This window comes from Bradyrhizobium sp. 956_D2_N1_4, from assembly GCF_052076025.1.
GTDB lineage: Bacteria > Pseudomonadota > Alphaproteobacteria > Rhizobiales > Xanthobacteraceae > Bradyrhizobium > Bradyrhizobium barranii.
This window is the reverse complement of record NZ_CP197237.1, coordinates 6,411,216-6,465,769: the sequence shown is the minus strand read 5'-3', so window position 1 is coordinate 6,465,769 and position 54,554 is coordinate 6,411,216. Positions and strand designations below refer to the sequence as shown.

Sequence of the window (54,554 nt, the reverse complement as noted above, 5' to 3'; positions counted from 1 at the left end):
TTCGGCGGCGACGTCACCACCTCGCGCCTGCGCGCCGAGCGGGCGGTGACGAGGCTGACGCCGTTCTATCCGATGTCGCCGCCCTGGACGGCTCGCGCCGCGTTGCCCGGCGGAGACTTTGCCTGGGATCGTTTCGACACTGAAGTGGACCTCGCCCGCGACCGCTGGCGCTTTCTGTCGGAGCCGCAGGCCCAGCGTCTGGTCGCGGCCTATGGCTCGCGCTTGCCGGCCGTGCTGGGCGAAGCGAAGACCCGCGACGAGATCGGCCCCGCCTTCGGCCCCGAGCTGACCGGCGCCGAAGTGCGCTATCTGATGACCCGCGAATGGGCGCGTTTTCCCGAGGATATTCTGTGGCGGCGTTCCAAGCTCGGCCTGACGATGCCGGCCGCGGACCGCGACGCGCTGGCCGTGTTCATGGCGAATGTGATGTGAACGACGCGCCCCGAACCGGTTGAGCTGGGGACGATCGGCCGCTAGCGTGCGGCGGAATCGGGGTTGGCAGGGACCATGACGGACGAATTGCCCAAGATAGACGCCGGCGCGGATGCGCTTCCCGCGGCGGGGCAGCCGCTGCTGCGCATTGAGGGCGTCACCAAGACGTTCGGGACGTTCCGGGCCGTGGACGGCGTGTCGCTCGACATCAAGGCCGGCGAGTTCTTCGCGCTGCTCGGACCCAGCGGCTGCGGCAAGACCACGCTGCTGCGCATGCTCGCCGGGTTCGAGGCGCCGGACGAGGGGCGCATCCTGCTCGGCGGCCGGGACATCGCGCAGGCGCTGCCGCATGAGCGGCCGATCAACATGATGTTCCAGAACTACGCGCTGTTTCCGCATCTCTCCGTGCGCGACAACATCGCCTTCGGCCTGAAGCGGGCCGGCATGGCGCGTGCCGACATCGCCACGCGCGTGGCGGAAATGATTGCGCTGGTGAAGCTCGAGGGGCTGGAGAAGCGCAGGCCCGACCAGCTCTCCGGCGGTCAGCGTCAGCGCGTGGCGCTGGCGCGTGCATTGGCGCGCCGGCCGCAGCTTCTGCTGCTCGACGAGCCGCTCGCGGCGCTTGACAAGAAGCTGCGCGAGAGCACGCAGGGCGAGCTGATGGAGCTGCAGCGCCGGCTCGGCATGACCTTCATCATCGTCACTCACGACCAGGAAGAGGCGATGACGATGGCGAGCCGGATCGGCGTGATGAGGGCCGGGAAGCTCGCCCAGGTCGCGAGCCCCCGCGAGCTTTACGAGGCGCCGCGCTCGCGATGGATCGCGGAGTTCGTCGGCGACATCAATCTGTTCGACGGCGAGTCCAAATTGCGCGACGGCCATCGTCTGATCATCGGCACGCGCGATGCGGGTGCGCTGGTGGTGGCCGAGCCGCGCGAAGGCGTCGGCGCGGGAAAACTGTCGGTCGCGATCCGCCCCGAGAAGGTCAAGCTGTCGCGCCGTGGCCCGGTGAGCGAGGCCGGTCGTGAGACGGCGATCAACAGCCTGGACGGCGTGGTCGCCGACATCTGTTATCTCGGCGGCACCACCACCTACAAGGTGAAGCTCGATGCAGGCGGAATCGTGCAGGCGTCGGTCCCCAACAGCGCGCGCCTCGACGTCGACGCCTACAGCCTGAACCAGCGTGTCGTCGCCTGGTTCACGCCCGACGACTGTGTGGTGCTGCAATCATGAGCTCGCGCCGCATCTTCGCAAGGCCGGCGCGCTTTGCCGCGATCGCGCCCTATGTCTGGATGGTGCTGTTCTTCCTGGTGCCGTTCGGCTTCGTGCTCAAGATCAGCCTGTCGCAGACGGCGATCGCGCAGCCGCCCTACGAGCCGGTGTTCGACCTGATGGCGGGATGGGAGGCGCTCAAGGCAGCGTTCGCCGCGCTGTCGATCGACAATTTCAAGCTGCTCGCCTCAGACGACATCTACGTGTTCGCCTATGTGCGCAGCCTCACCGTCGCCGTCACCGCGACTGCGCTATTGCTCGTGATCGGCTATCCCATCGCCTATGGCATGGCGCGGTTGCCGAAGCGCTGGCAGGCGGTGGCGATGGTGCTGGTGATAGTGCCGTTCTGGACCTCGTTCCTGATCCGCATTTACGCCTGGATCAACATCCTCCAGCATGACGGCCTGCTGAACCAGATCCTGCTCGCGCTGCATCTGGTCAGCCAGCCGGTGGTGTGGCTCTCGACCGACACCGCGATGTATATCGGCATCGTCTATTCCTATCTGCCGTTCATGATCCTGCCGCTCTACGCCACGCTCGCGAAAATGGAGCCGGTGCTGGAGGAGGCGGCCTCTGATCTCGGCGCGCCGCCCTGGCAGGTGTTCTGGCTCGTCACCTTTCCGCTGTCGCTGCCCGGCGTCGGCGCGGGCGTGCTGCTGTGCTTCATCCCCATCGTGGGCGAGTTCGTGATCCCGGACCTTCTGGCCGGCTCCAATTCGCTGATGATCGGCCAGACCCTCTGGCTCGAATTCTTCACCAACAAGGACTGGCCGGTGGCCTCCGCTGCGGCGATCGTGCTGCTGGTGGTGCTGCTGGTGCCGCTGCTGCTGTACGAGCGGCTGCAGAAGCGGCAGCTGGAACAGGGGCGCTGAAGCGATGCGCAAGGTCTCCCGCCTGTCCCGCTTCAACATCGCCTCGCTCGCATTGGGCCTGGCATTCCTCTATCTGCCGATCCTCATCCTCGTCATCTACTCCTTCAATGCCTCGCGGCTGGTGACGGTGTGGGGCGGCTGGTCGCTGCGCTGGTACCACGAGTTCTTCAACGACCGCGCCATGATCGAGGCGGCCTGGATGAGCCTGCGGGTCGCGGTCTCCTCAGCGACCATCGCCACGCTGCTCGGCACGCTCGCAGCCGTTGCGCTGTCGCGCGGCGAGCGGTTTCGCGGTCGCACGCTGTTCTCGGGCATGCTCTACGCGCCGCTGGTGATGCCGGAGGTGATCACCGGATTGTCGCTACTGCTGCTGTTCGTCGCGCTCAACGCCGAGCGCGGCTTCTGGACGGTGACGATCGCCCACACCACGCTGACGATGTGCTTCGTCGCGGTGGTCGTGCAGTCCCGCCTCGGCTCGCTCGACCGTTCGCTGGAGGAGGCGGCGATGGATCTCGGCTGCAACCCGGTTCGCGGCTTCGTCGCCGTGACGCTGCCGCTGATCGCGCCCGCGATCGTGGCGGGCTGGATGCTGGCCTTCACGCTGTCGCTCGACGATCTCGTGATCGCGAGTTTCACCACCGGCCCCGGCTCGGCGACGCTGCCGATCCGGATCTATTCGGAGGTGCGGCTTGGCGTGAAGCCCGAGATCAACGCGATCTGCACGCTGGTGATCGCCCTGATCGCGGTGGTCATCGTCATCGCCTCGCTTGCCTCGAAACTCTCGAGCTCGCAGGGCGAGAGCGCGGCGCCGCTGTAGGCGAGGAGCAATCATGACTTTCGCCTACCAGATCCTGATCCACACGCCGGTCTGGGTCTGGATGCTGCTCGCCTATCTGGTGTGGCAGGGCGTTCAGGCGATGCAGCCGCGCACGACGCCGATCTGGCGCGCGCTGATCGTGCCGGTCGTGTTCATCGTCTGGGGGATTTCGCGGCTCGGCTTCGGCCACCAAGACAGCGTTTGGCCGCTGGTCGCATGGATCGCGGCCGCGCTCGCGCTGCTGCCGCTTGGCGTGCTGACGCCGCGCCCGTTCGACGTCGATCACCCGACCGGGCAGATCATCCGTCCGGGCAGTCCATTTGGTCTGGTCCGCAACCTGATTGTCTTCGCCTCGCAATATGCGGTCGGCGTGATCTCGGCGATCGATGCGGGCGACCGCGCGCTGGCGATCGTCGGCGGCCGTGCCATCTCGGGCGCGACCGCCGGCTACTTCATCGGCTCGACGATCGCCCTGCTGGTCGCGTATCGACGCAAGAGCGCGGAGAGATGATCAGCGTGACCGGGTTGCGCGTTTCGCGGCCTTGGTGCCCGTAGAACGCGACCGCGTCGCGGAGGCCGCGATGGGCCCCGCGTATCGCGCGCGCACCGCGCCCTGCATCGCGGCACCGAGCTGCCGCAGCGCAAGGCTGTCGAGCGGAAACTCGAGCAGGATGTGGATCAGGCTCAGCGCCAGCAGGAAGGTGAAGCCGAACGCGTAGTCGTAGAAGTACAGCGCGGTGGAGGCGGCGCTTGCGGCTGCCATCGCCGCCAGCCGCGCCTTGGGCACCTCAGTCCAGCGGATGACGTCGGCTTTGATGAACCAGTTGAGGTAGTGGTAGGTGTAGACGAAAGCGAGCAGGCTCGTCAGCCGGGTGTCGAGGACGAGGCCGGGGACTCCGAACAGCCGGCCCAGCGCCGGACCGACATTGCCGAAATAGTCCTGCCCGACCCGGGCAAAGCTCGAGATCCGGATTTCGGCCGTTGGCGGCAGCAACAGGATCGTGGCGACCGCAAGCAGATAGACGACCACCAGGGCAGCCTGCACGCGGCTGCCCGACCGGTGCGCGCCGAGCACCATGAAGATCAGCGTGAACAGCGAGACGTGGATCGGGGTCGGAATCAGGATGCCGATGACCGCAAGCGACGATCCGCTCGAATACATGATCGCGGACAGGGCGATCGCCACCATGAACAGCAGCATGCTCTCGATCGCGGAGGTGGTGGCTGCCAGCATGGCGCAGACGACCAGCGCGCCCCACATCGCAAGGCCGAACCACGAGGCGTTGTCGATCAGCGCCGCGATCACGGCGATGATCGCGAGGACCGCCGCGATCCCGCGGTGGGGCAGATAATAGCTGCGATCGTGCAGCCACGAGATCTCGGTGAAGTAGTGCGCCGGGCCGAGCACGACATAGGCCAGCAGCAGCAGTTCGAACGGCACCAGATAGGACGCCGCGAACGCCAGCAGCATCAGGCCGAGATGGATCGCGTCGTTGCCGCGCATGGTGACGTGCCCCGTGACAGGGCTGCGAGGTTAGAGCAGGCGTGGACAACCCGCAATTGTCCACGTCGTCGCTCGAACGCCCTGCTTGCGGCAACGCGGTGCGTCCGGGAGCGATTTCGAGCGAAGTGGATACCGGTTCGCGTAAAGAAAACGCGTCAAAACAAGAATCGAGAGCCCCGTTCCGATTCCATCGGAACGAGGCTCTCGATTGTCAGGATTTCACCGCGCCTGCCGTGAGCCCGCCCACCATGTAGCGGCGGAAGGCGTAATAGACCGCGGCCGGCGGCAGCGCGTAAATGAAGCCGGTGGTCATCAACAGCTCCCAGGGCGAATCGTCGGCAGCGAGGAAGTTGCCGAGCGCGACGGGGAGGGTGATCTCGCGGTCATTGGACAGAAGCAGGAACGCGTAGAGATATTCGTTCCAGGCGAGCAGCACCGCATAGGTGCCGATCGCGACCAGCGAGGGCATCATCAGCGGCAGGTAGACCAGGCGGAAGATCTGGAGCGTCGTGGCGCCGTCCATCACCGCGGCTTCATCCAGCTCGACCGGCAGCTTGTCGGAGGCCTGCTTGAGCACCCAGATCGCGTAGGGGCTGGCGATCGTCACCATGGCCAGGATCAGCGACCAGTGATTGTTGAGCAGGCCGTAATTGCCCATGGTGCGGTACATCGGCACGGCGAGGAACGCCGCGGGGATGAAATAGGTGAAGAGCGCGAGGTTCAACACGGTGCGGCCGCCCGGCACCTTCAATCGCGAGATCGCGAACGCCGCGGCGGTGGCGATGAACAGCGTCAGCACGCCGACGGAGACTGCGATCACCGTCGAGTTCCAGAACTGGATGTAGAAGTCGCGCAGGAAGTAGTGCTGCTGCTTGAACACGATCTCGAAGTTGTGCAGCGTCGGGTGATCCGGCCACAGCTTGCCCGAGAACGCGTCCTCCTTCGGGGAGATCGCGAACAGGAACATGTGGTAGATCGGAATCATCGTCCACAGGAAGACGGGAATACCAATCAGCAGCAGCCGCGCTTCGATCGCGACGTCGCGCCAGGAAAATTCGCTTACGCCGGGAAGCTTCATCGCGACAACCGTTTCATCATAAAGTACACGAGCGGCAGGACGAACGGCATCGCGCAGACGATGGAGGCCATCGCGAGCGAGAGCTGGTCGAGCCGGAGATAGCGGATACCGAGCGTCGCCAGCACGTGCGTGAGGTCAGCCGGGCCACCGCCGGTGAGCAGATAGACGCTGTTGAAATCGCCGAGCGTCCAGATCATCGAGAGCAGTGTGCAGGTGATGTAGAGCGTCTGCATCGACGGCCAGGTGATGTAGCGGAATTTCTGCCACCAGCTCGCACCATCGACCTCGGCTGCCTCGAACAGATCGTGCGCGATCGCAAGGCGTCCGGTGATCAGGATCAGCGTCCAGAACGGCAGTGATTTCCAGATGTGCACGCCGATCGCCATGCTCAGCGCCACGGCGGGGTCGTTCAGCCAGTTCGGGCCGTCATCGCCGGTGAGGGAGAAGATGAGGTGGTTGACCACGCCCCATTCGGGATTGAACATGAAGCGCACCGACAGGATGGTCGGGATCGACGGCACCGCCCAGGGCAGGATGAAGATCACCGAGAGCCATTTGATCCAGGTGCGCTGCTGCGCGAAGAAGCCGGACAGGAACAACGCGATCAGCATCTTGATGTTGATGCCGATGACCAGGAAGATCAGCGTGTTGACCGCGGCGCGCGCGAAGATCGGATCGTGAAACAGCGCGACATAATTCGACGGGGCCCGCGCCAGCCACAGCCCGTAGCAGACGGGATAGACGACGAAGGCGAGGAAAACGAGCAGATAGGGCGCGAGCAGCACGATGCCCCAGACCTGCGCCGGGGTCAGCCGCGACGACAAGGGCGGAGCGGGCATCGACTGATCGCCAGAGAGCGTAATCGCCATTCTTCAGGACTCTTTGAAAGGACTTCCGGCCGCACGAGGCGGCCGGTATTAGCGTTTCGCCTCTCCCCGCGCCAGCGGGGAGAGGAAGAAAGAGGATTTAGCCTGCAACCTGCTTGATGCGGGCGATCAGCTCGTCGACGGCCTTGTCGACCGGGACCTTTTCGCTGACGACCCGGTTCATCGCCTTGGCCCAGACGTTCTCGTTGTTGAGGATCGTGAACTTCCAGTTCTTGGTGAAGTCGAACGCGGCGGTGCCGCCGGTGAACTGGGCGTAGACCGCCTTGCGGTGCTTGTCGGCCTGCCAGAACGGGCTGGCCTGGCTTTCCTTCGTCACCGGGAACCAGCGGCCGAGCGCGCCCTCGATATAGGGACGAACATTCTCTTCCTGGAGCAGGAAGCTGATGAACTGCTTGGCCTCGGCCTTGTTCTTGGCCGCGGTGAACACCAGCCCGGTCTTGACGTCGGAGCGGTAGCGGATGGTCGAACCGTCGGGCGCCTTCGGGAAGGACGCCGTGACGATGTCCTGCTCATAGGCCTTCTTGCCGGCGTCGCGTTGCTCCTGCGTGAGCGCCTGGTTCTGCGAGTCCTCGAACCACTTCGCCGCGATCGAGATCGTGAAGTTGTGGGTCATCACGATGGTCTTGTTGTGGAAGGCGACGTTGTTGTCGGGGTCCTTCCAGGTTGTGGAGGAGGGCGGCGTGCAGCCCTTGATATAGGTGTCGGTGTAATCCTTCAGCGCGCTGATCAGATTCTCGCGCACCTTGGGATCGTCGACCAGGAGCTTGCCGTCGTCGTCGACCAGCTTGACGTGATAGGCGTCCATGAAGGTGTAGAACGACTGGAAGGCGTCGGTGGATTCAACGCCCATCGGCTGGCCGACGCCGTAGATGCGCTGGCCGGTGGCTTTACGGATACCCGGCTGCACCTTGTCGCACCAGAACGTCCAGTAGCCCGCCCAGTCGGTCGGGATGTCGGCGAGCTTGAAGCCGGCCTTCTCCAGCATGTCGTTCCAGATCTCGACATGCATGCTCTGCTGCTTCAGCGGGAAGCCGTAATAGGCCTTCTTCTTGGTGACGTCGTTATAGAGGATCGACGCGTCCAGCGTGTTCTGCACGAACCGGCCCTTGATCGGCTCCATGACGTCCGTGAGGTCCTCGAGCTTGCCCTCATAGGCCCACTTGCCCTGCGCCTGCACGTCGTAGGAATCGGAATAGGCGACATCGGGCACAGTGCCGGCATCGAGCGCGGCCACCGTCTTCGGAATCATGTCCTGGATCGCGTACTGCGACAATTCGACCTTGATGCCGGTCTTGGCTTCGAACTTCTTGATCGTCTCGATCAGTGCGTCGTCTTCGGACCGATAGAAGCCCTTGCCCCACCAGACCGTGATCGTCTTCTGCTGCGCAAAGGCGGGTGCAGTGGCCGCAAAAAGCCCAACCGCAGCGACCGCCAATGAAACTGCGCCAATAACCTTGGATCTCACGTTTTTCTCCCTCAAACGGCCGGTGTTTTTAACCGGTCGTATAAAACACTAGCGCATGGCCGTCAGCCGATCTAGCGGCATCTTGTCAGACCTAGGTCGTGGGGTGTCGGGCCAGCGGAGATGCTTAATCCGCGCATCGATCCAATCGCCGCATCAATTCGGCCGGATCAATTCGCGATGGTCCGGCAGCGCCGGACGATCGCCGTCCTCAGTTGGACTTCGCGTTTTCCTTGGCGTTCTCGGCCGTCGGCGAATCTGTCGGCGCAGGGTGCTTCTCGCCGGTGATGCGCCGCTTCAGGAGGTCCAGGAAGGGGGATGCCGCAGGCGACTGGCGGATCAGGCTTTCGGGGTCGGGGAAGATCAGGGGATCGTCCCAGGGACCCTGCACCATGAAGGGCAACTGAAAGCCGGACGTCGTATTGAGGCTCGCCACGCCCTTCATGTCGTATTCGCGCGTCGGCACCGAGGCAGTGCCCGTCAGCGTGATCTTCGCAGCCGGCCCCTCGATGCGGATGTCCTCGGCGGTGGCGATCCCATCGGAGAATTTCACCGCGATGGTGAGGGTGTCATAAGGGGTCGAGCCGTTGCGGAAATTGCCGCCACCCGACAGCGGCCGCCGCTCCAGCCGCTTCAGGAGTTGCTCGGCGTTGAAGCCCGAGATCGCACCGTCGTGCCCGGTCACGGTGGCAGTGCCGTCGAGCGACTGCACGAGGCCGAACGGGCTGGAGCCGGAGGCCAGCAGCGAGACGTTGATGTTGCCGCGGCCGGACAGCTTGTTGAGGCCGAACAATTCGGAGGCGCAGGCCTGGAGATCGACATCGGTGAACTGGAATTGCGCCTTGACGTCGGCGACGGTGTCGGAGCGCGCGATCCCGAACGAGCCCTTGGCGATGCCGCCATAGACCTGAGCTTCGCCGACCGAGAGCGCCAGCGTGCCGTTGCGCAGATTGGCGCCGATCGCGGTGCGGCCGAGTTTCGACGTCCCGACTGTCAGCCTGGCTGCCGACAGGCGCATGTCGAGGTCGGTGGTCGAAAGCCCGTTGAGATCGAACAGCTGCCTGTTCCAGTCGCGGGCGCCGCTGGCGAGCAGGCGGAAGGTCGAGATATAAGGTGTGAAGTCGAGCGCGTCGGCGGCAAGCGTCGCTTGCAGCGTCTGCCGGCCGTTATTGGCGTAGGTCATCACGCCCTCGGCAGTGTTGCCGTCGAGCTCGACATTGACGTTGGTGAGCGCGATCGAGGCGCCGACGACATTGGCGCGCGCCTTCAGCGCGAAGCGGCCGAAGCCGCCGCTGCCGGGCTGCGGCTGACCGGTCCAGCGCAGCGCGTTGCGCAAGGATGGGCTGTCGATGGTGAGCGTGCCTTCCATCATCGGGCTGGTGCGGTTGGCGACGCTGCCGTCGAAGGCGAGCTTGAGCGGGGCACTGGCGATCCGCGCCTTCAGCCCGGAGCGGTCGCCGGAGAGGGCGGCGACGAAATCGGCGAAGCTGATCGAGCCGTCGACGCGCTCGCCGCGCCAGTCGAATTGTCCGGTCGCGGCGAAGGACCGCGAGATCGAGGGCCAGGCCAGCGACAGGTCGATGTCCTCGAACTTCTCGGCGGCGTGGGTGGTGGCGTCCTCGTAATTGAGCACACCGTCCTGGATCCTGATCTCGGAGAACGACACCTGGTTCTCGGCGCCCGGCTTCATGGTGCGCGCAATGGTCTGGATGAAGGGCGTCCAGTTGCTTTCGCCATCCTGCTTCAGGCTGACATGGATGCGCGGCCGCAGCAGGGTCAGGTCGGCGATCTCGAACCGCTGCAGCAGCAGCGGCAGCAGCCGGAGATTGGCGGTGAGCACGTCGACATGGAGCGCGGGATCGCTGGTGCCGCCGCCCTTCAGGCCGACGTCATGGAAGGAAATGTAGCTCGCCGGCAGCAGCGAAATGTCGATGCTGCCTGCCACGCTGAGCTCGAGCCCGGTGACGTCGCGGATCTGCGTTTCCACCGCCTTGCGCAGCGCGTCGCGGTTGATGAGCCAGGAGGTCGCGATCAGGGCGATCAGCGCGAGGCCGAGCAGCGCCGCGATCGGCGTCCCGAGGCGCTTCATTCCTTGGGCCATGGTCAATGGCATGTCCTGATCGGGTTGGTCGCTGGAGCCAGAAGAGCGGACCGGGAAACCTGCGTGCCCACGCCCAACCCCCGCAACTTGATGGGTTTTCTTGTCGCTTTCAAGGCCGCGGGCGGTTCTGCCCACGGCGTGGGCAGCTTCTATCACCGGAGGGCGGAACGGAGAACCCCGTATCATTGACGGCTTTGGAGGATTTCGCCTAATAATCGCCGCCAATGAGGCGCGACGCCTGCCAGCCGAAGGTTCACCCGAAGGTTATTTGCATGAACAAGGTCTATCCCGACGCCAAGTCGGCTCTCGAAGGCGTTCTGAAAGACAATATGATGATCATGTCGGGCGGCTTTGGCCTCTGCGGCATCGCCGAGGAGCTGTCGGACGCGATCCGCGAGTCCGGGGTCAAGGGCCTGACGGTCGTCTCCAACAATGCCGGCGTCGACGGCATCGGCCTCAGCCGCCTGCTCGAAACCCGCCAGATCAAGAAGATGATCTCGTCCTATGTCGGCGAGAACAAGCTGTTCGCCCAGCAATTCCTGGCCGGCGAGCTGGAACTCGAATTCAATCCGCAGGGCACGCTGGCCGAGCGCATCCGCGCCGGCGGCGCCGGTATCCCGGCCTTCTACACCAAGACCGGCGTCGGCACGCTGATCGCCGAAGGCAAGGAAGTGAAGGAGTTCGACGGCGAGAAGTACCTGATGGAGCGCGGCCTGTTCGCCGACCTCGCCATCGTGCACGCCTGGAAGGGCGACACCGCCGGCAACCTCATCTACCGCAAGACCGCGCGCAACTTTAATCCGATGATGGCGACCGCCGCCAAGATCACGGTCGCCGAGGTCGAGCATCTGGTTCCGGCCGGTGAACTCAATCCCGACCACATCCACACGCCCGGCATCTTCGTGAAGCGCATCGTCGAGGTTGGCACGGCCAAGAAGCGCATCGAATTCCGTAACACCCGCCCGCGCACCGCCGCTTAAGCGTCAGGAGACTCACATGGCCTGGACCCGTGAACAGATGGCTGCGCGCGCCGCCAAGGAACTGCGTGACGGCTACTACGTCAATCTCGGCATCGGCATCCCGACGCTGGTCTCGAACTTCATCCCTGATGGCGTCGATGTCAGCCTCCAGAGCGAGAACGGCATGCTCGGCATGGGCCCGTTCCCCTATGAGGACGAGGTGGATGCCGACCTCATCAATGCCGGCAAGCAGACCGTGAGCGAGCTGCCGTCGACCTCGTATTTCTCGAGCGCGGATTCTTTCGGGATGATCCGCGGCGGCCACATGGACCTGTCGATCCTCGGCGCCATGCAGGTGGCCCAGAACGGCGATCTCGCCAACTGGATGATCCCCGGCAAGATGGTCAAGGGCATGGGCGGCGCGATGGATCTCGTCGCCGGCGTCAAGCGCGTCGTCGTCGTGATGGAGCACTCGGCCAAGGACGGCTCGAAGCTGCTGAAGAAGTGCAATCTGCCGCTGACCGGCGAGCGCGTGGTCGACATGGTCGTCACCGATCTCGCGGTCTTCACCATCGACAAGCACGGCGACGGCGGCATGGCGCTGATCGAGCTCGCCGACGGCGTCTCGCTCGACGAGGTCAAGGCCAAGACCGAAGCCGAATTCCGCGTCGCGCTGAAGAACACGTAAGGTCGTCGCAACGGGGGCGCGCATGACGATACGGTCTGCGCGTCCCGAAGACGCCGGTTTCATCGCACAAACCATCCTGTCGTCGCAGCGTGGCTACCGGCCGCGCGGCTGGTTCGACGTCGCGCTCGGCTGGCCCCAGGCACAGTGCCGCGATTTCATCGCGCGCATCACGACCGCACACGCGGTGTCGATGTGGCATGTCTCGCAATTCCTGATCGCCGAGATCGATGGCAAGCCTGCTGCCGCGTTGTGCGCACTGCCGGCGGCCGGCACGGGACCTGCGGCCTGGCGTGCCATCGAGGAGGTCGGTGCCGCGACCGGGCTTGCCGCGCCAGAGCTGGAAGCCATCCGTCGCCGCGGCGCCTACACGCGCGCCTGCTGGGTTCAGGGCGGCGAGGGCGACTGGATGATCGAGCACGTCGCGACCGACCCCGCCTATGGCGGTCGCGGCCTCGTGCAGGCGTTGCTTGCGCGCGCACTGGATAAGGGACGAGCGGCCGGATTTGCCCGCGCGACGATATCGTTCCTGATCGGCAATCAGCCGGCTGAACGCGCCTACGCCAAGGCAGGATTTGTCTTCGCCGAAGAGAAGCGCGATCCCGCGTTCGAGGCGATCATCGGCGCGCCCGGATTTCGCATGTTTGCGCGAACGATTTGATGCGCCGTAGCCCGGATGGAGCGTAGCGAAATCCGGGGTGCTCGTGGATGGTCCGATCCCGGATTGCGCTGCGCTCCATCCGGGCTACTCGGCGATACCTACGACCTCGCCGCCCACACCTTGCCCCACCGCGCCGACACGCTTGCAACCCATGACGGCTCCTCGCGCACCAGGCGGAAGCCGAGATTGGCGGGCGGCACGCCCTGTGCGCAACCGCCGGCGCGAGCGTCGCGGATGAAGTCGGTGACGTAGGCGCGGTGCGCACCCTCGGCGACGCGCACGCCGCAATTCACGGTCGGGCGGCCGGCATTGCCGGCTGCGTCGATCCGCGAGCGCACGAAGCAGGTCGCGGTCCATTCCCAGACATTGCCGGCGAGATCTTCGATACCGTGCTCGTTGGTGCCGAACTTGCCGAACGGATAGGCCGTCGTGTCGGAGAGGTCGCGCTCGGATTCACGCTCGTAACGGCTGAGCCAGCGCTTTGAAGGATCGTCTGCGTCCACAGGCGCGCCGTCGTCCCTGAACCGGGAGCCGGCCGCAAAGGCCCATTCCGCGTCGCTCGGCAGGCGATAGGTGTGGCCGGTCTTGCGCGACAGCCAGCCCGCATAGGCCTGCGCATCGTGCCAGCTCACCTGGACCGCGGGACGATCGAACGCGATCGCGACGCCGCGATCAAGCGCGCGGCACGCACCATCCTGCACGCAAAGCTGATAGTCGGATGACGAGACCTGGTGCCGCATGATCTGTAGCGGCCGGTTGAAGCGCATCGCGCGCAGCGGCACTTCGGCCTGCAGCCCCGCGCGGGTGAAATCGCCGGCCTCGCGATAGGAAAGATTACCCGGCGCGACCCTGACGATCGCAGGCTCCGTCGCCGTACCATGGACCGCCATGTCCGAGACCAGCGGCGCCACGGCGATCGGCCCTGCGAGCCCTGCGGCGCAGGCGAGCAGCAGTTTCAGCTTGAATGCGATCAGCATGGTCGTCCCCCGAAGAAGGAAGGGGCCGGCGATGACCGGCCCCCTGTCGCGTCTAGTTGGTGTTGGGAGCCGGTATCTCCGCGGGCGCCTTCACCTGGGTCATCAGATCGTCGTTCCACTTGCCTTCGACCTTGAAGTGCGCAGTGGCGCCGAGGTCGGCTGCCTCGATCAGATTATGCGTGACATAGGCGTAGATGCCGGGCTGCAGGAACTTGTAGAGCGCAGCTCCCGCCGAGCCGCCGCGGATGAACCAGGTCTCTAGTCCCGTCTCAGGCGCGTTGGAGAATTTGCCGGTCTCCCAGACATAGTCGCCATGGCCGCCGATCAGGTGCGGACGGCTGTCGCGATTGGCCTGCGAATGCACGATCAGCACGTTCTCGCCGACCTTGGCCGTCAGCGCGTTCTTGCCGGTGAGCGCGCCGACCTTGCCGTTGAACACGACGTGGGAGGGGATCAGCTTCTTCATCACCTCTTCGGTCTCGGTGAAGGCTTCGCCCGGCGAATTATAGGACTTGAACTTGCCCTTCTCGTCGCGCGGCACATACATGTCCTGCTCGCCGACATAGTAGACCTTGTCGTATTTCAGCGCGTGGCCCTTGCCGTCGTTCAGTCCGTCGCGCGGCAGCACCATCACCGCGCCGTTCATGCCGGAGACGACATGCCAGGGGATCATCGGGCCGCCCGGGGCGCAGTGATAGACGAACACGCCGATCCGCGTTGCCTTCCAGCGCAGCACGACCTGCTCGCCGGGATTGACCAGCGTGAGCTCGGCGCCGCCGAGGGCGCCGGTCGCGGAGTGGAAGTCGATGTTGTGCGGCATGGTGTTGGTCGCGGGATTGACCAGCGTCACCTCGACGTAGTCGCCTTCATGCACGACCATCAGCGGACCCGGCATCGAGCCGTTGAAGGTCATGGCCTGGAACGTGGTGCCCTTGTCGTCGATGACGACCTTCTTCTCCTCGATGTTGAGCTTGAACTCGATGATCTTGGGCCCCTGCGTCGTGGCCTGCTCGTGCGCGTGCACGAAGGGCGGTGCGACCAGCTCGACCTTCTGCCGCGGCAGCTTGAGGTCGCCGGCGGCGAACGTGGGTGTCGCGAGCATCAGGGCGGTCGCGGCGGCGCTGATCAATGCGGCTCTGCGGGTGAACATCGGAAGCATCCTTCATCTGAAAGGGTTTTGATGACGGATGCAGTCTGCGCCTGTTACGGTAAGAGTGTTTGCGCTGCGACAAGCTTTTGCCGAATTCGCCTCCGGTAAAATCCTTAGGAGGTTTGCCGAAGCGCGTATCGGCCGTGCGAAGCGCACGACGTCGCGCGGCGTCAGTTGCGCCAGCGGCAAATCGTTCGCATGTTCAACGACGCTCGACTGTGAATGTTTGGTTGTCGATCAGAGAAGCTGGATCGCAATCCAGACCGTGCCCCAGACCGCGAGCGACAGCGCGGCGAAGATGGCGGCGGTGATCGCCAGCACCCGCACGAGATAACCTGCGCGGACGGAGGGTGCGGCGGGGACGGGACGAAAATCGTCGAAGCGCGGGATATGACCGCGAACGCCGGTGAGCCAGAGAACGAGATCGAGCGCGAGCGACGCCATGGCCTATCTCCAGTGAGTCATGATTGAACGTCATCATGGTTCCGATCCGGCGCTCGGACTTTGAGCGAGCGCAAGGTAGTCCGCCCGAAAACGGGTCATCCAATGCCATCCGGGATTTGCCGCGCCACCGCGCGGCATCGATTTACGAATGGTTAAGATATGAGGACCGATCTCGCAGCGAGCTACGGCGAAGAGAGATTGCCGCGGTACACGAGCTATCCGACCGCGCCGCATTTTTCGCCGGCGGTCGGCCCGGATACTTATGCCGAATGGCTCGCCGGACTCCCGGCAGGCGCCAGTGCGTCACTTTATCTGCACGTGCCGTTCTGCCGCGAGATGTGCTGGTATTGCGGCTGCCATACCCAGATCGTCCGCCGCGACGGGCTCATCGCCGCCTATCAGCGGACGCTGCGCAGCGAGATCGCGCAGGTGTCTGAGACCATCGGCCGCCGCATCAAGGTCGAGCACATCCATTTCGGTGGCGGCACGCCGACCATCATGGCGCCGGAGGCTTTTGCCGAGTTGATGGCGGCGATGCGCCATTCGTTCTTCGTGCTGCCCTCGGCCGAGATCGCGGTCGAGATCGACCCGCGCACGCTGACATCAGAGATGGTGGAGGCCATGCGGCTCTCCGGCGTCAACCGCGCCAGCCTGGGTGTGCAGAGTTTCGATCCGGTCGTGCAGCGCGCGATCAATCGCGTGCAGAGCTATGAGCAGACGGCTTCCGTCGTCGATAGGCTGCATCGCGCGGGCATCAACGGGATCAACTTCGACCTCATCTATGGGCTGCCGCACCAGACCGTCGCGTCCTGCCTGGACACGGTTCGGCGCAGCCTCGAGCTCGGGCCCGATCGTTTCTCGGTGTTCGGCTATGCGCATGTGCCTGACTTCAAGAAGCACCAGCGCATGATCAACGAGGCCGTGCTGCCCGACGGCCTCGCGCGTCATGACCAGGCCTGCGCGATCGCCAATGCGTTGAAGGAGGCCGGCTACGTCCAGATCGGGCTCGACCATTTCGCGCGCCCCGACGACGCCATGGCCGTGGCCTTCGAGGAACGGACGCTGCGGCGCAATTTCCAGGGCTACACCACCGACAAGGGCGAAGTCCTGCTCGGTTTCGGCGCGAGCGCGATCGGGCATCTGCCGCAGGGCTATGTGCAGAACCAGGTGCAGATCGGCGCCTACGCGCAGAGCGTCGCCGCCGGCCGCCTCGCCACCGCGAAGGGCTACGGGCTCACCGACGACGACCGGCTCCGCGCCGACATCATCGAGCGCATCATGTGCGAGTTCAGCGCCGATCTCGGCGACATCTGTGCGCGCCATGGTGCGGAACCCGAAGCGATGCTGAAGTCGGCCGCGCGCCTAAAGCCGTTGATCTCGGACGGCATCGTCAGGCTCGACGGCGACCGTCTCGCGGTCGCAAGCGACTCGCGCTTCCTGGTCCGCAGCGTCGCCGCGGCGTTCGACGCGCATCTGGATCCGGGCAAGCAGTTGCACAGCAGGGCGGTGTAGTTCACCTCACGCCGCCTACTGCAGGGACTTTTGCATATGAGCTTGGCGGGGTCCGAGCGAGCGCCTCGTCCTTCGAGACGACCGCTCCGCGGTCTCCTCAGGATGAGGCTGAGCAGCAGCTTTGCCTGTCGAAATAGTGACCACGTACTCCGTCCTCATCCTGAGGGCCCGCCGGAGGCGGGCGTCTCGCAGGATGGCCGCGGGCGAGCTTCCCGCCACGTTTTTCTCATACGCGATAGCCCTGCCGCTTGCGGGGAGAGGGAGAAGCAACCACCAGCTTGCGCTTCAACAAAGAAGCTCGGACCGACCCGGCTATCGTCACTTCGGAACGGAGTTGTCCATGCCCTTCCGATCCGACGATCTGGTCGATGACATCATGCGTGCGGCACCGCACACGATCCGCGTGTTCCTCGCCTTCAGGATGGCTTGCGTCGGCTGTCCGATCGCGACCTTCCATACCGTGGAAGACGCCTGCCGCGAGCATGGCATCGATCGCGACAAATTCCTCGCTGCGCTGTGCGAATGCGTGCCGGCGTGAGGCGGGTCGGAGTTCGCGCGGGTCGCGCGCGGATTCCCGGGTGAGGGCGGGCTTGCGCCGTAAGCGGAAGTGCCCTCACCCCTACCTTACGCAGAATTGCCGTCCGCTGTACGCTCCGCCAGCACGACGATCTTGTGCGGATCGCGCAGGATGATGCGCTGGCGGCCGCTCTCGACGAGGCCCTGGCTCTCCCAGCCGCTGAGGATGCGGCTGACGGTATGCAGCGTGGTGCCGGTCATCTGCGCGATGTCCTGGCGGCTGATCGGGAAGTCGATCTCGATGCCGTGGTCGAGCTTCTTGCCGGACTGTTTTGCGAGCCGCAGCAGCGCATGTGCGACGCGCTGCTCGACCTGCTGGGTCGACATTTCCAGGATGCGGGTGTGGCTCTCCTGCAGTCGCGCGCCGACAGTCTGGAGCGTGTTGGCGGCGATTGCCGGAAACCGCTCGATCAGCCGCGGCCAGGCCGAATTCGGCCAGATCAGCACCACGCTGTCGTCGACCGCCATCGCTGTCGCCGGATAGTGCGCGGCTCCGATCGCCATCGCGAGCCCGAATGTCTCGCCGGGGGCGACATAGCGCACCACGATCTGCTCGCCGGTCGGGGTGGTCTTGGCAGCGCGGACGTGGCCGTGCAGCAGCAGGAAGAAGGATTGCGCGTCAGCGCCCTGTTCGAAAATGGCGGTGTTCCTGGGGTACCGCGCCGAGCGGGCCTCGCGCAGGATTTCCTCGAGGTCCTCCGGCTTGACGCCGGAAAACAGCGGCAAATGCGCAACCAGCGATGTGTCGACCTTGGCCATTCTGCCTCCTTGGCGCTCGGAGTGTGATGGCACCTGTATTCGTCGGGCAGTTTGCGATAGCGCAAAACGGGCCGGCCGGACGGCAGTATTTTTCCAAATGACGATCCAGGTGACCGTCCGAATTCACAGGAGTTGCCCCCATGGCTGGCGCCCGATCCCGTAACTTTGAGGGCTGGCCGCTGTTTGCGAACAGCTTTCGGCCGTTTTTCCTGCTCGCCGCGATCCAGGCGGGGCTGTCGATTCTGGCCTGGCTGCCGATGTTCTACGGCGAATTGTCGGTCAGTTCGGCCTTCGCGCCGCGCGACTGGCACGTCCACGAAATGCTCTATGGCTTCCTGCCGGCGGTGATCACGGGATTCCTGTTCACGGCGATCCCGAACTGGACCGGGCGGCTGCCGATCCAGGGGACGTCGCTGGGCGCGCTGCTGGTGGTGTGGCTGGCCGGACGTTTTGCAGTGACCCTGTCCGCCGATATCGGTTGGGCGTTCGCGCTCGTCGTCGATGCCGCCTTCCTGGCATTGGTCGTTGCCGCGGCCACGCGCGAAATCATCGCGGGCGGCAATTGGCGCAATCTGCCGGTGGTAGTGCTCGTGCTGGTGCTGCTCGCCGGTAACGTCGCCTTCCATCTCGAAGCGCACTTCGAGGGCGCGGCCGATGTCAGCATCCGCGTCGGCATCGGCGTGGTCGTGCTGCTGATCTCGCTGATCGGCGGCCGCATCATCCCGAGCTTCACCCGCAACTGGCTGGTCAAGTTCAATCCCGGCCGCCTGCCGGTGCCGTTCGGGCGTTTTGACGGCGCGGTGATCGGATTGAGCGCGCTCGCGCTGATCGCATGGATCGTGGCGCCGCTGAACATGATCACCGGCGCGGTGATGGCGCTCGTCGGTGTGCTTCATTTGGTGCGGTTCGCGCGCTGGGCTGGCGATCGCACCACGCGCGAGCGGCTGCTGCTGATCCTCCATGTCGGTTATGTCTTCGTGCCGCTGGGCTTCCTGCTGCATGCCCTGGCTGTCTTCGGGGCGCTGCCGCCGAGCGCGGGCATTCACGCCTGGATCGCTGGCGCGGCCGGAACCATGACGCTCGCGGTGATGACGCGCGCGAGCCTCGGGCATACCGGACAGGCGTTGACGGCCTCGCCCGCGACGCAGGGGATTTACGCTGCGATCATCGTCGCGGCGCTGGCGCGGGTCGCTGCCGTGGTGTTGCCTGCGCATGGCGATATCCTGCTGCACATCGCCGCCTGCGGGTGGGTCGTCGCGTTCCTCGGCTTTGCGATTGCGTTCGGGCCGCTGCTCGCCGGCAGCCCCCGGCGCGCCCTTGCCATCATGGGCGTGCCCGCTCCGGCACGCTGAGCCTAGGCCGCGGACGCCGAGGGAACGCCGGGGCGTTTGGCCAGCGGCCGCACGCCCTTGCGCCATGCGGTGATGGTGCAGCCGAAGCGGCCACGGAACCAGCGCGCCATCGCGCTCTGCGCGGAGAAGCCGAGCTGGGTGGCGATGTCGGCCAGCGGCCGGCCGGGGTCGTCGATCAGCTGGGTCACAAGATCGGCGCGCTGCGCGTCGAGGATCGCCGAAAAGCTGGTGCCTGATGCGGCGAGGTGCCGATGGATGGTGCGGCGGGTGCAGGCGAGATGCTCAGCCACGCGCTCGACCGTGCAGTCGCCGCTTGCGAGCAGGATGCGTACCACCTCGTCGACCTTCTCCTCCCAGCTTGCCGGCCGCGTCTCGATCGCCTCGATCCGTTTGCGCAAATAGCTCGCGATCAGCGGATGCGCGCTCGGGATCCGCCGCTCCATGTCATGCGCCGACAACAGGATCGCATCGTCATCGGCATTGAAGGTGACGCGGCAACCGAAGAAGTCGCGGTAGCGCTTGCGGTCGTGTGGCGGCGGATAATGCAGATGCACCTCGAGCGGCCGCCAGTCGCTGCTGAACAGCGACTGGATGATGCGGTGGACGCTGCCGAGCGCCATGTCGATCGACTGGCGCGGCGCGGTCGGCTGCCGGCCGCGCAGATGCAATGTGACCGTCACGGTCTGCTTGTCGCGCGTGACCTCAAGCTTCATGCCGTCGTGATGAACGTGGATGAAGCGCGAGAACGCTTCGATGGCCTCACTGACGGTCGCCTGTTCACGCACGATCAGGCCGACCGCGCCGAAATTGGTCAGCCCGCCGCGCTCGGCGAGCCGCAAGCCGAAATCTTCGGCACCCGACGCCTCTGCCGACAATTCGAGCAGCCGGCGCAGGCTGGTCACGGCAATGGGGGTATCGGGCTTGTCGAGCACGGCCAGCGGCAGCCTGACCTTGCGCATCATCTGTTTCGGGTCGAGTCCGACCGACCGGGCGACATCCGGGTAGTAGCTCAAGCCTGCGCTGCGCATGAGGTCGGTCATGCGACCCGTTCCTGTCAGCCATTCCCGCAGATGTCCCGAAATGTAAAGTTTCTGTCCCGATCCGTCAAATCCGGGAACAGGATGGAACATACATAAGGGAAACCGAAGCACGGGCGTGAATGCCGTGCGTATGACGACGCGGCGCGACGAAGCCCTGCTGCCGTCTCGGGCCATTTGACCAAGACATTGCTGGATCGGGATGATGCCGGGAAACATGCTTTCCAAGGGTGAGGTATTCGTCATTGAAACTGACGCGGCCTCCCGCGAACAACTTTCAATGGCGCTTCAACAGAGTGCCTATGACGTGATCTGCTTTGCCGACGGCGCGTCGCTGCTCTCGGAAGCCAAGGCGCGGATGCCGGCCTGCGTGCTGCTGGAGATGCCGCCGGATCGTTCCGCCCTCGACGTGCTCAAGCGCCTGCGCGAGGAGAACTGCATGGCGCCGGTCCTGATGACGTCGGCGAACGGCAGCATCGCCATGGCGGTCGACGCGATCAAGAGCGGCGCGGCCGACTTCATCGAGAAGCCGTTCCGCACCCGCGACATCGTCGACCGGATCGATGCTGCCATCGACGAGTTCGCGCAGCCGGGTTCAAACCGGCAACGCTGGCTGCCCGGCTGCGAGCCCCTGACCGGGCGCGAAGTCGATGTGCTCGAGCACCTTGCTGCCGGCCTGACCAATAAGGAGATCGCCCGGCGCATACATCTGAGTGCGCGGACGGTCGAAGGCTACCGCGCAGGCATCCTGAAGAAGGCCGGCGCCCGCAACGTGACCGATCTGCTCCGCCGCATCTTCGGCCAGGGTTCGCCCACCCCGGTTTAAGGACCTAAGTTTAACGGCTTCGCCGCGAGTCGACGACACGTTCCGCAGCCTTGGTGCGGCCGCGGCGGCGCCCCACGGAAACCCCAATCGAACCAGTTCCTTCCCAGCCGCGTCCAACCATGTTGGCGAGGCATTTGATCGCACGCGTCCGGCTGGCGGCGCGGCGATACGGCAGGAGGGACTTTATGCGCATCACCGCAAGATGTTTGGCAACGACGAGCCTGGTTCTGGTGACCATGGCGGCCGCGTCGCCATCATGGGCCGCCGATGTGGACGCCACATCGGCCATCGACACCGTCACGGTCTATCCGGACGGCGCCACCGTCACCCGTATCATCGCGCTGGACCTCGCCTCCGGCGACAGCACGCTGGTCGCCAAGGACTTTCCGCTCTCGCTCGATCCGTCCTCCCTGCGGGTCGAGGGCGAGGCGGGCGCAAAACTCACCATCGGGACGATCGACGCGCGGCCGCCGCGCGCGGCACAACCCGCGAATCTGCCCGAGCTCGATAAGCGCATCGAGGCGTTGAAGGATCAGCGCGCCGATCTGCAAGGCGACATCGACGCGGCCAACGCCCGGCGCAAATTCGCGCAGCACTTTGCCGAGGCTTCTCCCGCCGGCCTTGGCGAGAAGGGCGAGGCTCGGCCGATCACCGAATGGCGCGCGGCCTTTACCGCGGTCGCCGAGGAGATCGCGACCGCCGATACCGCGATCCGCGACGCCACGCGAAAGCAGCGCGAGATCGATCGGCAGCTCGCGCAACTTGAAGCGGAGCGTTCGGCCAAGCCGCCGAGCAAGCTCGAGGTTCGCATCGATGTCGCTTCCGCCGCCGCGACGAAGGCGACGTTGCGGGTGACTTATGCAGTCCGCAATGCGCGCTGGCTGCCGCTGTATGACGCCCGGCTCGACACTGGTGCCAAGGACCGCAAGCCGCAGCTCGAGCTGGTTCGCCGCGCCGAGGTGACACAGTCGACCGGTGAAGACTGGTCGAATGTCAGTCTCGGTGTTTCCACCGTTCGCGTCAGCCGCGGCGGCAGCGCGCCGGAGCTGAATTCGCTGGTTGTGAGGTATCCGCAACTGCCGAAGCCGTTGGCAATGGGCACGGCGTCGGACATGGCGATGCCCGCGCAGCCAATGACGCGGCAGGCGCAATCTCCGGCGATGGCGAAAGCTGCGGAGCCCGAGCTGCGTGAGCGCGCGGACGAGCAGCAGGCCAACGCCGAGATCGGCGATTTCCAGGCCGTGTATCAGATCAGCGGCCGCGTCAGCCTCGGTGCCAATGAGGGCGCCAAGAGCCTGCTCATCTCCTCCATGACGGTGACGCCCGACCTCGCCATCCGTGCCGCCCCGGTCGCGGATCCCACCGCTTACCTCGAGGCGTCATTCAAGCTTGCCGAGGATACCAATCTGCTGCCCGGCAAGGTCGCGATCTTCCGCGACGGCACGTTCGTCGGTCGCAGCAAATTCTCGACCGCCGCGCGGAACGACGCGATCCGGCTCGGCTTCGGTGCCGACGACAAGATCAAGATCGAGCGCACCGTCATCAGGCAGAACGAAGGCACGGCCGGCGTGATCGCGTCCTCCAAGACCGACACGCGTTCGTTCCGCACCGTCGTTCGCAACGGGCACGACTTCCCGATCCGCATCGCGATCGAGGATCAGCTTCCGGTCAGCGAGAACGAGGATATTGGCGTCGAGATGCTGTCCTCGACCACGCCGCCCACGACCACCAATCTGCGCGACAAGCGCGGCGTGCTGGAATGGGCGTTCGACGCAAAACCCGGCGAAATCAAGGAGATCAAGTTCGCCTGGCGCGTCCGCTGGCCCAAGGACAAGGGCATGGTGATCGTGCCGGCAGGGTAATGCGCCCGATCTGAACCGAGGCGCGGCGCCGTCTTCCTTACCTCTCCCCACAAGCGGGGCGAGGGAGTGCATCTTCACCGCGGCGGCAGTTCGGCTCGCGCCGCCGCCCGCATCGATTGCGGCAGCACGTAGGGCACGCCGTCGTCGGCCTGATGAACGACGGCGTCGATTTCGAAGATGTCGCGAATGGTCTCGCGCGTGACGATTTCCGCGCGCGGGCCGTCGGCAGCGAGCTTGCCGCCGTTCAGGACGATGAGCCGGTCGGCGAAGCGGATCGCGAGGTTGAGGTCGTGCAGGATCGCGATGACAGCCGTGCCGCCTGCGGCGCGGCGGCGCGCGGCTTCGACGAGGTCGATCTGGTGACGCAGATCGAGGCTCGATGTCGGCTCGTCCAGCAGTAGGAGCCCTGGCCCATGCTCGGCCTCGCCGCAGGCGAGCTGCACCAGCACGCGGGCGAAATGGGTGCGCTGTTGCTCGCCGCCAGACAATGTCGGCAATTGCCGTTCGCGGAAATGTGCGAGGCCAACCTCGTCCAGCGCGGCGTCGACGAGCGACACGGCATCGCGCAGGCTGCGGTCGCCCGCGCCCATCAGCACGATCTCCTCGACCGTGAAGGGGAAGGTGACGTTGATGTGCTGGGACAGCATCGCACGGCGCGCGGCGAGCTCGCGCGGCGTATAACTGCTTATGTCGCGCTGCTTCAGGTGCACCTCGCCCTCGCTCGGGCGGAGATCGCCGGAGAGCAGCCGCAGCAGCGTCGACTTGCCGGCGCCGTTCGGGCCGATGATCGCGACCATCTCGCCGGCTTCAACCGAAAGGCCGACGCCATCGAGCAGCGTGGCGCGGCCGGCGCGCTTGCTGAGAGATCGCGCCTCGATCACGGCGCTCATAGCGAGGCGAGCCCGCGCTGGCGCAGCAGGATGCCGAGGAAGACAGGCGCGCCGACCGCTGCCGTCAAGATGCCGATCGGCATCTCCGCGGGCGCCACGATGGTGCGCGCCAGCGTGTCGGCGCCGACCATCAGGATCGCGCCGAGCAGCACCGAGGCCGGCAGCAGCAGGCGATGCGCAGGTCCAATAACGAGACGGAGGAGATGCGGCACGACGATGCCGACGAAGCCGATGACGCCGCTGATCGACACCGCGACCCCAGTCATGGCGGAGACCATGACGATCGAGATCCGCTTGAGACGCTCGACGTCGACGCCGCCGTGAAACGCGTCGGCCTCGCCGAGTACCAGCAGATCGAGGCCGCGCGCAATATACGCGCAGGCGCCGAGCCCGATGATGAGGATCGGCGCGAGCACGGCGGCCTTGGTCCAGGTCGCGCCGCTCATCGAGCCCAGCAGCCAGAATGTAATGTCGCGAAGCTGGCGGTCGTCGGCGATGAACACCAGAAGCCCGATGCCGGCATTGGTGATGGCAGTGATGGCGACGCCGGCGAGCAGGAAGATCGCGATCGAGGTCCGCCCCGCGCGGCTGGAGATGCCGTAAAGGATCGCGGTCGTGGCCAGCGAGCCCGCAAAGGCCGCGAGCGGCAACAGCTCGGTCTGGAGGAAGCGCAATGTCTCGCCGAAGCGCGAGTCGGTGAAGACGATCGCGCTTGCCGCCGCGAGCGCGCCGCCGCTGGAGACCCCGACCAGCGCGGGATCGGCGAGCGGGTTACGAAACAATCCTTGCATGATGGCGCCGGCCGCGGCGAGCAGGCCGCCGACCATCGCAGTCGCCGCGATCCGGGGAATGCGGATCGACCACAGCACCAGCTGGTCGCGCGTCGTCACGGCGTCGGCGGTGGTGTTGCCTGCAAGACCGAGTGCGGCGGGCAAGCGAGAGAGGGGAATTCCGGCTGCGCCCACGGTCAGCGCAACGATGGCGGTGGCGGCGAGGATCACCAAGAGGAGGGGAATGGCAATCGACGTAAATCGCCGTCCTGCGCCCGCGCGGCGCGGGCTCCGCGAGTCCGTCCCGATCGCCACGCTCATTGCCGGCAGTTCGCCGCCGACAGAGCCGACGTGAAGGCGCCGCCCTCGGCCAATGCCGGATAGAGCTTGACGGAGAGATCACGGGCCGCCGCGGCCGTGCGCGGGCCGAAGCCGAGTAGATAGAGCCCGTCCATCGTGATGAAGCTCTTGTTGGCCGCGACCGGCGTCAAGGCGAAGCCGGGATGGGTGTAGACCGCGTCGGCCTGCAGTGAATCCTTGCCGCGCTCGATCGACAGCACGACGTCGGGTTTTGCCGCGACGATCGCCTCGTCGCCGATGTTCTTGTAGCCGTCGTAATCCTCGACCGCGTTGGTGGCGCCCGCGAGCTGGATGATCTCGTCGGCGGCGGTCTTGTGACCGGCGACCATCGCCCGTCCGTTCAGGAGCGACATCACGAACATCACGCGGACCGGCTTCGTGACCTTGGCACGCAGTGCGCGCAGCTGCGCAAGATCCGTAGCCACTGCGGTGCTCAGGCACTCGGCGCGCGCATCGACGCCCATGGCATGGCCGACCAGCTTGATCTTCTCGATCAGGCCTTCCTCGGAGAAAGTCTCGGGCACCAGCACCAGCGGCACCTTCGCCGTCTCCAGGAGGTCCATGGTCTCGCGCGGGCCCGATCCCTGGATCGCCAGGATCAGGGTCGGGTTGAGGCCCAGCACGCCCTCGGCCGAAATCTGGCGCATGTAGCCGACATTGGGTTTGTCGTGCAGCGCGGCCGCCGGATAGAGGCTCGTGGTGTCGACGCCGACCAGGCGGCTCTCCAGCCCGAGCGCATAGAGGATCTCGGTAATGGCGCCGCCGATCGAGACCGTGCGGGCGAAGTCGGCAACGGCGACATCGCGATTGCGCGCGTCATGCACCGTGATACCGGCGGCGTGCGCGGTCGAGGCGAGCGCGATGGTGCCGGTGAGCAGGAGGTTTGCGAGGGTGCGACAAAATGTCATTGCAGGTTACTTCGTCAGGATCAGCTTGTTCTGCGAGGTCAGGCGAAGGCGATAGGCGTCCTCGCCATGCGCGATGATGATCTCGCGCTCCGCCGCAAACAGCTCGCGGCTGTCGATCCGGCTCCCGCGTATGGTCAAACTTCTCGTTGTTGCAGAAGGGCTTTGTGTCGGCCCTGCCGCATCGCCGCTATTGTCTCCGGACGTTGCTGCCATGGTAGGTGTGATGCGCTTTCGAAATTTCAGATGCGTCTTGTTTGTATAAGCGGCATCAGGCGCATTCCAACGGCGGCAATTTACAATCGATATAAACTGCAACCCGATGACATTGACCGTCAGGGTGTTGCCACGTAACCAAATGGAACATTGCGGGCCGGGGGCCTGCACCAGAGAATAGCCAGCCAGTCGCTCGCCGCGCGAGCGCACGCCAGCCAAACAAGACATATCATGATTGGGTTGGGTGTATGGCTGACGGGGCTAGGTATTCACGCGCGCTGATTTTGGGCGCGTCGGTGGTTTCAATTGCGGCGGTGTCGCCGGTGAGCAGCTTTGCGCAGACCGCGGATCAAACCGCGCAATCATCCAAGCCGGCGAAGCCCAAGCAGGCCAAGCGCAATCCGGCCAAGCCGCAAGCTGTTCAGCCGCAGCAGGCCAGCACCAGCGTGTGGGATGCACGCGCGCAGGCGATCGTCGGCGTCCAGGCGCTCGACACCATCACGGCCGCGGCCTCCAAGACCGACGAGCGCGCGGTCGACGCGCTCGCACCGGTCAGCGTCGTGACTTCGGCGCAGATCGAAAGCCGCCAGGCCAGCACGGTCGGCGATCTCATCTATAATGTGCCGGGCGTATGGGTTCAGAACCGCGGCGATGAGCCGTCCACCTCGATCAATATCCGCGGCCTGCAGGATTTCGGCCGCGTCGCCGTCGTCGTCGACGGCGCGCGGCAGAACTATCAGCGCACGGGCCACTTCGCCAACGGCTCGTTCTTCCTCAACCCCGAGCTGATCAGCGGCATCGACATCGTTCGTGGTCCGACCGCCAACATCTACGGCTCCGGTGCGATCGGCGGCGTGGCGTCGTTCCGCACCAAGGATATCGAGGACGTCGTGCGTGCCGGCGAACGCTGGGGCGTCGACGTCAAGACCATTCTTGGCAGCAATTACGGACGCGCGCTCGGTTCGGCCTTCGGCGGTGTTCACGTCAATCCGAATGTGGATGTGTTCGCGGGCGGCACCTATTCGACGCAGGAGAGCTACAAAGACGGCACCGGCTTCGAGGTCGCCAACACCGGCAACCGGCTCACCAGCGGCATCGCCAAGCTGACGGTGCGCCCGGCCGACGGGCATGAGATCAAGCTCGGCACCATCTTCCAGGAGGACATCTATAGCGTGGGTCAGCCGCCACGCCGTGCCGGCGATCCCAACTCGACCAATGCGAACGGCGCCAACAACCTGAGCGGCACGTCGATCTACAGGTCCGACGTCAAGAACTACACCACGACGCTCGGCTGGAAATATTCGCAGCCGGATGACCAGTGGTTCGACTGGGATGCGAAGGTCTACTGGAATCGCACCGAGAACGACCAGGTCAAGACCGCGCATACCAGCACGACGCCGTCGGTCTTCTGCGGCGGCGTGCCCGGCAATGCCGTGTCCGGCTGTATCGGCAGCAACCGTGGATATCTGCTCGATACGGTCGGCGTCGACGTGTACAACACCACGCGCTTCGATACCGGCAGCTGGCGTCACGCGGTGACCTACGGACTGGACGCTTTCCAGGACAAGGTGTCGACGCAGGACAGGACCGGCACTTCGGAAGTGACGACGCCCGGCGGTCAGCGTACGGTCTCCGGCGGTTTTGTGCAGTGGAAGGCCAATTACACCTCCATGCTCGAGGTGATCGGCGCGCTTCGTTACGACAATTATCAGCTCTCCTCGGCATCCTCGTCGTCCGGCGGCGACCGTTTGTCGCCGAAGATCACCGTAGGGCTCGTTCCCACGGCGGTCGTGACGCCCTATGTCAGCTACGCCGAAGGTTATCGCGCGCCGTCGATCACGGAAACGCTGGTCAGCGGTCCGCATTCGGGCGCGACGGTCAACGACTCGTTCTTCCGCTGTCCGTCGGGCACGCCGGGTCCGGGAGCGGATTCGACCTTCTGCTTCGTCCCGAATCCGAATCTGCGGCCCGAGGTCGGCAAGAACAAGGAGATCGGCTTCAACATCAAGAAGAACGATCTGTTCACGGCGGGCGATACGCTGCGCGGCAAGATCAACGTGTTCCGCAACGACATCTCCGACTTCATCGATCAGGTCGCCTATGGAAATCCGCTGGTGGTCCCCACCGGCCCGCCGCCGGCGCCCTCCATCACCGTGCTTCCGTTCCTGCAATATCAGAACGTCGCGTCCGCCCGCATCCAGGGTTTCGAGGCCGAGGCGATGTACGACGCGAACACCTGGTTCTTCGGCCTCTCCGGCAGTTACCAGAACGGCAAAAACCTCCAGACGGGATTTGGCCTGTACAGCGTTCCGCCGCAGAAGGTCACGACGACCGCCGGCGTGCGGTTGCTGGACCGGACCCTGATCCTCTCGGTGATGTGGACGTCGGTGATTGCGAACACCGACATCCCGCCGACCTATACGCCGGCGACGTCGTACGATCTCGTGAACCTCTACGCCCAGTATCAGCCGCGGCCCGATCTCACGCTGAACTTCTCGGTCGAAAATCTTCTCAACCAGTACTACCGGCCCTACGCCATTCCGGTCGGCAGCACGGGCGATACGCAAAACGACGTGAAATGGGCGAGCGCCGGCCCCGGGCTCGTGGTCAAGGGAGGCCTGAAGTACCACTTCGGCGGCATCTAAGGAGTACGCCGACGACAGCAAACGGGACGCCGTATTGACCGCCAGAGCCACGCTGATGTCCCAGCGTGGCTTCGGCACGTTCTGAAACATCCGCTCGGCATTCGCCGATCAACAAGACTGACAGGAGAAAAATCTGATGTTCATCGCAATGAATCGTTTCCAGGTGAAGCTCGGCTCGGAAGCTGCTTTCGAGACCGTCTGGCGCACCCGTGAATCCTATCTCGGCAGCATGGCCGGCTTCGTCGAATTCCACCTGCTGAAGGGGCCGGCGCTCGAGGACCACACGCTGTATTCCTCGCACACGGTCTGGGTCGACAAGGCGGCGTTCGAGGCCTGGACGCGATCGGACGAATTCCGCCGCGCCCACGCGCGCGCCGACAACAAGACCGGCGAAAGCCTCTATCTCGGCCATCCCAAGTTCGAAGGGTTCGAGGTCATCATGACCGAGCGCAAGACGAACGTGGCCGCCTAGATCGCGGCGGGTCAGGAAAGGGAGCCGGACATGCTGAGCACCGATCTCGCCGATCTCAAGGCGTATATGGCCGACAATCCCGGTGCGGTGATCGAGGACGTTGCGCGTGAGCGCAAGGTCACGCCGCGCGCGGTGATCGAGGCGCTGCCGTCGTCGATGGTGCGCGTTGGTGGCGGCGAGCATTTCGCCGCCGCCATGCAGGACATCGCCGCGTGGGGCGAGGTCACGCTCATCGTGCACACGGATGACGCGATCTTCGAGTTCACGGGCGCGGTTCCGGCGGGCGAGGTCGGCCGCGGCTATTTCAACCTGATGCAGCCGAAGGGATTGCACGGCCACCTCCGCCACGAGCGCTGCGCGGCCTTGGCCTTCGTCGAACGCCCCTTCATGGGCAAGACCTCGGCCTTCGTTGCGTTCGTCAATGCCGACGGCGGCATCATGTTCAAGGTCTTCGTCGGCCGCGACGAGACCCGGGCGCTGCGGGCGGACCAGCTCGTGCGATTCCGGCAGCTGGCGGACCGGGTCGCGGCGTAATTTCCTTCTGTCTGTCGGGAGATCAGGATGCAGAGCAATTTTGGGCTTCGGCATGTGATCCTAACAATTGGGCTGGTGCTTGCGCCGGCCCCGGCCTTCGCGATCGACGAAGCGCTGTTGCCGCGCAATCTGTCGCCCTGGGGCATGTTCCTCGGTGCCGACATCGTCGTGAAGGTGGTGATGGTCGGGCTCGCCGTCGCCTCGCTGGTGACGTGGACGGTGTGGCTCGCCAAGACCATCGAGCTGCGCCGCAAGAGCAAGCTCGCCGTAGAGCGGACGCGCGCGCTCGAGGGCAGGATGAAGCTGGCCGAGGCGGCGGAGCGGACCGGCGACGCGCATGATGCGGTCGCCCAGCTCATCCAGTCCTGCGCCAAGGAGGCGGAGCTCTCCGGCGGCATTGTCGATGACGGTCTTCAGGAGCGCGTCGCGCTGCGGCTGGAACGGGTCGAGGCCGCGATGTCCAGGCAGATCGCGCGCGGCACCGGCGTGCTCGCGACCATCGGCGCCACCGCGCCGTTCGTCGGGCTGTTCGGCACGGTCTGGGGCATCATGAATTCCTTCATCGGCATCTCCGAGAGCCACACCACGAGCCTTGCGGTGGTCGCGCCCGGCATCGCCGAGGCGCTGCTTGCGACAGCGCTCGGACTCGTCGCCGCGATCCCGGCGGTCGTGATCTACAATCATCTCGTCCGCGGCATCGCCAATTACCGCGCGCTGCTTGGAGACGCCTCGGCGCAGCTCATGCTGCTGGTCAGCCGGCAGCGCGACAACAGAGAGTTCCGCCTGGCGCGGGCGGCGGAGTAGGCCATGGCCGCGAAACTCGGCGCACGCGGGGGATCGCCGCTGAGGCGCGGCGACCCCGGCGATCTCGACGTCACCCATGAGATCAACGTCACGCCGTTCATCGACGTGATGCTGGTGCTGCTGATCATCTTCATGGTCGCGGCCCCGCTCGCCACCGTCGACATCGGCGTCGAGCTGCCGGCCACCGCCGCCGAGCCGGCGCCGCGGCCGGACAAGCCCACCTTCGTGACGGTGAAGCCGGATCTCACCGTCGCCGTCGGCGAGGAGACAATGGCACGCGAAGGCCTCGTCACGGCGCTCGATGCCGCCACCAAGGGCCGCAAGGACGAGCGCATCTATCTGCGCGCCGACAAGGCTGTCTCTTATGGCGACCTGATGGAGGTGATGAACACCTTGCGCAATGGCGGCTATCTCAAGGTCGCCCTGGTCGGCCTCGACGGACGCAGCTGATGTCGGCGAGCGCTTTTGCCCTGCATGAACCGCTCGGCGAGCGCGAAACGGCGCGTTGGGGCGTTTCGGCCGCGGTGATCGTGGCGTTGCATGTCATCGCTGCGGTGATCGCGATGAATTGGGTGCGGTCGCAACCGGAGCAGGGCGTCACCCTGCCTGCGGTCATGATCGACATGGCGCCGATCACGTCGGCGCCGCAGGCGACGCCGGATGACGTGGTGCCGGGGCCGGTGATGAAGGAGGCCGATGCCTCACCGCCGGAGCCGATGCAGCGGCAGGCGGTCGAGGAGACCATCGCGCCGACACCGCCGCAGGAGAAGCCCGACGTGGTGGCGCCGCCGGAGCAGAAGCTCGAGCCGACACCGGACAAGCCGGAGCCCGCGAAAATCGTGCCGCAGGAAAAGCCGGCGCCCGAAAAGCCGAAAGTAGTTCGTCCGGAGGCAAAGAAGCCGTCGAACGCGACGCCCGCGCCTCGCACCAGCGCGCCGCCGCGCGCCGAGCGGGAGGCGCCTGCAGCGTCCGCCATGAGCGCGGGCGCGATCGCATCGCTGGTTGCGACCTACAATCAGCGCGTCCGTGCGCATCTGATGCGCCTTCACTCCTATCCGTCCGGCGGCAACGGACAGCGCGGGCTGGTCCGGGTGAGTTTCACGATCGGCCGTAACGGCCAGGTCACGTCCAGCCGCATCGCTTCGTCCGGCGTTGCCGCGTTCGATGCCAAGGCCACGTCGATGATCCACCAGGCCTCGCCGTTCCCGCCGATCCCGGCGGAGATCAAGAACAGCTCGATGAGCTTTACCGTTCCGGTGGACTTTATCGTGCGGTGAGGTTGCTCTCTCGCTCCCTCGCCCCGTTCTTACGAGGAGAGGGCGGGGTGAGGGGCGGTCTCCGCGCACTCATCGCGAGTGTGGGAATGGAGTTCTATCCTCGTCATTGCGAGCGCAGCGAAGCAATCCAGACTGCCTCTGCGGAGAGACTCTGGATTGCTTCGCTGCGCTCGCAATGACGGAGGGTGAGGCGCCACTGTCGGTTCCTTCCCTCTCCCCGTAAGAACGGGGAAAGGGAGAGGAGAGAGCGTCGGCTTACTTCGCCTTCAGGAAATCCGCGACTTCGAGCAGCATGAACTCGTCGTCGTCGGCCTTGTTGGGATCGCGGCTGGACGAGAACGGCAGGTTGTTGTCGTTGCCGACGATGATGTGGGTCTCGTCGACGCGATCGACGTTCTCGATGGTGAAGAACGGGAAGGTGTAGACGCCGTCATTGAGCGGCTTGCGGGCCTTCTTGTCGGGGTCCTGGATCTTCATCAGGTCGATATAGCCGATCTTGCGCACGGGCTTGCCGACATTGGCGTCGGTCAGCTCGATCTTGTAGACGCGCTTGAACTTGGCGATGTCGGGGAAGCAGTTCTCGCCGCGGGTGCCTTGCGGGCAGGCCTTGTCGGCCGTGCCTTCGCCGTTGTCGCGCTCGATGATGAGGCCGGAGGCCTGATCGATCATGTTGAAGTCGCCGATGGCGTTGCCGTTCTGCTCGAACACATACTGCCAGTAGCGGCCGGTGAATTTTTCGGCGGCGACGTCGAATTCGAGGATGCGGGAGGCTTCCTTGCCGTCGACCTTCTCCCAGTCCTTCTTGTCGGCGTCCCAGATCGGGCCCTCGAGCAGGCCGTAGAGGAACTTGCCGTCCTTCGACGACGCAAAGCCTTCATAGCCCTTGGAGCGGCGCAGGTTGACATTGGTGTAGGTCGCGCCCGGCGCGCCCGGCGTCGCCACGGCCCAGTTGTCCGGCGAGCGCACCGGCTTGCCGTCGGCAACCGTCTCGAACACGCCGAGGATCTTGCCTGATTTGTCGGCCTTCAGGATATAGGGGCCGAACTCGTCGCCGATCCAGAAGGTGTCGCCGATGATCTGGAAACCCTCGGTGTCGAAGTCGGAGCCGGTGAGGTAGCGCTTCTGGGTGTCCTCATGGACGATGCGGAACGGCACCTTCTTGTCGGGATCGTGCAGGAAGATGGTTTCCTGGCGCTCGATCTTGCCGCTGGCCCAATCCATCTTGTAGCGGTTCAGGTACAGCATCGAATCCGGCGAGTTGGCGCGCGCGCCCATGCCGTTGTCGGTGATGACCCAGTAGCTGCCGTCGGGCATGTGCTTGATGCCAGAATGGCCCTGGAGCGGCTGGCCCTTGAACGGCAGCGACACGCCGGTCGCACGCTCATAGGACTTGCCCATCACGGTGCCGAGCGCGTCGACGCGCTTGCCGGTGGTGTATTTGCCCGAGGTCTTGAGATCGGCAGGCGCGTCGGCCGGCGCGTCGATGAAGGTCGCGGCCGGCATCACCACGTGGCCGGCGAGCTTCGCCGGGAATTCACCCTCGTTCTGTGCAAGCGCAGTGCTCGCGGTGAGAATGATCGTTGCGACGGTGCTGAGAAAAGTCGCGCGCATGTGCGTCTCCTGTTAGTGGACGACGCCTTATGCGGATCGCATGTTGCAGTTTTGTGAAACCGGGCGAAACGCCGCAGCAGCTATTGTTTCGGCGGTGCCGGAGAGCGCGCCGGAATCTCGAAGCTGATGGTCTTGCTGTCGATCACGCGGTGCATGGGATCGGCCAACTCGAACAGTACCTTGTGCGGGCCCGGAGGCAGTCCGACCACGATCACGGTCTCGCCACTGGCATCGACAAAATGCCAGGGCGCATCATCGACCGTGATGTGGACGTGACCGATGCGCGGCGACACGTCGAGCGCGCCCTTGCCGAACACCGGCACGATCCGGAGATTTTCCGTGGTGTACTGGATGAAGACGAGGCCCTGCGCCAGTTGTTCGGCCAGCGGTGGATCGACTATCAGGCGGGCGGGCGCCTGCTTGTCGATGGCAACTAGCGGAGAGGGCCCGCGCACGTCGCGGGCGCTTTGGGCGACGGCGGCTGCCGCAAACATTGTGGAGACCGCCAGAGCGGCCATGACGTGGAGGGCCGCGTTCATGTTCGTTCCTTCCAGGTTATCAGGCGATCTTGCGGGCGAGGAAGTCGCGGATCAGCGGAACCATCTCGTCGAACCTGTCCTCGAGCGCGAAATGACCGGTGTTGATCAGGTGAAACTCCACTTGCGGCAGGTCGCGCTTGTAGGGATGGGCGCCGTCGGCCGGGAAGATGAAATCGTTCTTGCCCCAGACGATCAGCGTCGGCGGCTTGTGCTTGCGGAAGTAGGCTTGCACCGCGGGATACAGCGGCAGATTGGTCCGATAATCGTAGAACAGGTCCATCTGGATATCGCTGTTGCCGGGCCGGTCGAGCAGCGCCTGATCTTGTACCCAATTGTCGGGTGAAATCCGACTTACGTCCGACATGCCGTCGGTGTACTGGAATTTCGTCGTTTCCAGCGTGACCAGCTTCATCAATGCCTGTCGGCTGGTATCGGACCCGTCGGCCCAGTATTGCTTGATCGGATTCCAGAACTCCTTCAGCCCTTCGTCATAGGCGTTGCCGTTCTGGACGATCAGGCCGCTGACGCGCTCGGGATGCTTGAGCGCCAGCCGCCAGCCGACCGGGGCGCCGTAATCCATGACGTACATCGCATAGCGGGTGACACCGAGCTGGCCGAGCAGGCCGTCGACGAGTTCGCCGAAGCGATCGAAGGTGTATTTGAACGATGTGCGCGGTGGCATGTCGCTCTGGCCGTAGCCGGGGTAGTCGGGAGCGATCACGTGATAGCGGTCCGCCAGAGCCGGGATCAGGTTGCGAAACATGTGCGAGGAGGTCGGAAAGCCGTGGAGCAGTAGCACCACCGGTGCATCCTTGGGCCCCGCTTCGCGGTAGAAGATCTTGATCCCGTCGACGGATTTGGTTCGATGGTAGACGACCGGATAAGAACCGGTGGTGCCGCGGCTGTCGCGCTGCGGTTTCGCCGATGCATCCGGTGAAGCAGTGGCAACGGCCAATCCGGACAATCCAACGACCAGGTAACGACGATCGATACGGGTTTGTGGCGGCATGACCTCTGCACTTTTCATGTCGATCTCCCTGTCCAGAATCGGTGGCTTTGCGGACGTCAGTCGTCCGCGGCTTCAAACGCCCTGGTAGACCAGCCGGGTGAAGAAGCCGGGGTCGATCACGAACTGCCCCCATATCGCATCGAAGGCCGCGGTCGGTTTGGCAGCCACGGCTTCGTCCCGCGTTCGTCCCTGGCTCTTGAGACGGGCGACGTTGTCGCGGATCGTCACCAGCATGTCGCGAAACGCCTGGAGTTCGGCTCTGTTGCCAACCGGCTTGCCGTGACCGGAGATCACGATCGTATCCTGTCCGGTCGCTGCGAGATTGGCTTCGGAAGCCGCGATCATCCCGTTGATGCTGCCGCCAGTCGAGTAATCGATGAACGGATAGATGCCGTTCCAGAAGGTATCGCCGACATGAACGACGTTGGCTTCTGCAAAGGTGACGGAGATGTCGCTGTCGGTATGCGCGGGCCCGTAATATTTCAGGCCGATCGAGGTTCCGTTGAGTCTGAGCTCATGGGTGCTGGAAAATACGTCGCTGGGGATGCCGCCTGGTCCCAGCGGAAGGAAATTGTAGTCCCAGTCCTCTACGCGCTGAACTTCGAGGAGGTACTTTCGCGTGTTCTCCTGCGCGATGATCCTGGCGCCAGCGGAATGGAGCCATTCGTTGCCATCGGCGTGATCGAAATGCCAGTGGGTGTTGACGAGATGGGTGACGGGATCGGCGCCGAGATCGGCCATCGCCTTGGTGAGCTGGGGACGCGAGACGCGGATGCCGGCATCGACTAAAACCTTGCCGTCGGGACCGGTCAGGACCGCGACATTTCCGCCGGAGCCTTCGAGCACGGCTATGTTGCCTCGGAGTTTGTGCGTGGTGATCGGCGATGTCGCCGCACTGTCCTTGATCAGGCTGACAAGGCCTCGCGCTTCAGCGTAGGCCTGCCGCGGCGAAAGCCAACCGTTAGTAGCGGCAATCGTCGCACCGCTCAGGCAGCAGAGACAGAAATTGCGGCGCGACAGCAGGGCTCTGGTCTCTAACTCCATAGCGTCCTCGATTGACGGCCGGGCGACGGCATCCAAAACGCACGGCGGCTTTGCGCATATCCACCGCGTAGCCGATTGTCGCTGTGGGGAGCAGACGGTATGCTTGAGAAGCACCTTCTCAAGATATGGAAAGCGTATCCGATGGACCGGTTGGAGGCAATGTCGGTGATCGTCGCGGTCACTGAGACAGGAAGCTTTTCAGCCGCTTCGCGGCGCCTCAACACGCCGGTCGCGACAGTCAGCCGCACGGTCGCCGAGCTGGAGGCGCGGTTGAAGGCCCAACTATTTCAGCGATCCTCGCGCCAGATGAAGCTGACCGATGTCGGACGATCCTACATCGAAGCCTGCAAGCGCATTATCGGGCAGGTAGACGACGCGGAGCGCGAGGTCTCCGGCGAGTACAGGATTCCGAAAGGAGATCTCGCGGTCACGTCGCCCTGGGGGCTCGGACACATGCACCTGTTGCCGATCGCGCTCGAATTCATGGATGCCTTTCCAGACATCGCGCTGCGGCTCGTCCTGACCGACCGCATTGTCAACACGGCCGAGGAGAATATCGACATTTCGGTTCGCATCGGCAACCTCCCGGACAGCAACCTGATCGCGACCCGAGTCGGCTCGGTCCGGTTCGTGCTCTGTGCGAGTCCCGGTTATGTTGCCAAGCACGGCCAACCGAAGGTGCCTGCCGATCTGGCTGCTCATGACTGTATCAGTATCGACAGCCTCGCGGCTCAGCGGAACTGGAAGTTCGTCATCGACGGCCGCGAAGTAGCGGTGCCGATCCGGTCGAGATTGACTTTGAGCGACTCCGAGGCTGCGGTCGAAGCCGCGATCGCGGGTGCCGGCATCACCCGCGTCATGTCGTACAAGATGGAAGCCGCACGGCGCGCCGGAAAGCTCGTTTTGATGCTGGAACCATTCGAACAGGCGCCATGGCCGGTGCATATCGTCTACGCGGAGCGCAAGCCCGAGCCACTCAAGCTCCGATCTTTTCTCGACTGGGCCACGCCGCGCCTTAAGGAGCGGCTCGCTTAGCTCGTGTTACTCCTTCACCGCACCGGTCAGCGAGGACACGTAGTAATCGACGAACAGCGAATAGAAGATCGCAACCGGCAGCGAGCCGAGCAGTGATCCCGCCATCAGCGCGCCCCACTGGTAGACGTCGCCGGTGACGAGCTCGGTCAGGATCGCGACCGGCACGGTCTTGTTGGCGCCGCTCTGGATGAAGGCGAGCGCGTAGATGAACTCGTTCCAGGACAGCGTGAAGGAGAAGATGCCGGCCGAGATCAGCCCGGGCACCGCCAGCGGCAGCGTGATCCGGCGGAGGATCTGGAGCCGCGTCGCGCCGTCGACCAGCGCGCATTCCTCGAGCTCGTAGGGGATCGACTTGAAATAGCCGATCAGGAGCCAGGTGCAGAACGGCACCAGGAAGGTCGGATAGACCAGGATCAGCGCCAGCGGGCTGTCGAACAGGCCGAACTGCACCACGACGGTGGCGAGCGGGATGAACAGGATCGACGGCGGCACGAGGTAAGCGAGATAGATGCCGAGGCCCACATAAGGACTGCCGCGGAAGCGCAGCCGTTCGATGGCATAGGCGGCGAGCGTGCTCGCGATCAGCGACAGCGTGGTCGACCCGATCGCCACAATCATCGTTGTCCACAGCCAGCGCGGATAGGCGGTGTCGAACAGCAGGTGCTTGACGTGCGCCAGCGTCGGCGAGGTGATCCAGAACGGGTTGTGATCCTTGAAATTCATCAGCTCTGCGTTCGGCTTGAACGACGTGATCGCCATCCAGTAGAACGGAAACAGCAGGATCAGCACGAAGCAGCCGAGCGGCAAATAGATCATCATCAGCCGCCGCAGCCCGGAATCCCAGGCCATGGTATCGGGCGCCGCCTTCGCGTCGGACACGGCAGGTTGGGCGACAGTATCAGTCATTGGCCTCTCCCTGCTGCCATTTGCGGCGCGCCAGGCCGAAATATGAGAACAGCGTCGCGAACACCAGGAACGGGATCATCGACACCGCGATCGCGGCGCCTTCGCCGAGCTCGCCGCCGGCAATGCCGCGCTGGAACGCGAGCGTCGCCAGCAAATGGGTCGAGTTCACCGGGCCGCCGCGGGTGATGGCGTAGACGAGCTGGAAGTCCGTGAAGGTGAAGATGATCGAGAAGGTCATGACGATGGCGAGGATCGGCATCATCATCGGGAAGGTGATGTAGCGGAAGCGCTGCCAGGCGCTGGCGCCGTCGAGCATCGCGGCCTCGTAGAGCGAGGGCGAAATGGTCTGCAGGCCCGCGAGCAGCGAGATCGCGACGAAGGGAATGCCGCGCCAGATATTCGCCGCGATTAGCGAGAAGCGCGCCGGCCAGGGCGCGCCGAGGAAGTCGATGTTGGTGGTGCGCCAATGCAGCACGTCGACCAGAAGATACGAGATGATCGAGAATTGCGGATCGTAGATCCACCAGAACGCCAGCGCCGAGAGCACCGTCGGCACGATCCAGGGCAGCAGCACGATGGCGCGCAACAGGCTCTTGAAAGGAAAATGGTTGTTGAGCAGCAGCGCGAGCCAGAAGCCGAGCGCGAACTTTCCGAAGGTCGCGACCGCCGTATAGAACACGCTGTAGAACACCGCGCCCCACCAGAGGGGATCGGTGAGCAGATACTGGAAATTCTCAAGGCCCACGAAGACGCCACGTCGGCCGATCGTGGTGTCGGTGAAGGCGAGCCAGATGCCGAGACCGAGCGGGTAGGTGAGGAAGACGGCGAGCAGCCCGATCGCAGGCGCGAGGCACATCACGATCAGGAACGGCTTGTAGTCAAACAGCCGCACCAGCCAGGATTGCTGCCGGTGCGCCAGTACGGGGGAGGAGAGGGTGGTCACGGACATCGGGTCGTTGTCCTGTTCTAGGCTGTTACCACACCGCCATTGCGAGCGATGCGACTTGTCCGCCGTAGCTTTGGCGAAGGCAGAAGCAATCCAGTCTGTCTCCGCAGTTGCAGTCTGGATTGCTTCGTCGCGTCGCTCCTCGCAATGACGGCCGCGTTGTCGTCGGCCGCTACCTCTGTCTGCGGAAGTACCGCTTGCAGCGCTGTTCCGCTTCCGCAGCCGCGGCTTCGGGCGTCGCCGCACCGGTCGCGACCGAGGCGAACATCTGCACCGTCACATAGTCCGCGCGAACAGCACCGGTGGCGGTCGAAATCGGACCCTTGTAGCCGGCGTAATACGTGCTGTTCATGGTGTCCCTGAAGATCGCGACCTTGGGATCGCCCTTCCACACCGCCGCATCGGCGTAGGCCGCAAGCGGTTGCGACCAGTAACCGCTGTTGGCGTTGAGCCACGGCTCGTACTGGTCCTTCTCCAGCATGAACTGCAGGAAGGCCTTCGCCGCGTTCGGATACTGGCTGTGCTTGAACACCATGGCGTTCAGCGTCAGTCCCGACATCGGTGAGATCGGTGCAAGGCCCTTCGGCAGCAGCTGATGTTCGGAATCCTCGGCGATCGCCGCGGTCGCCGGATCGTTCTTGAGCGAGAAGTAGAGTGAGACGCCGTTCGCCGTCAGCCCGATTTCCTGCGAGGAATAGGCGCGATTGTTGCTGACGTCGTTCCAGGACGGCGTACCGGCGATGAAGGTCGGGTAGAGCTCCTTCACGAAATTCAGCGCCGCGATGGTCTCCTTGCTGTTGATGGTGACATTGCCTTCCTCATCCAGCAGCGAGGCATTGTGCGACCACATCATCCAGTCCGCAAAGCCGTTGCCGTCGCCGACCGCATTGCCCAGCGCAAAGCCCGCGGGCTTGCCGGCTTTCTGCAGCTTCTTGCAGAGGTCGAGGAGCCCGGCATGGTCCTCCGGCGCCTTGTCGAACCCGACGGATTTGAGGATGGATTTGCGATAGATCAGGGGACCGGCGGTGGCCCCGAACGGGAGCCCGATCCAGGTATCGCTCTTGGCCTTCTTGCCGTAGGCCTTCGCAAGGTTCTGCCAGCCGCCATACTTCTTGCCGAGATAGTCGGCGACATCGGTCAGCTCGATCAGCTTGTCGACATAGATGTGCGGCGCGTCGGAGAAGCCGATGATGATGTCGGGGCCGGCGCCGGAATTCGAGGTCACCGCGGTCTGCTGGTTGATGTCCTCCCAGCCGACGAAATCGACCTTGACCTCGACCCCGGTCTCCTTGGTGAATTTAGCCGCGTTGGCGCGGAATACGTCTTCGTCGGCCTGGACGAAGCGCACCGGCCGCAGCATGCGCAGGGTTGCACCCTTCTCGATCGGCAGTTTCGGTGCGGGGACGTCCGCGGCCTTGATCGTGGATTGGGCGTGCGCTGCAACACCGGTTGCCGCGAGCGCCGTAGCAGATAGGCCCAGCACCAAGGCATCACGACGCGTGATGTCGTTCCTCATCAGTTCCTCCCTATGATGTCTCCCTTCCCGGCGTTGATCGTCGGTGAAGGGCCGTTTCGGTCTCTTGCGGTTTCCGGCGCGTCTTGCGGCCGGCCGCCTAGCTGTTCGGGCCGCGATCCATGCTGACGGGCTGCCAGCGGCGGAGCGCGGTGTTCTGCAGCACCGACGGATTGACGCAGCTTACCGGCCACATGCCCTGAAGCACCAGTGACAATTCGTAGCCCACGCGGCGCTTGCGCGCCTCGTCGAACCGTGCCGAGGCCGAGGCGACATGGGCGGTCAGCGTCACGTTCTCCATGCTGAGGATGGGATTGTTGTGCGAGGGCGGCTCCTTCTCCAGCACGTCGAGGGCGGCGTGCGCAATCCAGCCCTCCTGGAGCGCCTTGATCAGGCTTTCCTCGTCCACGGTGGCGCCGCGGCCGGTATTGATGAAGACCGAGCCTTTCTTCATCTGCCGGAAGTGCTTCTCGGTGAGCATGTGATGCACCTCGGGCCTCGCGGGGGCGTGCATCGAGACGAAGTCGGATTGCGACAGCACCTCGTTCAGCGTCGCCGGGATCACGCCATGGTCGTACATCAGCGTTTCCTGGATGAAGGGATCGTAGGCCATCATGCGCAGGCCGAACGGGGCGGCGCGCTTCGCAACTGCACGCGCGACGCGGCCGAACGAGATGAAACCGAGCGTCTGGCCCATCAGCCGCGGGATCTTCAACAGCGCTGGCCGGCCTTCGGCCCAGCGCCCGTCGCGCACCATCCTGTCCTGCTCGACCAGGCGGCGGAAGCCGGCGAGCAGCAGCATCATGGCGTGGTCGGCGACCTCCTCGATGAAGGTGTCGGGAATGTTGGTGACGGGAATGCCGCGGGCGGTCGCGGCCTTCACGTCGACGCTGTCGACGCCGACCGAGCCGAGCGTGATCACCTTGCAGCTCTCGAGCGCGTCGATGATGGTCTTGGAGATCGGGATGCCCTTGGCATAGATGGCATCGGCGTTTTTCGCGGCGGCGATGAATTCGGCCTCATTGGCCGGCGCCTCGATGATCTCGGCATCGATCGGATCGAGCGCCTCGCGCTCGAAGGAATAGTCGCTGCCTGCGACCGTGAAGCTCGCGCCCTTCGGCGTCACCACCCTGTATTTCGGCATTTCCTGCTCCCGATTTGGTCTGTCGGTTCTTGTTGTGACCCGCACCTTGTGGGCGGGCCTTTGCGTCTTTTACGCGAAATCGGAGCGGTCGCGTACAATCGTCGGTTGCCGCTGCGGCGATTTATTCGACTGTTTCGGCCTTCCGTCCGGGCTTCTACGGAGCCGCCCGTAACAAGTTGATAAGAGGTCACACACTAAAAGTTGAATCAAATTTATCGATTCCCTTGCGCGCCCGTATCCCATTATTGCCGGAGCTGTCCCGTGAAGTTGAGCAATCTGAAGATCGCCCCCAAGCTCGGTATCCTTGTCGGCGTCACCCTGTTCGGCCTTTGCCTCTCCGGTGTTCTCGCCGGCTATCTGATGAAGCGCGAGATGGTGAATGCGCGCATCGACCAGGCCAAGTCGATCGTCGACCTGGGTCGCAACTACGCCGCGGCGCTGAAGAAACGCGTCGATGCCGGCGAGCTGACCAAGGATGCGGCGTTGGCCGACCTTCGCCGCTATGGCAACGCGATGACCTACGACAACGGCTCGGGCTATCTGTTCGGCACGTCCTATGACGGCATCACCCAGCTCGCGCCCGACCCGAAGCAGATCGGCAGCAACCGCATGGATGTCGTGACCAACGGCCGCAAGCTCTCCGTCGAGCTGATGGACGGCGTCAAGGCCAACGGCTCGATCCTGCTCTATTATGATTACGTGAAGCCCGGCCAGGAGACGCCGATCAGCAAGATCGGTTACGCCGTCGCGGTGCCCGGTTTCGACATGTATCTCGGCACCGGCGCCTATCTCAGCGACATCGACGCCAAGATGGGCCCGGTCTACTGGCTGCTAGGTCTTGCCATGCTCGGCATCGTCATCGTCGCCGGCGGCGTTGCCTGGCTGATCAGCCGCGGCATCAGCCGTCCGCTGGAGCTGCTCGGCGCCCGCATGAAGGATCTCGCCGACGGCAAGCTCGAGGGTGAGATTCCCGGGGTTGGTCGCGGCGACGAGGTCGGCGCGATGGCTTCGACCGTCCAGATCTTCAAGGACAACGCGGTCCGCATCCGCGGCCTCGAGAAGACCGAGGCCGATGCCAAGGAGCGTGCCGCGGCGGAACGTCGCAGCGCGATGGAGGGCATCGCCAGCGATTTCGAGCGCAGCGTCAACGGCATCGTCCGCTCGGTCTCCTCGGCCGCCGCCGGCATGCAGAGCACCGCGCAGTCGATGACCGCGACGGCCAGCGACGCCTCGTCGCGTGCGGCGACGGTCGGCGCCGCCTCGCAAAAAGCCTCCGGCAATGTCGGCACGGTTGCCGCGGCCGCCGAAGAATTGTCGAGCTCGGTTGCGGAGATCTCCCGCCAGGTCACGCGTTCGACCGAAGTCGCTAGCCGGGCCGTCAGCGATGCCGAGCGCACCAACGCCACCGTACAGGTGCTCTCGACCGGCGCCGAGAAGATCGGCGAGGTCGTCAAGCTGATCCACTCGATCGCGGCGCAGACCAACCTGCTCGCGCTCAACGCCACCATCGAAGCGGCGCGCGCCGGCGAGTCCGGCCGGGGCTTCGCGGTCGTGGCCTCCGAGGTCAAGGCGCTGGCGAACCAGACCGCGAAGGCGACCGAGGAAATCTCCGCCCAGGTCGCGGCGATGCAGACCTCGACCAGCGACGCGGTCACGGCGATCTCCGGCATCACCCAGACCATCGCCGAAATGAGCGAGATCACCGCCGGCATTTCCGCCTCGATCGAGCAGCAGGGCGAAGCGACCCGCGAGATCGCCCGCAACATCCAGTCGGTCGCGGCCGGCTCAAACGAGATCAACGCGAATATCGGCAGCGTCACCTCGGCCGCCGAAGCGACCGGCACTGCTGCGACCGACGTGCTCACCAACGCCCGCGAGCTGGACAGCCAGTCCGGCGCGCTGCGCAGCGCGGTCGACGGCTTCCTCGCCAAGGTCCGCGCGGCGTAAAGCCGAACGCACGGAATTCGTAGGGTGGGCAAAGGCGCGCAAACGCCATGCCCACCTTTTTTTTCAACTGTTCGGCTGTCATGCCCCGCGAAGGCGGGGCATCCAGTACGCCGCGGCCCATCGGGTCAATCACCAACGTCTCGGAATACTGGATCGCCCGCCCCAGTGCGCAATTGCGCACAAGGCGGGGCGATGACACCTTCCTAGACCCCCTACTGCTTCTCGATCTTCGCGTTGGTGATCAGCTTCTCCCACAGCACGAGCTGCTCGTTCACGAACGTGCCGAGCTGCTCCGGCGTGCCGGAGAAGGCGTCCATGCCGAGCGTGGCGAGCTGGGCCTTGATCTCCGGCTTCTCGACGATCTTCCTGATCTCGGCGTTGAGTCTGGTCACGATCTCCTTGGGCATGCCGGCGGGGCCGAAATAGCCCTGCCACGACGAGATGTCGAAATCCGGCACGCCGGCCTCCTGCATCGAGGGCAGGTTCGGCACCAGCGGCGAGCGGTCCTTGGTGGTAACGGCGAGCGCGCGCAGCGCGTTGCCGTTGACGTGGGGCAGGCCGGTCAGGATGTCGACGAACATCATCGAGACTCGGCCGCCCATGACGTCGTTGAGCGCCGGCGGCGAGCTCTTGTAGGGCACGTGCAGGAGATCGAGCCCGGCATTGTGCGCAAAGGTCGCACCCGACACGATCGCCGAGGACGAGCCCGACGCGTAGCTCAGCTTGCCCGGATTGGCCTTGCCGTAGGCGACGAGCTCGCCGACGGTCTTGGCCGGCACCTCCGGGTGAATCACCAGCATGAAGGGCAGGTCGCCGGTGCGCGCGATCGGGGTGAAGTCCTTGACGGGGTCGTAGGTCAGGCTCTTGAGCAGATAGGGATTGGCCGAATGCGTGGTGTTGGTCGTCACCAGCAGCGTGTAGCCGTCGGGGGCGGCGCGCGCGACATAGGTCGCGGCGATCATGCCGTTGGCGCCGGCCTTGTTCTCGATCACGATGCCGACGCCGAGCGCCTGCGACAAATGCTGCGAGATCAGCCGCGTCGTGGTGTCGGTGCCGCTGCCGGCCGCGAACGGCAGCACCAGCGTGATGTTGCGGCTCGGATAATTGTCGGCCTGCGCGGCGGATGCGGCGGCGAGACAAAGCGCGGCTGCGCCGGCAGCGCGCAGGGCGCGGATCAGTGGTGACAGCATGTCTGGACGTTCCCTCTTTTTCGTTGGCGGGGAACCTAGCTTCTCTTCGCAAAAATCGGAAGACGGGAGTTTGTCGCCCACCTCGCGGAATTATTTCACCGCGGAACCCTGGCGTGAGGCGAACACGACGCCGGCGAGCACGAGCGCATAGCCGATCAAATGAAACGGCTGGAGTTTTTCGCCGAGCAGGACGATCGCCATCGCCGAGCCGAACACCGGGACCAGATGGAAGAACGGCGCGGCGCGGTTCGGGCCGATCAGCGCCACGCCGCGGTTGAAGAAGAGATAGGCCAGCGTCGAGGGAAAGATCAGGATGTAACCCAGCGTCGCCAGCGTCACCCCATCGAGTTGCAGGACACGGCCGCTTAGGGCTTCCCAGATTGCGGCGGGCAGCAGCATCGTCGCGCCGCAAAAGGTGGTGAAGGAGAGAAAGGAGAGCTGGTGGATCTTCGGCCGGCGCGGGATGAAGGCGGAGTAGAGCCCGAACGCCACCAGCGAAGAGGCGAACATGATGTCGCCCCTGTTGAAGCTGATGCTCGCGAGCGCGGCGAGATCGCCGCGCAAGATGATGATCAGCACGCCGAGAAGCGAGATCGCGATGCCGGCGAGCTGCGCACCCGTCAGCCGCACGCCGAACAGCGCCAGCGACCACAGCGCCACGAACAGCGGTCCGGCCGACTGGATCAGCAGCGCGTTCAGCGCCTCCGTGTATTGCATCGCCCAGTACGAGATCGCGTTGTTGAAGGCAAAGCCGACCAGCGACAGGAACAGCATCAGCGGCAGGCTCTTACGCAAATTCGGCCAGTCACGCTTCAGATGCGGCCAGGCGAACGGCAACAGGATCAGGAACACGCCGAACCAGCGGATCGTGGTCACCGTCAGCGGCGGCACATGCGCGCCGACATGGCGCGCGAGCACGATGTTGCCGGCCCAGAACAGCGAGCTCAGGCTGAGCAGCAGGTAAGGCTGGTTGTTGAGCCAACTGGCCGGATTCGAGGCCTTTGGCGCGGGCGAAGCAATCGTCATTGGCGTTGGATGCGACTTTGCGCCGGATTCTTGTTGTGACACAAGTCTCGCGGCCGCAAGGCTACAATGCAGGCATGGTTTGAGGAGGTGTCATTGGCGGTTAATATGTTGAACATCGAGGGCCTGGAGCGGCTCGATGCAAATGCGCCGGTGGTGATGCTGAACCTGATGCGCTTCCACGCGCACTCGCGCGATGGCGACGGTTCGGGCTGGGACGCGTATCTTCGCTACAGTGCGATCACGGTGCCCATGATCAGGGCACGCGGCGGCACGCTGCTGTGGACCGGCGAAGCGAAGGCGGTCGCGCTCGGCCCGCATGACGGCAACGACTGGGATTTCGTCGCGCTGGTCTATTACCCAACGGTTGCGGCTTTCATCGACATGATGACGTCGGAGGCTTACGAGACGCAGGCCGATCCACATCGCGTCAACGGCTGCGCCGAGCACGTGATCATCGCGACGAACGAAGCCTACAGCAAGTTCAGGATGAGTTCACACCGAGATTCGTAGGGTGGGCAAAGGCGCGCGCTTCGCGCGCCGTGCCCACCATCCTTCCCGTTTCAACTGGCATGGTGGGCACGCTTCGCTTTGCCCACCCTACGATGTTGAGTTAAGTCGCCTGCTTCCGCGACGCCACGAACACGCCGGCCAGCACCAGCGCAAAGCCGATGAAGTGGAACGCCTGCGGGTGTTCGCCCAGAAACGCCATCGCCATGATCGAGCCGAACACCGGCACGACGTGGAAGAACGGCGCGGCGCGGTTGGCGCCGATCAGGCGCACGCCGCGATTGAAGCAGAGATAGGCGAGCGTCGACGGGAACACCGCGACATAGAACAGCGTCAGCAGGTTCGGCCCGTCGAGCTTCATCACCGGACGCGCGGACAGCTCCCAGATCTCGAGCGGAATGAGACAGGCGGCGCCGGCGCCGAAGGTGAAGGCGAGGAACGACAGGCCGTGCATCGGCGGCCGCTTCAGGGTGAGCACCGAATACAGCGCGAAGATGATCAGCGCGACGATGAAGATGAGGTCGCCCTTGTTGAACGCGATGTTCGACAGCGTGGTGAAATCGCCATGCAGCAGGATCGTCAGCACGCCGCACATCGAGAGAGCCACGCCGAACGCCTGTGCTGCGGTGAGGCGGACGCCGAGGATCGCCAGCGACCACAGCGCCACGACCAGCGGCGCGGCCGACTGGAGCAGCAGCGTGTTGAGCGCCTGGGTATGTTCCAGCGCCCAATATTGCAGCGTGTTGAAGGCGCCGATGCCGGTGATCGACAGCACGATCATCAGGCCGAGCCTGCTGCGGATCGCGGGCCAGTCCTGGGCGAGATGTTTCCAGGCGAACGGCAGCACCAGCAGGAAGGCGAAGGTCCAGCGCAGGAACGACAGCGTCACCGGCGGGATGTGCCCGGCGGCCAGCCGCCCGACAATGGCGTTGCCGGCCCAGCACATCGCGGTGATGCTGAGGAGCAAATAAGGCTGGTTGGCGATCCAGCCGTGACTGGATGATTCGGTGCTCGTGGTCTGGCCGGTGGCGGACATTGTGGTTGTTATGGCCCGCGCGTGGAATACGCCGAGGCACCGGCCCGGCAAGCTCGGGCCGGCTGGATAGCCCGGCATCCCCAAAGACACGGAAATCGAAGTGGCATCAACGGGGGGCGGACGCATCGCGACCATGCAGCGGCGGATCAGCCTCGCGCTTTGGCCGAAGCTTACGAAATGGCCATGGAAGGCTTCTGGATTTTACGGGGATATCAAAGGGTTAAAGTGCGTCTTGAGCCCCGAAAAAGCCCCGTTCTTGCTTGCCTAGAGAGGCTGCTTCCGTTATCCGGTTGGCTGCCTCGCGTGCGAACGGCTCCGGCCGTCAGCTGGGCTGGCGCATCTAAAATCTTCAGAGGATTACCCGCGAATGGCCAACGTTGTCGTCGTCGGAGCCCAGTGGGGCGACGAAGGGAAGGGCAAGATCGTCGACTGGTTGTCGGAGCAGGCGGACATCGTCGTTCGCTTCCAGGGCGGTCATAACGCCGGCCACACGCTGGTCATCAACGGCAAGACCTACAAGCTCGCGCTGCTGCCCTCCGGTGTGCTGCGCGACCAGAAGCTGTCGGTGATCGGCAACGGCGTGGTGTTCGATCCGCAGGCCTTCCTCGACGAGGTCACCAAGCTGCGCTCGCAGGGCGTCGCCGTCTCGCCGGACAATCTGCGCGTCGCCGAGAACGTCACCCTGATCCTGCCGCTGCACCGCGAGCTCGACGCGCACCGCGAATCCGCCAATGCCGCGACCGCGATCGGCACCACCCGCCGCGGCATCGGACCTGCTTATGAGGACAAGGTCGGCCGCCGCGCCATCCGCCTGATGGACCTCGCCGATCTCGACACCCTCCCGCACAAGATCGACCGGCTGCTGGCGCATCACAATGCGCTGCGCCGCGGCCTCGGCCTGCCGGAGTTCGACGGCAAGACGATCCTGAAGGAATTGACCGCGCTGGCGCCGGAGCTCTTGCCCTACGCCGAGACGGTGTGGCGGCTGCTCGACATCAAGCGGCGCGAAGGCAAGCGCATGCTGTTCGAGGGCGCGCAGGGCGCGCTGCTCGACGTCGACCACGGCACCTATCCCTACGTCACCTCGTCCAACACGGTGGCGGCGCAGGCCGCGACCGGCTCGGGCGTTGGCCCCGGTGCGGTCGGCTATGTGCTCGGCCTGTGCAAGGCCTATACGACCCGCGTCGGCCAGGGCCCGTTCCCGACCGAGCAGGACAACGAGACCGGCCGCAAGATCGGCGAGCGTGGCCGCGAGTTCGGCACCAACACCGGCCGTCCGCGCCGCTGCGGCTGGTTCGACGCCGTGCTGGTCCGCCAGGCGGTCCGGACCTGCGGCATCAACGGCCTGGCGCTGACCAAGCTCGACATCCTCGACGGCTTCGACACGATCGAGGTCTGCACCGGCTACAAGCTCGACGGCAAGGAGATCGACCACTTCCCGGCCGGCGAGGGCGCCCAGGCCCGGGTCGAGCCGATCTACGAGACCATCGAGGGCTGGAAGGAGCCGACCGCCAATGCCCGCTCCTGGGCGGACCTGCCGGCCCAGGCCATCAAATATGTCCGCCGGATCGAGGAATTGGTGGGGTGCCCGGTCGCACTGCTTTCCACCAGCCCGGAACGCGAGGATACTATTCTGGTGCAAAATCCGTTTGAGGCTTAACGATATCTTACCGGGACGTGCGCTAGTTGAGTTGAAATGGCTGATTACTATCCGCTGATCGCCCGCGCTATTTCCGCCCTGGACCCCAACGCTCCCGGCGAAAGCCGTCGCGCGCTCTATGAGCGCGCGCGCACGGCCCTGATCGCGCAGCTCCGCAGCGTGCAGCCGCCGCTCTCCGAATCCGAGATCACCCGCGAACGGCTGTCGCTGGAAGAGGCCGTCCGCAAGGTCGAATCGGAGGCCGCCCAGCGCGCCCGGGAGGCCTCGCGCCCCGGTCCCGGTGGCGGCGCCCGCAGCGGCGGCAGCGGTGACGCCTTCCGCCGGGCCAGCACCCGCGCCGCCGAGGGCAACCCGCCGCCGTCTCAGCCGGCCGCTCCGCGCACCCGTCCGGCTCCGCCGCCGCCGCGTGCCGACCGCCCGTCCTTCAATGTCGATGACCAGGGCGACGCCCCGCGTACGCCGCGGGCCCCGCGTTTCGACGCGCCGCGCCAGCCGGGTGCCCCGGCAGCGCCGCCGATGCCGGAGCCGCCGGCTGCTCCGCCGGCCGGACGTGATCGCCCGCCCGGGCGCCGTCCGCCCGACATCGGGCCGCCACCGCCTCAACCGCCGGCACCGGGTGTCCGCGGTTTTCGCGACATCACCGCCGACGTGAACGATCTCGGCGGCGCTGCCGCGCAGGCCAACCGCGCCGCGCGTCGCACCTATGCCAATGTGCCCTCGCCCTCGCCGGAGTTCGACCGGCTGGAGCCGAGCCTGGAAAATCGCGCCGGCGAGCAGGACGCGCCCTATTCCTACGATGAGTCGATCGAGGAGGCTGAGCGCTACACGCCGCAGCCGCCATCGTCGCGCCCGCGCGTCGCGCCCGAGCGCGAAGCCAAGAAGCGCGCCCGCACCGGCTCCGCCTTCCCGTTCAAGAGCGCGATCGCCGTCGGCATCGTGCTGATCCTGGTCGGCGCCGGCATCCTCTGGGGCAAGCCCCTGATCCAAACCGTGAGCGGCCTGTTCAAGTCCTCGCCGACCCAGGTGGTGGAGGCGCCGAAGGATCCGGCCCAGCCGCAGAGCAAGCCCAAGATTCCGGATCGCGTCGGCCAGCCTTCGGCCAGCGACCAGCCGGTCGCGCCGGTGGCGCAGAAGGTCGTGCTCTATGACGAGGATCCGTCCGACCCGAAGGGCAAGCAATATGTCGGCTCGGTGGTGTGGCGGCTCGAGCCGATCAAGGCCTCGGGCAACCAGAAGGCCGACGTCGCCGTGCGCGCCGACATCGAGATCCCCGACCGCAAGTTCAAGATGACGATGTCGTTCCGCCGCAACACCGACTCGTCGCTGCCGGCGAGCCACACCGCGGAATTGACCTTCATCCTGCCGCCGGACTTTCCGGGCGGCAGCATCTCCAACGTGCCGGGCATCCTGATGAAGTCGAACGAGCAGGCGCGCGGCACGCCGCTCGCGGGTCTCGCGGTCAAGGTCACCGACGGCTTCTTCCTGGTCGGCCTCTCCAATGTCGACGCCGACCGCGCCCGTAACGTCCAACTCCTGAAAGAGCGCTCATGGTTCGACGTGCCGCTGGTCTACGCCAACCAGCGCCGCGCCATCATCGCCATCGAGAAGGGCGCCCCCGGCGAGCGCGCCTTCAACGATGCGTTCGCGCAGTGGGGCGATTAGAGCGTTTTCGAGCGAAGTGGATACCGGTTCGCGTCAAGAAAACGCGTCAAAACAAGAATCTAGAGCCCCGTTCCGATTCCATCGGAACGGGAAAGGCTCTAGGGCCGGCGCGTGACCGATCTCCACCTCTCCCGACGAGAGAGGTGAATCGAACTCTCAAGCGATCCGATCGGGATTGAACCGGCCTATTGCGCCGCGGCCTCCCGCTTGCGCGCGGCCGCGTGCTCGCGGTCCATCACGGCGCGGCAGCCGGGGCTGACCTGCGCCTTCTTCTGCACCATGCAGGCCCTGACGCGCGAGATGTCGGGAATCTCACTGGAGCACAGGCGCATCGCATCACCTGTGCACATCTGCTGTGCTTCGGACGAGAAGGCGAGGCCGGGCGATGTCTGGAGTACGATGGCGGTGGTTGCGAAAGCGAACAGCGAAACGATGGTCGTGTAGCGTGTCATGACGAATGCGTCCCCGAGTTCCGTGGTTTGAACCACTTGGTTTTGGGGCGCCGCACGCGGCTTGATCTGCCGCATGTCACAGCCTTCACGCCGGGAACTTTGGTCCCGCATGTGGTCGCTCGATCTCTCGTGGTGTTCGAATCGAAAAGTGCTGCGCCGCCCGATTCGAGTATGCGCGATTGTCACACGGCTGCAATGGTCCGCTCGAATGAATTCGCAGTTGTTGCGTGTCCGTCACGCAGCATGCGGCGCGAGATCAGATCAACCGATCGGACGACGCGTTCGCTTCTTCCGCATCGCTCGCGCCTGATGCTGCGGGGTGTTCCTCGACGGCCGTGACGCCTTTCGCAGTGAGCTCGAACAGATCGCCGTCCTTCATCACGTAGCCGTCGGCGATCAGCTCGCCGATCTTGCCGTGCCGGTCGTCGGCAAAGGCGACCGACTGGCTGATGTCCCGCAGGATCGAGAGCTGTTCCTCGCGCAACATGGCTTCACTCTCCGTGCGCCGGGGATCGTTCCCGGCCTTACATGCCGTGGCTCTGAAACACCTTGCTGCAGGACTTCGACAGCTTGGCCCGGTTGGCCTGCAGGCACGCCTGCACAGCGCCGTCATTGCCGAGGTCCTTCCGGCAGAACCGCGAGGCGTCACGCGAGCAGGCGTTCTGCTCCTGCGGCGTACCCATGTGGCCCTGCGCGAGAGCAGGCGTGATCGACATGCCGCTCAGGGCTGTCAGGGCGAGCGTCGCCATAAGGACGGATTTCCGGGACATCGACAAACTCCAATCTGACTGCAGGTAAGAATTTCAGTCCTGTCTGAACTCGTCGCCTTGCCGCTTGTTCCCGTCAGGACGGGCCGGCGCCCCGCTATTCAAGGTTCCCGCGTCGCTGCTATAACGGCGGCGAAGGATGAGGATGCTTGATGAAACGCTATCTGGTGTTTGCGCTGGTCGGTCCGTTCGTCGGCGGGTTCCTGCTGCTGCTGACGACGACCTATCAGTCCGGTTACTGGGCCCAGACCAATCTCAGCGAGGTCGGCAAGCTGTTCGCGGTGTTCTTCAAATCGCTGCAATACAGCTATCTGTTCGGCTTCCTGCCCTCGCTGATGATCGGTGCGGTCGACGACATCCTGATCCATGTCCGCCGGATCGGCCCGGTGCTGCGGATGATCCTGGTCGGCCTGTTCGCCTTCGTGCTGGCGTCGCTGACCTACAGCTCGCGCGGGCCGGATTCGGGCACGGTGCAATTCATCCTGTACGGCCTCGTCGGATTCGTGCCGGCGGTGCTTTCATCCTGGCTCGTGCATAGATATGTCGAGGAGCCGCAGCCGGCTGCGGCTTAGACCTGAACGCGCGACGTTCGGGCGCGGCGCGGCAACTTCCGCCACACCAGTGCGTTCTCCAAAGGCCATGACCATGTCCGATGACGACATTCTTGCTCCGCACAGACCCCGTTCCGGGTCCCGCGCGCGCGGGAGTTTTTCGGACACCGAAGCGCGCGGGCCGATCATCGACCAGGACGGCCACGAGATCCGTCCCGAAACACTGGAGCAGGGGTTTCGCGAGTTTCGCTTCGAGTTCGGCCAGGGAAACCCGTTCGGCAATCTGACGCGGGAGCAGCGGGTGGCGCGGATCGAGGCGATCGCAAAGCTGCTCGATGTCGCCTTCATCCTGCCCGGCACGAATATCCGCTATGGCATCGACGGCCTGATCGGGCTGATCCCGATCGTCGGCGACATCATCACCACCGCGATCTCGCTGTGGCTGGTGCGCGAGGCCCGCGCGCTGGGCGCGCCGTGGTATCTCACCGCGCGCATGCTCGGCAATGTCGCGGTCGACGGCGTGGTCGGCATGGTGCCGTTCGCGGGCGATGCCTTCGACGTCATGTTCCGCGCCAACATGCGCAATGTCCGCCTGCTGCGCCGCTGGCTCGACAAGCAGCCACGGATTTAGCGTGGCGCTTCTTTCTTCGCCTCTCCCGGCTTGCGGGGAGAGGGAGAAGACATAGCTTCCAAAAAGCAAAAAGCGCGACGGCCTTTCGGCCATCGCGCTTTCAACGCAAATCGGGTTGAGCGAAAACTTACGCCGCGTCGGCGTCAGTCTCGGGGGCCGGCGCCGGCCGGGGACGGCGGGGCAGCGGGAAAGCTTCGCTCTCATAGAGCGAGCGGATGCCGTTCTGGTCGAAGCGCGCTTCCTCGACCTGAAGATAGGCGCCGTTCAGCGAATCCGTCGGCAACTGCTCCATCGCGAACTGCACGGCTTCGGCCGCGGTGCCGAACCGGCGATAGGTGAAGCCTGCACGCTTCTTCTTGCGGATCGCGGCGGGGAAGAGCTCGGCAGAAGTGTTGAAGTTGAACGGACGCAGTGGACGCATGGTCAAAGACCTCGTGATCTTGTCTGGGGCTTTAAGCGCGTGGGGTTTTGAAAGGCAGGGGCCACCATCGAGTGGGCCCGCCGCACATGTCATTTTCGCCCTCTAATATAGGCTGTTTTGACAGAAATGCGACCCCCGCGATGGGAGATGATGAATCCGCGCATGGCAGCTCCGCGAGCGCCGTAAACCAAATAATTTCAATATGTTAGATGGTTTACAGTTTGCCAAGCAGCAGCAGCACGACCAGGACCACCAGCACGACGCCGCCGATCCCCATGCCGGAATGGCCCATGCCATAGCCGTAACCACCGAACCGGCCGGACATGCCGCCCAGCAGATAGATGATCACCAGGATGATCAGGATGGTCCCAAGCGTCATGGCATCCTCCCTGGCAGCTGCCGGATTGCGTGCATCGGCCGCACCGCCGGAAGAGAAAAGCACATCGCGCCGCCGGGTTCCATGACGGAACCGGGCGGCGCGCAATGTTATTTGGGCTCGAGCTTCAGCGCGGCCGAGTTGATGCAGTAGCGCAGGCCGGTCGGGCCGGGGCCGTCGGGGAAGACGTGGCCGAGATGGCCGCTGCACTTGGAGCACAGCACCTCGGTGCGGACCATGCCGTGGCTGGCATCGTGCTCCTCGTCGACATGGCTCTCGACCGCGGGCTGGGTGAAGCTCGGCCACCCGCAGCCGGAATCGAACTTGGCATCGGACTCGAACAGCACATTGCCGCAACCGGCGCAGACATAGGTGCCGGCGCGGTGGTCGTGCTCATATTCGCCAGAGAAGGGACGCTCGGTCGCCTTCTCGCGCAGCACCGCGTACTGCATCGGCGACAATTCGCGCCGCCACTGCTCTTCG

General features: G+C 64.8%; 57 protein-coding genes (2 of these 57 cut by a window edge). 26 read left to right on the top strand and 31 right to left on the bottom strand.

Features of this window, described 5'->3' with window-relative positions; all coding sequences use genetic code 11:
- The 5 genes from AB7535_RS30615 to AB7535_RS30595 all read left to right on the top strand — a co-directional run.
- A protein-coding gene (locus AB7535_RS30615; protein WP_231143493.1) for a glycerol-3-phosphate dehydrogenase crosses the window boundary here: on the top strand, positions 1-432 show its 3' portion. 1,029 nt of this gene lie to the left of the window's left edge; only the last 432 of its 1,461 coding nucleotides appear in the window; its start codon lies off the left edge, out of view; it ends in the stop codon at positions 430-432.
- A 75-nt stretch (positions 433-507) separates the two neighbouring features.
- Positions 508-1,665 carry an ABC transporter ATP-binding protein gene (locus AB7535_RS30610; RefSeq protein WP_135216410.1) on the top strand — a complete coding sequence of 386 codons (1,158 nt, stop codon included), beginning with the start codon at positions 508-510 and terminating at the stop codon, positions 1,663-1,665.
- Positions 1,662-2,576, top strand: a complete 915-nt coding sequence (locus AB7535_RS30605; RefSeq protein WP_135216409.1) for an ABC transporter permease — start codon at positions 1,662-1,664, stop codon at positions 2,574-2,576. Before AB7535_RS30610 ends, AB7535_RS30605 begins: the two co-directional genes overlap by 4 nt.
- 4 nt (positions 2,577-2,580) lie before the next feature.
- A complete protein-coding gene (locus AB7535_RS30600; RefSeq protein WP_135216408.1) occupies positions 2,581-3,393 on the top strand; it encodes an ABC transporter permease in 813 nt (270 codons plus the stop codon).
- 13 nt (positions 3,394-3,406) lie between these two features.
- Positions 3,407-3,904: a DUF6622 family protein gene (locus AB7535_RS30595; RefSeq protein ID WP_135216407.1), complete on the top strand. Its 498-nt coding sequence runs from the start codon at positions 3,407-3,409 to the stop codon at positions 3,902-3,904.
- Here the strand turns inward: AB7535_RS30595 and AB7535_RS30590 are convergent, their stop codons facing one another.
- The 5 genes from AB7535_RS30590 to AB7535_RS30570 form a co-directional block, all read right to left on the bottom strand.
- Positions 3,905-4,897 (bottom strand): hypothetical protein, encoded by a 993-nt coding sequence (locus AB7535_RS30590; protein WP_354102618.1) that lies wholly within the window; start codon positions 4,895-4,897, stop codon positions 3,905-3,907. It lies immediately after the preceding gene.
- A gap of 211 nt (positions 4,898-5,108) precedes the next feature.
- The gene (locus tag AB7535_RS30585; protein ID WP_028151662.1) at positions 5,109-5,975 is read right to left on the bottom strand and encodes a carbohydrate ABC transporter permease; all 867 of its coding nucleotides are present in this window, start codon (positions 5,973-5,975) and stop codon (positions 5,109-5,111) included.
- Entirely contained in the window at positions 5,972-6,844 is an 873-nt protein-coding gene (locus AB7535_RS30580; RefSeq protein ID WP_028151661.1) for a carbohydrate ABC transporter permease, read from the bottom strand. The genes AB7535_RS30585 and AB7535_RS30580 overlap by 4 nt, the downstream gene beginning before the upstream one ends.
- 97 nt (positions 6,845-6,941) lie before the next feature.
- The gene (locus AB7535_RS30575) at positions 6,942-8,327 is read right to left on the bottom strand and encodes an ABC transporter substrate-binding protein (RefSeq protein WP_063981139.1); all 1,386 of its coding nucleotides are present in this window, start codon (positions 8,325-8,327) and stop codon (positions 6,942-6,944) included.
- A gap of 208 nt (positions 8,328-8,535) precedes the next feature.
- Complete coding sequence (locus AB7535_RS30570; RefSeq protein ID WP_231145411.1) at positions 8,536-10,425, bottom strand: AsmA family protein; 1,890 nt, start codon at positions 10,423-10,425, stop codon at positions 8,536-8,538.
- A 272-nt stretch (positions 10,426-10,697) separates the two neighbouring features.
- Here AB7535_RS30570 and AB7535_RS30565 point away from each other — a divergent pair, with 272 nt between their 5' ends.
- From AB7535_RS30565 to AB7535_RS30555, 3 genes are read left to right on the top strand one after another with little or no spacing between them, the layout of a single operon-like run.
- A complete protein-coding gene (locus AB7535_RS30565) occupies positions 10,698-11,405 on the top strand; it encodes a CoA transferase subunit A (RefSeq protein WP_028151658.1) in 708 nt (235 codons plus the stop codon).
- A 16-nt stretch (positions 11,406-11,421) separates the two neighbouring features.
- Complete coding sequence (locus AB7535_RS30560) at positions 11,422-12,072, top strand: 3-oxoacid CoA-transferase subunit B (protein WP_011089829.1); 651 nt, start codon at positions 11,422-11,424, stop codon at positions 12,070-12,072.
- A 22-nt stretch (positions 12,073-12,094) separates the two neighbouring features.
- Positions 12,095-12,730, top strand: coding sequence for a GNAT family N-acetyltransferase (locus tag AB7535_RS30555; RefSeq protein WP_231143490.1), 636 nt, complete (start codon positions 12,095-12,097; stop codon positions 12,728-12,730).
- A gap of 98 nt (positions 12,731-12,828) precedes the next feature.
- Here the strand turns inward: AB7535_RS30555 and AB7535_RS30550 are convergent, their stop codons facing one another.
- The 3 genes from AB7535_RS30550 to AB7535_RS30540 all read right to left on the bottom strand — a co-directional run bounded on the left by AB7535_RS30550 (position 12,829) and on the right by AB7535_RS30540 (position 15,301).
- The gene (locus AB7535_RS30550) at positions 12,829-13,707 is read right to left on the bottom strand and encodes a formylglycine-generating enzyme family protein (protein ID WP_071909777.1); all 879 of its coding nucleotides are present in this window, start codon (positions 13,705-13,707) and stop codon (positions 12,829-12,831) included.
- Positions 13,708-13,759: 52 nt separating this feature from the next.
- Positions 13,760-14,857, bottom strand: coding sequence for a copper-containing nitrite reductase (gene nirK / locus AB7535_RS30545; RefSeq protein ID WP_439037445.1), 1,098 nt, complete (start codon positions 14,855-14,857; stop codon positions 13,760-13,762).
- A gap of 237 nt (positions 14,858-15,094) precedes the next feature.
- Positions 15,095-15,301 (bottom strand): hypothetical protein, encoded by a 207-nt coding sequence (locus AB7535_RS30540; RefSeq protein ID WP_231143488.1) that lies wholly within the window; start codon positions 15,299-15,301, stop codon positions 15,095-15,097.
- A gap of 159 nt (positions 15,302-15,460) precedes the next feature.
- Here AB7535_RS30540 and hemN point away from each other — a divergent pair, with 159 nt between their 5' ends.
- Entirely contained in the window at positions 15,461-16,813 is a 1,353-nt protein-coding gene (hemN, locus tag AB7535_RS30535; protein ID WP_231143487.1) for an oxygen-independent coproporphyrinogen III oxidase, read from the top strand.
- Positions 16,814-17,153: 340 nt separating this feature from the next.
- Entirely contained in the window at positions 17,154-17,351 is a 198-nt protein-coding gene (locus AB7535_RS30530; protein WP_014492467.1) for a DUF1858 domain-containing protein, read from the top strand.
- 86 nt (positions 17,352-17,437) lie between these two features.
- Here the strand turns inward: AB7535_RS30530 and AB7535_RS30525 are convergent, their stop codons facing one another.
- On the bottom strand, positions 17,438-18,148 hold the full coding sequence (locus AB7535_RS30525) for a Crp/Fnr family transcriptional regulator (protein WP_039153608.1): 711 nt from the start codon (positions 18,146-18,148) through the stop codon (positions 17,438-17,440).
- Between the two features lie 140 nt (positions 18,149-18,288).
- Here AB7535_RS30525 and AB7535_RS30520 point away from each other — a divergent pair, with 140 nt between their 5' ends.
- Positions 18,289-19,500, top strand: a complete 1,212-nt coding sequence (locus AB7535_RS30520) for an NnrS family protein (RefSeq protein WP_231143486.1) — start codon at positions 18,289-18,291, stop codon at positions 19,498-19,500.
- Between the two features lie 2 nt (positions 19,501-19,502).
- Here the strand turns inward: AB7535_RS30520 and AB7535_RS30515 are convergent, their stop codons facing one another.
- Positions 19,503-20,540, bottom strand: coding sequence for an AraC family transcriptional regulator (locus tag AB7535_RS30515; protein WP_231143485.1), 1,038 nt, complete (start codon positions 20,538-20,540; stop codon positions 19,503-19,505).
- Between the two features lie 202 nt (positions 20,541-20,742).
- On the opposite strand from AB7535_RS30515, the gene AB7535_RS30510 reads away from it, so the two are divergent.
- Positions 20,743-21,363: a response regulator transcription factor gene (locus tag AB7535_RS30510; RefSeq protein WP_231143484.1), complete on the top strand. Its 621-nt coding sequence runs from the start codon at positions 20,743-20,745 to the stop codon at positions 21,361-21,363.
- Between the two features lie 185 nt (positions 21,364-21,548).
- Complete coding sequence (locus AB7535_RS30505) at positions 21,549-23,225, top strand: mucoidy inhibitor MuiA family protein (RefSeq protein ID WP_231143483.1); 1,677 nt, start codon at positions 21,549-21,551, stop codon at positions 23,223-23,225.
- A gap of 74 nt (positions 23,226-23,299) precedes the next feature.
- Here the strand turns inward: AB7535_RS30505 and AB7535_RS30500 are convergent, their stop codons facing one another.
- From AB7535_RS30500 to AB7535_RS30485, 4 genes are read right to left on the bottom strand one after another with little or no spacing between them, the layout of a single operon-like run.
- Positions 23,300-24,115 (bottom strand): heme ABC transporter ATP-binding protein, encoded by an 816-nt coding sequence (locus AB7535_RS30500; protein WP_231143482.1) that lies wholly within the window; start codon positions 24,113-24,115, stop codon positions 23,300-23,302.
- Positions 24,112-25,206, bottom strand: coding sequence for a FecCD family ABC transporter permease (locus tag AB7535_RS30495; RefSeq protein WP_063981149.1), 1,095 nt, complete (start codon positions 25,204-25,206; stop codon positions 24,112-24,114). The genes AB7535_RS30500 and AB7535_RS30495 overlap by 4 nt, the downstream gene beginning before the upstream one ends.
- Complete coding sequence (locus AB7535_RS30490; protein ID WP_166344369.1) at positions 25,203-26,153, bottom strand: heme/hemin ABC transporter substrate-binding protein; 951 nt, start codon at positions 26,151-26,153, stop codon at positions 25,203-25,205. The genes AB7535_RS30495 and AB7535_RS30490 overlap by 4 nt, the downstream gene beginning before the upstream one ends.
- 6 nt (positions 26,154-26,159) lie before the next feature.
- Complete coding sequence (locus AB7535_RS30485) at positions 26,160-26,366, bottom strand: hemin uptake protein HemP (protein ID WP_231145409.1); 207 nt, start codon at positions 26,364-26,366, stop codon at positions 26,160-26,162.
- A 248-nt stretch (positions 26,367-26,614) separates the two neighbouring features.
- Between AB7535_RS30485 and AB7535_RS30480 the strand changes: the two genes are divergently transcribed.
- The 6 genes from AB7535_RS30480 to AB7535_RS30455 all read left to right on the top strand — a co-directional run bounded on the left by AB7535_RS30480 (position 26,615) and on the right by AB7535_RS30455 (position 32,098).
- Positions 26,615-29,011 (top strand): TonB-dependent hemoglobin/transferrin/lactoferrin family receptor, encoded by a 2,397-nt coding sequence (locus AB7535_RS30480; RefSeq protein ID WP_231143481.1) that lies wholly within the window; start codon positions 26,615-26,617, stop codon positions 29,009-29,011.
- A gap of 136 nt (positions 29,012-29,147) precedes the next feature.
- Positions 29,148-29,483 (top strand): antibiotic biosynthesis monooxygenase family protein, encoded by a 336-nt coding sequence (locus AB7535_RS30475; RefSeq protein WP_166080204.1) that lies wholly within the window; start codon positions 29,148-29,150, stop codon positions 29,481-29,483.
- Between the two features lie 30 nt (positions 29,484-29,513).
- A complete protein-coding gene (gene hutX, locus AB7535_RS30470; protein WP_166080224.1) occupies positions 29,514-30,017 on the top strand; it encodes a heme utilization cystosolic carrier protein HutX in 504 nt (167 codons plus the stop codon).
- Positions 30,018-30,044: 27 nt separating this feature from the next.
- Positions 30,045-30,821, top strand: a complete 777-nt coding sequence (gene exbB / locus AB7535_RS30465) for a tonB-system energizer ExbB (RefSeq protein ID WP_166080249.1) — start codon at positions 30,045-30,047, stop codon at positions 30,819-30,821.
- A 3-nt stretch (positions 30,822-30,824) separates the two neighbouring features.
- Complete coding sequence (exbD, locus tag AB7535_RS30460; protein ID WP_063981157.1) at positions 30,825-31,271, top strand: TonB system transport protein ExbD; 447 nt, start codon at positions 30,825-30,827, stop codon at positions 31,269-31,271.
- Positions 31,271-32,098, top strand: a complete 828-nt coding sequence (locus AB7535_RS30455) for a TonB family protein (protein ID WP_166080285.1) — start codon at positions 31,271-31,273, stop codon at positions 32,096-32,098. Before exbD ends, AB7535_RS30455 begins: the two co-directional genes overlap by 1 nt.
- Positions 32,099-32,353: 255 nt before the next feature.
- Here the strand turns inward: AB7535_RS30455 and AB7535_RS30450 are convergent, their stop codons facing one another.
- From AB7535_RS30450 to AB7535_RS30435, 4 genes are all read right to left on the bottom strand, one after another.
- Positions 32,354-33,709 carry an esterase-like activity of phytase family protein gene (locus tag AB7535_RS30450; RefSeq protein WP_354102613.1) on the bottom strand — a complete coding sequence of 452 codons (1,356 nt, stop codon included), beginning with the start codon at positions 33,707-33,709 and terminating at the stop codon, positions 32,354-32,356.
- 80 nt (positions 33,710-33,789) lie between these two features.
- Positions 33,790-34,248, bottom strand: coding sequence for a DUF6130 family protein (locus tag AB7535_RS30445; RefSeq protein ID WP_439037444.1), 459 nt, complete (start codon positions 34,246-34,248; stop codon positions 33,790-33,792).
- Positions 34,249-34,267: 19 nt separating this feature from the next.
- The gene (locus AB7535_RS30440) at positions 34,268-35,275 is read right to left on the bottom strand and encodes an alpha/beta fold hydrolase (RefSeq protein WP_231143479.1); all 1,008 of its coding nucleotides are present in this window, start codon (positions 35,273-35,275) and stop codon (positions 34,268-34,270) included.
- A 54-nt stretch (positions 35,276-35,329) separates the two neighbouring features.
- Positions 35,330-36,301, bottom strand: coding sequence for an MBL fold metallo-hydrolase (locus AB7535_RS30435; protein ID WP_135216983.1), 972 nt, complete (start codon positions 36,299-36,301; stop codon positions 35,330-35,332).
- Between the two features lie 141 nt (positions 36,302-36,442).
- Between AB7535_RS30435 and AB7535_RS30430 the strand changes: the two genes are divergently transcribed.
- Complete coding sequence (locus tag AB7535_RS30430) at positions 36,443-37,336, top strand: LysR family transcriptional regulator (RefSeq protein WP_085398962.1); 894 nt, start codon at positions 36,443-36,445, stop codon at positions 37,334-37,336.
- A gap of 6 nt (positions 37,337-37,342) precedes the next feature.
- Here AB7535_RS30430 and AB7535_RS30425 read toward each other — a convergent pair whose 3' ends face one another.
- The 4 genes from AB7535_RS30425 to AB7535_RS30410 form a co-directional block, all read right to left on the bottom strand.
- On the bottom strand, positions 37,343-38,242 hold the full coding sequence (locus AB7535_RS30425; RefSeq protein WP_439037443.1) for a carbohydrate ABC transporter permease: 900 nt from the start codon (positions 38,240-38,242) through the stop codon (positions 37,343-37,345).
- Positions 38,235-39,191: a carbohydrate ABC transporter permease gene (locus AB7535_RS30420; protein ID WP_071909793.1), complete on the bottom strand. Its 957-nt coding sequence runs from the start codon at positions 39,189-39,191 to the stop codon at positions 38,235-38,237. The genes AB7535_RS30425 and AB7535_RS30420 overlap by 8 nt, the downstream gene beginning before the upstream one ends.
- Positions 39,192-39,360: 169 nt before the next feature.
- Entirely contained in the window at positions 39,361-40,704 is a 1,344-nt protein-coding gene (locus AB7535_RS30415; protein ID WP_231143477.1) for an ABC transporter substrate-binding protein, read from the bottom strand.
- Positions 40,705-40,801: 97 nt separating this feature from the next.
- Positions 40,802-41,845 carry a C-terminal binding protein gene (locus AB7535_RS30410; protein ID WP_231143476.1) on the bottom strand — a complete coding sequence of 348 codons (1,044 nt, stop codon included), beginning with the start codon at positions 41,843-41,845 and terminating at the stop codon, positions 40,802-40,804.
- A 261-nt stretch (positions 41,846-42,106) separates the two neighbouring features.
- On the opposite strand from AB7535_RS30410, the gene AB7535_RS30405 reads away from it, so the two are divergent.
- Positions 42,107-43,792 (top strand): methyl-accepting chemotaxis protein, encoded by a 1,686-nt coding sequence (locus AB7535_RS30405; RefSeq protein WP_135216986.1) that lies wholly within the window; start codon positions 42,107-42,109, stop codon positions 43,790-43,792.
- A 212-nt stretch (positions 43,793-44,004) separates the two neighbouring features.
- Here the strand turns inward: AB7535_RS30405 and AB7535_RS30400 are convergent, their stop codons facing one another.
- Positions 44,005-44,982 (bottom strand): Bug family tripartite tricarboxylate transporter substrate binding protein, encoded by a 978-nt coding sequence (locus tag AB7535_RS30400; protein WP_028151050.1) that lies wholly within the window; start codon positions 44,980-44,982, stop codon positions 44,005-44,007.
- Between the two features lie 90 nt (positions 44,983-45,072).
- Positions 45,073-46,008, bottom strand: coding sequence for a DMT family transporter (locus AB7535_RS30395; RefSeq protein ID WP_071909798.1), 936 nt, complete (start codon positions 46,006-46,008; stop codon positions 45,073-45,075).
- A gap of 105 nt (positions 46,009-46,113) precedes the next feature.
- Between AB7535_RS30395 and AB7535_RS30390 the strand changes: the two genes are divergently transcribed.
- Positions 46,114-46,518, top strand: a complete 405-nt coding sequence (locus AB7535_RS30390) for a DUF1330 domain-containing protein (protein WP_231143475.1) — start codon at positions 46,114-46,116, stop codon at positions 46,516-46,518.
- 100 nt (positions 46,519-46,618) lie between these two features.
- Here the strand turns inward: AB7535_RS30390 and AB7535_RS30385 are convergent, their stop codons facing one another.
- Positions 46,619-47,551, bottom strand: a complete 933-nt coding sequence (locus AB7535_RS30385; RefSeq protein WP_063981169.1) for a DMT family transporter — start codon at positions 47,549-47,551, stop codon at positions 46,619-46,621.
- A gap of 367 nt (positions 47,552-47,918) precedes the next feature.
- Here AB7535_RS30385 and AB7535_RS30380 point away from each other — a divergent pair, with 367 nt between their 5' ends.
- Positions 47,919-49,211 carry an adenylosuccinate synthase gene (locus AB7535_RS30380; protein WP_231143474.1) on the top strand — a complete coding sequence of 431 codons (1,293 nt, stop codon included), beginning with the start codon at positions 47,919-47,921 and terminating at the stop codon, positions 49,209-49,211.
- Positions 49,212-49,247: 36 nt separating this feature from the next.
- Positions 49,248-50,873: a hypothetical protein gene (locus tag AB7535_RS30375; protein WP_231143473.1), complete on the top strand. Its 1,626-nt coding sequence runs from the start codon at positions 49,248-49,250 to the stop codon at positions 50,871-50,873.
- 185 nt (positions 50,874-51,058) lie between these two features.
- On the opposite strand, the gene AB7535_RS30370 is transcribed toward AB7535_RS30375, so the two are convergent.
- From AB7535_RS30370 to AB7535_RS30360, 3 genes are all read right to left on the bottom strand, one after another.
- A complete protein-coding gene (locus tag AB7535_RS30370) occupies positions 51,059-51,325 on the bottom strand; it encodes a hypothetical protein (protein WP_028151045.1) in 267 nt (88 codons plus the stop codon).
- A gap of 256 nt (positions 51,326-51,581) precedes the next feature.
- Positions 51,582-51,812 (bottom strand): hypothetical protein, encoded by a 231-nt coding sequence (locus AB7535_RS30365; RefSeq protein WP_071909802.1) that lies wholly within the window; start codon positions 51,810-51,812, stop codon positions 51,582-51,584.
- Positions 51,813-51,849: 37 nt separating this feature from the next.
- Positions 51,850-52,095, bottom strand: a complete 246-nt coding sequence (locus tag AB7535_RS30360) for a cysteine rich repeat-containing protein (RefSeq protein WP_071909803.1) — start codon at positions 52,093-52,095, stop codon at positions 51,850-51,852.
- Positions 52,096-52,244: 149 nt separating this feature from the next.
- Here AB7535_RS30360 and AB7535_RS30355 point away from each other — a divergent pair, with 149 nt between their 5' ends.
- Positions 52,245-52,664 carry a DUF5413 family protein gene (locus tag AB7535_RS30355; protein ID WP_231143472.1) on the top strand — a complete coding sequence of 140 codons (420 nt, stop codon included), beginning with the start codon at positions 52,245-52,247 and terminating at the stop codon, positions 52,662-52,664.
- 67 nt (positions 52,665-52,731) lie between these two features.
- Positions 52,732-53,274, top strand: a complete 543-nt coding sequence (locus AB7535_RS30350; RefSeq protein WP_084794968.1) for a DUF4112 domain-containing protein — start codon at positions 52,732-52,734, stop codon at positions 53,272-53,274.
- Positions 53,275-53,401: 127 nt separating this feature from the next.
- Here the strand turns inward: AB7535_RS30350 and AB7535_RS30345 are convergent, their stop codons facing one another.
- From AB7535_RS30345 to msrB, 3 genes are all read right to left on the bottom strand, one after another.
- Positions 53,402-53,695 carry a hypothetical protein gene (locus AB7535_RS30345; RefSeq protein ID WP_063981175.1) on the bottom strand — a complete coding sequence of 98 codons (294 nt, stop codon included), beginning with the start codon at positions 53,693-53,695 and terminating at the stop codon, positions 53,402-53,404.
- A gap of 214 nt (positions 53,696-53,909) precedes the next feature.
- A complete protein-coding gene (locus tag AB7535_RS30340) occupies positions 53,910-54,074 on the bottom strand; it encodes a DUF3309 family protein (RefSeq protein ID WP_014492503.1) in 165 nt (54 codons plus the stop codon).
- 107 nt (positions 54,075-54,181) lie between these two features.
- Positions 54,182-54,554, bottom strand: the 3' portion of a protein-coding gene (msrB, locus tag AB7535_RS30335; RefSeq protein ID WP_231143471.1) for a peptide-methionine (R)-S-oxide reductase MsrB. The gene runs 47 nt beyond the window's last position; only the last 373 of its 420 coding nucleotides appear in the window; the start codon falls outside the window, past its right edge; its stop codon occupies positions 54,182-54,184.

Excerpts from the sequence above, each read along its gene's own strand:
- AB7535_RS30610 (WP_135216410.1), top strand. The coding sequence starts at position 508 with ATGACGGACGAATTGCCCAAGATAGACGCCGGCGCGGATGCGCTTCCC.
- AB7535_RS30520 (WP_231143486.1), top strand. The coding sequence starts at position 18,289 with ATGGCTGGCGCCCGATCCCGTAACTTTGAGGGCTGGCCGCTGTTTGCG.
- AB7535_RS30560 (WP_011089829.1), top strand. The coding sequence starts at position 11,422 with ATGGCCTGGACCCGTGAACAGATGGCTGCGCGCGCCGCCAAGGAACTG.
- AB7535_RS30365 (WP_071909802.1), bottom strand. The coding sequence starts at position 51,812 with ATGTTGCGCGAGGAACAGCTCTCGATCCTGCGGGACATCAGCCAGTCG.
- AB7535_RS30340 (WP_014492503.1), bottom strand. The coding sequence starts at position 54,074 with ATGACGCTTGGGACCATCCTGATCATCCTGGTGATCATCTATCTGCTG.
- AB7535_RS30385 (WP_063981169.1), bottom strand. The coding sequence starts at position 47,551 with ATGTCCGCCACCGGCCAGACCACGAGCACCGAATCATCCAGTCACGGC.
- hemN (WP_231143487.1), top strand. The coding sequence starts at position 15,461 with ATGAGGACCGATCTCGCAGCGAGCTACGGCGAAGAGAGATTGCCGCGG.
- AB7535_RS30540 (WP_231143488.1), bottom strand. The coding sequence starts at position 15,301 with ATGGCGTCGCTCGCGCTCGATCTCGTTCTCTGGCTCACCGGCGTTCGC.
- AB7535_RS30550 (WP_071909777.1), bottom strand. The coding sequence starts at position 13,707 with ATGCTGATCGCATTCAAGCTGAAACTGCTGCTCGCCTGCGCCGCAGGG.
- AB7535_RS30410 (WP_231143476.1), bottom strand. The coding sequence starts at position 41,845 with ATGCCGAAATACAGGGTGGTGACGCCGAAGGGCGCGAGCTTCACGGTC.
- AB7535_RS30555 (WP_231143490.1), top strand. The coding sequence starts at position 12,095 with ATGACGATACGGTCTGCGCGTCCCGAAGACGCCGGTTTCATCGCACAA.
- exbD (WP_063981157.1), top strand. The coding sequence starts at position 30,825 with ATGGCCGCGAAACTCGGCGCACGCGGGGGATCGCCGCTGAGGCGCGGC.
- AB7535_RS30510 (WP_231143484.1), top strand. The coding sequence starts at position 20,743 with ATGCCGGGAAACATGCTTTCCAAGGGTGAGGTATTCGTCATTGAAACT.
- AB7535_RS30435 (WP_135216983.1), bottom strand. The coding sequence starts at position 36,301 with ATGGAGTTAGAGACCAGAGCCCTGCTGTCGCGCCGCAATTTCTGTCTC.
- nirK (WP_439037445.1), bottom strand. The coding sequence starts at position 14,857 with ATGTTCACCCGCAGAGCCGCATTGATCAGCGCCGCCGCGACCGCCCTG.
- AB7535_RS30390 (WP_231143475.1), top strand. The coding sequence starts at position 46,114 with ATGTTGAACATCGAGGGCCTGGAGCGGCTCGATGCAAATGCGCCGGTG.
- AB7535_RS30355 (WP_231143472.1), top strand. The coding sequence starts at position 52,245 with ATGAAACGCTATCTGGTGTTTGCGCTGGTCGGTCCGTTCGTCGGCGGG.
- AB7535_RS30570 (WP_231145411.1), bottom strand. The coding sequence starts at position 10,425 with ATGGCCCAAGGAATGAAGCGCCTCGGGACGCCGATCGCGGCGCTGCTC.
- AB7535_RS30425 (WP_439037443.1), bottom strand. The coding sequence starts at position 38,242 with ATGACTGATACTGTCGCCCAACCTGCCGTGTCCGACGCGAAGGCGGCG.
- AB7535_RS30505 (WP_231143483.1), top strand. The coding sequence starts at position 21,549 with ATGCGCATCACCGCAAGATGTTTGGCAACGACGAGCCTGGTTCTGGTG.
- hutX (WP_166080224.1), top strand. The coding sequence starts at position 29,514 with ATGCTGAGCACCGATCTCGCCGATCTCAAGGCGTATATGGCCGACAAT.
- AB7535_RS30585 (WP_028151662.1), bottom strand. The coding sequence starts at position 5,975 with ATGAAGCTTCCCGGCGTAAGCGAATTTTCCTGGCGCGACGTCGCGATC.
- AB7535_RS30440 (WP_231143479.1), bottom strand. The coding sequence starts at position 35,275 with ATGAAAAGTGCAGAGGTCATGCCGCCACAAACCCGTATCGATCGTCGT.
- AB7535_RS30345 (WP_063981175.1), bottom strand. The coding sequence starts at position 53,695 with ATGCGTCCACTGCGTCCGTTCAACTTCAACACTTCTGCCGAGCTCTTC.
- AB7535_RS30360 (WP_071909803.1), bottom strand. The coding sequence starts at position 52,095 with ATGTCCCGGAAATCCGTCCTTATGGCGACGCTCGCCCTGACAGCCCTG.
- AB7535_RS30490 (WP_166344369.1), bottom strand. The coding sequence starts at position 26,153 with ATGACATTTTGTCGCACCCTCGCAAACCTCCTGCTCACCGGCACCATC.
- AB7535_RS30595 (WP_135216407.1), top strand. The coding sequence starts at position 3,407 with ATGACTTTCGCCTACCAGATCCTGATCCACACGCCGGTCTGGGTCTGG.
- AB7535_RS30395 (WP_071909798.1), bottom strand. The coding sequence starts at position 46,008 with ATGACGATTGCTTCGCCCGCGCCAAAGGCCTCGAATCCGGCCAGTTGG.
- AB7535_RS30400 (WP_028151050.1), bottom strand. The coding sequence starts at position 44,982 with ATGCTGTCACCACTGATCCGCGCCCTGCGCGCTGCCGGCGCAGCCGCG.
- AB7535_RS30430 (WP_085398962.1), top strand. The coding sequence starts at position 36,443 with ATGGACCGGTTGGAGGCAATGTCGGTGATCGTCGCGGTCACTGAGACA.
- AB7535_RS30605 (WP_135216409.1), top strand. The coding sequence starts at position 1,662 with ATGAGCTCGCGCCGCATCTTCGCAAGGCCGGCGCGCTTTGCCGCGATC.
- AB7535_RS30475 (WP_166080204.1), top strand. The coding sequence starts at position 29,148 with ATGTTCATCGCAATGAATCGTTTCCAGGTGAAGCTCGGCTCGGAAGCT.
- AB7535_RS30565 (WP_028151658.1), top strand. The coding sequence starts at position 10,698 with ATGAACAAGGTCTATCCCGACGCCAAGTCGGCTCTCGAAGGCGTTCTG.
- AB7535_RS30500 (WP_231143482.1), bottom strand. The coding sequence starts at position 24,115 with ATGAGCGCCGTGATCGAGGCGCGATCTCTCAGCAAGCGCGCCGGCCGC.
- AB7535_RS30450 (WP_354102613.1), bottom strand. The coding sequence starts at position 33,709 with ATGCGCGCGACTTTTCTCAGCACCGTCGCAACGATCATTCTCACCGCG.
- AB7535_RS30375 (WP_231143473.1), top strand. The coding sequence starts at position 49,248 with ATGGCTGATTACTATCCGCTGATCGCCCGCGCTATTTCCGCCCTGGAC.
- AB7535_RS30515 (WP_231143485.1), bottom strand. The coding sequence starts at position 20,540 with ATGACCGACCTCATGCGCAGCGCAGGCTTGAGCTACTACCCGGATGTC.
- AB7535_RS30380 (WP_231143474.1), top strand. The coding sequence starts at position 47,919 with ATGGCCAACGTTGTCGTCGTCGGAGCCCAGTGGGGCGACGAAGGGAAG.
- AB7535_RS30350 (WP_084794968.1), top strand. The coding sequence starts at position 52,732 with ATGACCATGTCCGATGACGACATTCTTGCTCCGCACAGACCCCGTTCC.
- AB7535_RS30370 (WP_028151045.1), bottom strand. The coding sequence starts at position 51,325 with ATGACACGCTACACGACCATCGTTTCGCTGTTCGCTTTCGCAACCACC.
- AB7535_RS30445 (WP_439037444.1), bottom strand. The coding sequence starts at position 34,248 with ATGAACGCGGCCCTCCACGTCATGGCCGCTCTGGCGGTCTCCACAATG.
- AB7535_RS30455 (WP_166080285.1), top strand. The coding sequence starts at position 31,271 with ATGTCGGCGAGCGCTTTTGCCCTGCATGAACCGCTCGGCGAGCGCGAA.
- AB7535_RS30420 (WP_071909793.1), bottom strand. The coding sequence starts at position 39,191 with ATGTCCGTGACCACCCTCTCCTCCCCCGTACTGGCGCACCGGCAGCAA.
- AB7535_RS30580 (WP_028151661.1), bottom strand. The coding sequence starts at position 6,844 with ATGGCGATTACGCTCTCTGGCGATCAGTCGATGCCCGCTCCGCCCTTG.
- AB7535_RS30495 (WP_063981149.1), bottom strand. The coding sequence starts at position 25,206 with ATGAGCGTGGCGATCGGGACGGACTCGCGGAGCCCGCGCCGCGCGGGC.
- AB7535_RS30525 (WP_039153608.1), bottom strand. The coding sequence starts at position 18,148 with ATGGCCAAGGTCGACACATCGCTGGTTGCGCATTTGCCGCTGTTTTCC.
- exbB (WP_166080249.1), top strand. The coding sequence starts at position 30,045 with ATGCAGAGCAATTTTGGGCTTCGGCATGTGATCCTAACAATTGGGCTG.
- AB7535_RS30600 (WP_135216408.1), top strand. The coding sequence starts at position 2,581 with ATGCGCAAGGTCTCCCGCCTGTCCCGCTTCAACATCGCCTCGCTCGCA.
- AB7535_RS30530 (WP_014492467.1), top strand. The coding sequence starts at position 17,154 with ATGCCCTTCCGATCCGACGATCTGGTCGATGACATCATGCGTGCGGCA.
- AB7535_RS30590 (WP_354102618.1), bottom strand. The coding sequence starts at position 4,897 with ATGCGCGGCAACGACGCGATCCATCTCGGCCTGATGCTGCTGGCGTTC.
- AB7535_RS30415 (WP_231143477.1), bottom strand. The coding sequence starts at position 40,704 with ATGAGGAACGACATCACGCGTCGTGATGCCTTGGTGCTGGGCCTATCT.
- AB7535_RS30480 (WP_231143481.1), top strand. The coding sequence starts at position 26,615 with ATGGCTGACGGGGCTAGGTATTCACGCGCGCTGATTTTGGGCGCGTCG.
- AB7535_RS30485 (WP_231145409.1), bottom strand. The coding sequence starts at position 26,366 with ATGGCAGCAACGTCCGGAGACAATAGCGGCGATGCGGCAGGGCCGACA.